The 57,003-nt window shown below is 66.5% G+C and carries 50 protein-coding genes (1 of these 50 only partly in view); 28 read left to right on the top strand and 22 right to left on the bottom strand.

Features of this window, described 5'->3' with window-relative positions; all coding sequences use genetic code 11:
* The 3 genes in view from ABIC17_RS17365 to ABIC17_RS17355 are tightly spaced (at most 3 nt apart) and all read right to left on the bottom strand, a layout consistent with a single transcriptional unit that may run on beyond the window.
* Positions 1 to 233 carry the 5' portion of a hypothetical protein gene (locus tag ABIC17_RS17365; protein WP_354283965.1) on the bottom strand. Its footprint begins 202 nt before the window's first position, so only the first 233 of its 435 coding nucleotides appear in the window; the start codon lies at positions 231 to 233; the stop codon falls past the left edge of the window.
* Positions 217 to 1,554 (bottom strand): flagellar protein export ATPase FliI, encoded by a 1,338-nt coding sequence (gene fliI / locus ABIC17_RS17360; RefSeq protein WP_354283963.1) that lies wholly within the window; start codon positions 1,552 to 1,554, stop codon positions 217 to 219. Before fliI ends, ABIC17_RS17365 begins: the two co-directional genes overlap by 17 nt.
* A gap of 3 nt (positions 1,555 to 1,557) precedes the next feature.
* Positions 1,558 to 1,959 carry a flagellar biosynthesis repressor FlbT gene (locus tag ABIC17_RS17355; RefSeq protein WP_354283961.1) on the bottom strand — a complete coding sequence of 134 codons (402 nt, stop codon included), beginning with the start codon at positions 1,957 to 1,959 and terminating at the stop codon, positions 1,558 to 1,560.
* Between the two features lie 188 nt (positions 1,960 to 2,147).
* Between ABIC17_RS17355 and ABIC17_RS17350 the strand changes: the two genes are divergently transcribed.
* The 4 genes from ABIC17_RS17350 (at position 2,148) to ABIC17_RS17335 (ending at position 8,832) form a co-directional block, all read left to right on the top strand.
* Complete coding sequence (locus ABIC17_RS17350; protein ID WP_354283959.1) at positions 2,148 to 3,452, top strand: flagellar hook protein FlgE; 1,305 nt, start codon at positions 2,148 to 2,150, stop codon at positions 3,450 to 3,452.
* A gap of 310 nt (positions 3,453 to 3,762) precedes the next feature.
* The gene (locus tag ABIC17_RS17345; RefSeq protein ID WP_354283957.1) at positions 3,763 to 5,865 is read left to right on the top strand and encodes a FlgK family flagellar hook-associated protein; all 2,103 of its coding nucleotides are present in this window, start codon (positions 3,763 to 3,765) and stop codon (positions 5,863 to 5,865) included.
* Positions 5,866 to 5,876: 11 nt separating this feature from the next.
* A complete protein-coding gene (locus ABIC17_RS17340) occupies positions 5,877 to 6,779 on the top strand; it encodes a flagellin (RefSeq protein WP_354283955.1) in 903 nt (300 codons plus the stop codon).
* Between the two features lie 112 nt (positions 6,780 to 6,891).
* Entirely contained in the window at positions 6,892 to 8,832 is a 1,941-nt protein-coding gene (locus tag ABIC17_RS17335) for a methyl-accepting chemotaxis protein (RefSeq protein ID WP_354283953.1), read from the top strand.
* Positions 8,833 to 8,886: 54 nt separating this feature from the next.
* On the opposite strand, the gene ABIC17_RS17330 is transcribed toward ABIC17_RS17335, so the two are convergent.
* Positions 8,887 to 10,104, bottom strand: a complete 1,218-nt coding sequence (locus tag ABIC17_RS17330) for an argininosuccinate synthase (RefSeq protein ID WP_354283951.1) — start codon at positions 10,102 to 10,104, stop codon at positions 8,887 to 8,889.
* Between the two features lie 129 nt (positions 10,105 to 10,233).
* Here ABIC17_RS17330 and ABIC17_RS17325 point away from each other — a divergent pair, with 129 nt between their 5' ends.
* The gene (locus ABIC17_RS17325; RefSeq protein WP_354283949.1) at positions 10,234 to 12,303 is read left to right on the top strand and encodes a S46 family peptidase; all 2,070 of its coding nucleotides are present in this window, start codon (positions 10,234 to 10,236) and stop codon (positions 12,301 to 12,303) included.
* 18 nt (positions 12,304 to 12,321) lie between these two features.
* On the opposite strand, the gene ABIC17_RS17320 is transcribed toward ABIC17_RS17325, so the two are convergent.
* The 3 genes from ABIC17_RS17320 to ABIC17_RS17310 are packed head-to-tail and all read right to left on the bottom strand — an operon-like array spanning position 12,322 to position 15,092.
* Positions 12,322 to 13,548, bottom strand: coding sequence for an SAM-dependent methyltransferase (locus tag ABIC17_RS17320; RefSeq protein WP_354283947.1), 1,227 nt, complete (start codon positions 13,546 to 13,548; stop codon positions 12,322 to 12,324).
* A gap of 18 nt (positions 13,549 to 13,566) precedes the next feature.
* A complete protein-coding gene (locus tag ABIC17_RS17315) occupies positions 13,567 to 14,328 on the bottom strand; it encodes a molybdopterin-dependent oxidoreductase (RefSeq protein ID WP_354283945.1) in 762 nt (253 codons plus the stop codon).
* Positions 14,325 to 15,092 (bottom strand): cytochrome b/b6 domain-containing protein, encoded by a 768-nt coding sequence (locus tag ABIC17_RS17310; RefSeq protein ID WP_354283943.1) that lies wholly within the window; start codon positions 15,090 to 15,092, stop codon positions 14,325 to 14,327. Before ABIC17_RS17310 ends, ABIC17_RS17315 begins: the two co-directional genes overlap by 4 nt.
* A 95-nt stretch (positions 15,093 to 15,187) precedes the next feature.
* Here ABIC17_RS17310 and ABIC17_RS17305 point away from each other — a divergent pair, with 95 nt between their 5' ends.
* The 5 genes from ABIC17_RS17305 to ABIC17_RS17285 all read left to right on the top strand — a co-directional run bounded on the left by ABIC17_RS17305 (position 15,188) and on the right by ABIC17_RS17285 (position 21,075).
* Positions 15,188 to 15,817 carry a flavin reductase family protein gene (locus tag ABIC17_RS17305; protein ID WP_354283941.1) on the top strand — a complete coding sequence of 210 codons (630 nt, stop codon included), beginning with the start codon at positions 15,188 to 15,190 and terminating at the stop codon, positions 15,815 to 15,817.
* A 151-nt stretch (positions 15,818 to 15,968) separates the two neighbouring features.
* Positions 15,969 to 16,526, top strand: coding sequence for a PEPxxWA-CTERM sorting domain-containing protein (locus tag ABIC17_RS17300; protein ID WP_354283939.1), 558 nt, complete (start codon positions 15,969 to 15,971; stop codon positions 16,524 to 16,526).
* A 120-nt stretch (positions 16,527 to 16,646) separates the two neighbouring features.
* Positions 16,647 to 18,809, top strand: coding sequence for a histidine kinase dimerization/phosphoacceptor domain -containing protein (locus tag ABIC17_RS17295; protein WP_354283937.1), 2,163 nt, complete (start codon positions 16,647 to 16,649; stop codon positions 18,807 to 18,809).
* Positions 18,806 to 20,512 (top strand): ATP-binding protein, encoded by a 1,707-nt coding sequence (locus tag ABIC17_RS17290; protein WP_354283935.1) that lies wholly within the window; start codon positions 18,806 to 18,808, stop codon positions 20,510 to 20,512. The genes ABIC17_RS17295 and ABIC17_RS17290 overlap by 4 nt, the downstream gene beginning before the upstream one ends.
* Entirely contained in the window at positions 20,509 to 21,075 is a 567-nt protein-coding gene (locus ABIC17_RS17285; RefSeq protein WP_354283933.1) for a biliverdin-producing heme oxygenase, read from the top strand. Before ABIC17_RS17290 ends, ABIC17_RS17285 begins: the two co-directional genes overlap by 4 nt.
* 81 nt (positions 21,076 to 21,156) lie before the next feature.
* Here the strand turns inward: ABIC17_RS17285 and ABIC17_RS17280 are convergent, their stop codons facing one another.
* Positions 21,157 to 22,602, bottom strand: a complete 1,446-nt coding sequence (locus ABIC17_RS17280) for a porin (protein ID WP_354283931.1) — start codon at positions 22,600 to 22,602, stop codon at positions 21,157 to 21,159.
* 426 nt (positions 22,603 to 23,028) lie between these two features.
* Between ABIC17_RS17280 and ABIC17_RS17275 the strand changes: the two genes are divergently transcribed.
* The 5 genes from ABIC17_RS17275 (at position 23,029) to ABIC17_RS17255 (ending at position 30,428) form a co-directional block, all read left to right on the top strand.
* Positions 23,029 to 24,321, top strand: coding sequence for a c-type cytochrome (locus ABIC17_RS17275; RefSeq protein ID WP_354283929.1), 1,293 nt, complete (start codon positions 23,029 to 23,031; stop codon positions 24,319 to 24,321).
* Positions 24,318 to 24,809: a (2Fe-2S)-binding protein gene (locus tag ABIC17_RS17270; protein WP_354283927.1), complete on the top strand. Its 492-nt coding sequence runs from the start codon at positions 24,318 to 24,320 to the stop codon at positions 24,807 to 24,809. Before ABIC17_RS17275 ends, ABIC17_RS17270 begins: the two co-directional genes overlap by 4 nt.
* Positions 24,806 to 27,049 (top strand): molybdopterin cofactor-binding domain-containing protein, encoded by a 2,244-nt coding sequence (locus ABIC17_RS17265; RefSeq protein ID WP_354283925.1) that lies wholly within the window; start codon positions 24,806 to 24,808, stop codon positions 27,047 to 27,049. Before ABIC17_RS17270 ends, ABIC17_RS17265 begins: the two co-directional genes overlap by 4 nt.
* A 486-nt stretch (positions 27,050 to 27,535) precedes the next feature.
* Positions 27,536 to 29,407 (top strand): gamma-glutamyltransferase family protein, encoded by a 1,872-nt coding sequence (locus ABIC17_RS17260; RefSeq protein ID WP_354283923.1) that lies wholly within the window; start codon positions 27,536 to 27,538, stop codon positions 29,405 to 29,407.
* Between the two features lie 10 nt (positions 29,408 to 29,417).
* Positions 29,418 to 30,428, top strand: a complete 1,011-nt coding sequence (locus ABIC17_RS17255; RefSeq protein ID WP_354283921.1) for an acetamidase/formamidase family protein — start codon at positions 29,418 to 29,420, stop codon at positions 30,426 to 30,428.
* 541 nt (positions 30,429 to 30,969) lie between these two features.
* Here the strand turns inward: ABIC17_RS17255 and ABIC17_RS17250 are convergent.
* The 8 genes from ABIC17_RS17250 to ABIC17_RS17215 all read right to left on the bottom strand — a co-directional run bounded on the left by ABIC17_RS17250 (position 30,970) and on the right by ABIC17_RS17215 (position 38,525).
* Entirely contained in the window at positions 30,970 to 32,496 is a 1,527-nt protein-coding gene (locus ABIC17_RS17250; protein ID WP_354283919.1) for a GH39 family glycosyl hydrolase, read from the bottom strand.
* Positions 32,497 to 32,714: 218 nt separating this feature from the next.
* Positions 32,715 to 33,767 (bottom strand): glycosyltransferase family 4 protein, encoded by a 1,053-nt coding sequence (locus ABIC17_RS17245; RefSeq protein WP_354283917.1) that lies wholly within the window; start codon positions 33,765 to 33,767, stop codon positions 32,715 to 32,717.
* Between the two features lie 4 nt (positions 33,768 to 33,771).
* Complete coding sequence (locus ABIC17_RS17240) at positions 33,772 to 34,347, bottom strand: class I SAM-dependent methyltransferase (protein WP_354283915.1); 576 nt, start codon at positions 34,345 to 34,347, stop codon at positions 33,772 to 33,774.
* Positions 34,344 to 35,003, bottom strand: coding sequence for a PIG-L deacetylase family protein (locus ABIC17_RS17235; protein ID WP_354283913.1), 660 nt, complete (start codon positions 35,001 to 35,003; stop codon positions 34,344 to 34,346). Before ABIC17_RS17235 ends, ABIC17_RS17240 begins: the two co-directional genes overlap by 4 nt.
* Entirely contained in the window at positions 35,000 to 36,013 is a 1,014-nt protein-coding gene (locus ABIC17_RS17230; RefSeq protein ID WP_354283911.1) for an acyl-CoA dehydrogenase, read from the bottom strand. Before ABIC17_RS17230 ends, ABIC17_RS17235 begins: the two co-directional genes overlap by 4 nt.
* Positions 36,010 to 37,002: a glycosyltransferase family 2 protein gene (locus ABIC17_RS17225; RefSeq protein ID WP_354283909.1), complete on the bottom strand. Its 993-nt coding sequence runs from the start codon at positions 37,000 to 37,002 to the stop codon at positions 36,010 to 36,012. Before ABIC17_RS17225 ends, ABIC17_RS17230 begins: the two co-directional genes overlap by 4 nt.
* Positions 37,003 to 37,312: 310 nt before the next feature.
* A complete protein-coding gene (locus ABIC17_RS17220) occupies positions 37,313 to 37,780 on the bottom strand; it encodes a hypothetical protein (protein ID WP_354283907.1) in 468 nt (155 codons plus the stop codon).
* Complete coding sequence (locus tag ABIC17_RS17215; RefSeq protein WP_354283905.1) at positions 37,773 to 38,525, bottom strand: HAD family hydrolase; 753 nt, start codon at positions 38,523 to 38,525, stop codon at positions 37,773 to 37,775. The genes ABIC17_RS17220 and ABIC17_RS17215 overlap by 8 nt, the downstream gene beginning before the upstream one ends.
* Before the next feature lie 186 nt (positions 38,526 to 38,711).
* Here ABIC17_RS17215 and ABIC17_RS17210 point away from each other — a divergent pair, with 186 nt between their 5' ends.
* Genes ABIC17_RS17210 through ABIC17_RS17195 form a run of 4 tightly spaced genes read left to right on the top strand, consistent with a single transcriptional unit; the run spans position 38,712 to position 43,424 of the window.
* Entirely contained in the window at positions 38,712 to 39,194 is a 483-nt protein-coding gene (locus tag ABIC17_RS17210; RefSeq protein ID WP_354283903.1) for a MarR family winged helix-turn-helix transcriptional regulator, read from the top strand.
* Positions 39,191 to 40,624 (top strand): efflux transporter outer membrane subunit, encoded by a 1,434-nt coding sequence (locus ABIC17_RS17205; protein ID WP_354283901.1) that lies wholly within the window; start codon positions 39,191 to 39,193, stop codon positions 40,622 to 40,624. The genes ABIC17_RS17210 and ABIC17_RS17205 overlap by 4 nt, the downstream gene beginning before the upstream one ends.
* Positions 40,621 to 41,886 carry an HlyD family secretion protein gene (locus ABIC17_RS17200; protein ID WP_354283900.1) on the top strand — a complete coding sequence of 422 codons (1,266 nt, stop codon included), beginning with the start codon at positions 40,621 to 40,623 and terminating at the stop codon, positions 41,884 to 41,886. The genes ABIC17_RS17205 and ABIC17_RS17200 overlap by 4 nt, the downstream gene beginning before the upstream one ends.
* On the top strand, positions 41,883 to 43,424 hold the full coding sequence (locus tag ABIC17_RS17195; RefSeq protein ID WP_354283898.1) for a DHA2 family efflux MFS transporter permease subunit: 1,542 nt from the start codon (positions 41,883 to 41,885) through the stop codon (positions 43,422 to 43,424). Before ABIC17_RS17200 ends, ABIC17_RS17195 begins: the two co-directional genes overlap by 4 nt.
* A 16-nt stretch (positions 43,425 to 43,440) precedes the next feature.
* Here ABIC17_RS17195 and ABIC17_RS17190 read toward each other — a convergent pair whose 3' ends face one another.
* A complete protein-coding gene (locus ABIC17_RS17190; RefSeq protein ID WP_354283896.1) occupies positions 43,441 to 44,343 on the bottom strand; it encodes a LysR family transcriptional regulator in 903 nt (300 codons plus the stop codon).
* 108 nt (positions 44,344 to 44,451) lie between these two features.
* On the opposite strand from ABIC17_RS17190, the gene ABIC17_RS17185 reads away from it, so the two are divergent.
* Positions 44,452 to 46,590 carry a malate synthase G gene (locus ABIC17_RS17185; protein WP_354283894.1) on the top strand — a complete coding sequence of 713 codons (2,139 nt, stop codon included), beginning with the start codon at positions 44,452 to 44,454 and terminating at the stop codon, positions 46,588 to 46,590.
* Positions 46,591 to 46,615: 25 nt separating this feature from the next.
* Here ABIC17_RS17185 and ABIC17_RS17180 read toward each other — a convergent pair whose 3' ends face one another.
* Genes ABIC17_RS17180 through ABIC17_RS17170 form a run of 3 tightly spaced genes read right to left on the bottom strand, consistent with a single transcriptional unit; the run spans position 46,616 to position 47,921 of the window.
* Entirely contained in the window at positions 46,616 to 47,215 is a 600-nt protein-coding gene (locus ABIC17_RS17180; protein WP_354283892.1) for a septal ring lytic transglycosylase RlpA family protein, read from the bottom strand.
* 48 nt (positions 47,216 to 47,263) lie between these two features.
* Entirely contained in the window at positions 47,264 to 47,575 is a 312-nt protein-coding gene (locus tag ABIC17_RS17175) for a DUF3253 domain-containing protein (protein ID WP_354283890.1), read from the bottom strand.
* Positions 47,553 to 47,921, bottom strand: a complete 369-nt coding sequence (locus ABIC17_RS17170; RefSeq protein ID WP_277967895.1) for a cupin domain-containing protein — start codon at positions 47,919 to 47,921, stop codon at positions 47,553 to 47,555. The genes ABIC17_RS17175 and ABIC17_RS17170 overlap by 23 nt, the downstream gene beginning before the upstream one ends.
* A gap of 112 nt (positions 47,922 to 48,033) precedes the next feature.
* Here ABIC17_RS17170 and ABIC17_RS17165 point away from each other — a divergent pair, with 112 nt between their 5' ends.
* The 4 genes from ABIC17_RS17165 (at position 48,034) to ABIC17_RS17150 (ending at position 50,952) form a co-directional block, all read left to right on the top strand.
* Complete coding sequence (locus ABIC17_RS17165; protein ID WP_354283888.1) at positions 48,034 to 49,533, top strand: PAS domain S-box protein; 1,500 nt, start codon at positions 48,034 to 48,036, stop codon at positions 49,531 to 49,533.
* A 153-nt stretch (positions 49,534 to 49,686) separates the two neighbouring features.
* The gene (locus ABIC17_RS17160) at positions 49,687 to 49,944 is read left to right on the top strand and encodes a GlsB/YeaQ/YmgE family stress response membrane protein (RefSeq protein ID WP_354283886.1); all 258 of its coding nucleotides are present in this window, start codon (positions 49,687 to 49,689) and stop codon (positions 49,942 to 49,944) included.
* A 58-nt stretch (positions 49,945 to 50,002) separates the two neighbouring features.
* Positions 50,003 to 50,614, top strand: coding sequence for a general stress protein (locus ABIC17_RS17155; RefSeq protein WP_354283884.1), 612 nt, complete (start codon positions 50,003 to 50,005; stop codon positions 50,612 to 50,614).
* A 29-nt stretch (positions 50,615 to 50,643) separates the two neighbouring features.
* On the top strand, positions 50,644 to 50,952 hold the full coding sequence (locus ABIC17_RS17150; protein WP_354283882.1) for a hypothetical protein: 309 nt from the start codon (positions 50,644 to 50,646) through the stop codon (positions 50,950 to 50,952).
* Between the two features lie 27 nt (positions 50,953 to 50,979).
* Here the strand turns inward: ABIC17_RS17150 and glsA are convergent, their stop codons facing one another.
* Positions 50,980 to 51,891 carry a glutaminase A gene (gene glsA, locus ABIC17_RS17145; RefSeq protein WP_354283880.1) on the bottom strand — a complete coding sequence of 304 codons (912 nt, stop codon included), beginning with the start codon at positions 51,889 to 51,891 and terminating at the stop codon, positions 50,980 to 50,982.
* A gap of 171 nt (positions 51,892 to 52,062) precedes the next feature.
* Between glsA and ABIC17_RS17140 the strand changes: the two genes are divergently transcribed.
* The 3 genes from ABIC17_RS17140 (at position 52,063) to ABIC17_RS17130 (ending at position 54,889) form a co-directional block, all read left to right on the top strand.
* Entirely contained in the window at positions 52,063 to 52,743 is a 681-nt protein-coding gene (locus ABIC17_RS17140) for a nicotinamidase (protein WP_354283878.1), read from the top strand.
* A gap of 190 nt (positions 52,744 to 52,933) precedes the next feature.
* Entirely contained in the window at positions 52,934 to 54,583 is a 1,650-nt protein-coding gene (locus ABIC17_RS17135; protein ID WP_354283876.1) for a Na+/H+ antiporter, read from the top strand.
* A gap of 105 nt (positions 54,584 to 54,688) precedes the next feature.
* Positions 54,689 to 54,889 (top strand): hypothetical protein, encoded by a 201-nt coding sequence (locus ABIC17_RS17130; RefSeq protein WP_354283874.1) that lies wholly within the window; start codon positions 54,689 to 54,691, stop codon positions 54,887 to 54,889.
* Positions 54,890 to 54,965: 76 nt separating this feature from the next.
* Here the strand turns inward: ABIC17_RS17130 and ABIC17_RS17125 are convergent, their stop codons facing one another.
* Positions 54,966 to 55,286 carry a hypothetical protein gene (locus ABIC17_RS17125; RefSeq protein ID WP_354283872.1) on the bottom strand — a complete coding sequence of 107 codons (321 nt, stop codon included), beginning with the start codon at positions 55,284 to 55,286 and terminating at the stop codon, positions 54,966 to 54,968.
* Positions 55,287 to 55,874: 588 nt separating this feature from the next.
* On the opposite strand from ABIC17_RS17125, the gene ABIC17_RS17120 reads away from it, so the two are divergent.
* The gene (locus tag ABIC17_RS17120) at positions 55,875 to 56,558 is read left to right on the top strand and encodes an HPP family protein (protein ID WP_354283871.1); all 684 of its coding nucleotides are present in this window, start codon (positions 55,875 to 55,877) and stop codon (positions 56,556 to 56,558) included.
* The last annotated feature ends 445 nt before the right edge of the window (positions 56,559 to 57,003 follow it).

Genomic DNA, 57,003 nt, shown 5'->3' with positions numbered 1-57,003 from the left:
TCCGCTTCGGCACCGCGCCGTTCCCGTTCGCCGCGCGCGTGGGCCAGATACGGATCGCCGATCAGGCGGCTGTCCGCCGCCGCCAGCCGTGCCTCGTCGACGATCTTGTCGATCAGTGCGTGGTGGAGCATCCGCGCTTCGCCTAGCCGCGCGGACGATGCCGCAATCACCTGCGTCAGTGCATCCATCTCGCGGTCGAGCGCCCGAAGCGCTGCGTCATAGGGCGTCTGCATCGGTCCCCTCCATCAATTGCGCCATCGCCGCGAAGGCGTCAGCCGCATCGCCGCGGTCCTGCCGGGTCTGCGTCAACAGCGCCTCGATCTGCGGCGCGATCCGGATCGCGCGATCAACCTCGGGGTTCGACCCCGTGGTGTAGGCACCGAGCCGGACGATCTCCTCCATGTCGCCATGCGTCGCGAGCAAGGCGCGCGCAGCAAGGCGAATCCGGTTCTGCTCGTCCGACAGGCAATGCGGCAGCGTGCGCGACACCGACTTGAGCAGATCGATCGCCGGATACCGCCCCCGCTCGGCGATCCGCCGCGTGATGACGACATGCCCGTCGAGGATCCCGCGCACCGCGTCCGCGACGGGTTCGTTGTGATCGTCGCCGTCGACCAGCACGGTGAACACGCCGGTGATCGTCCCCTGCCCCGGCAACCCCGGCCCCGCGCGTTCCAGCAGCCGCGGGAGCTCGGCAAACACCGTCGGCGTGTATCCGCGCGTCGCGGGCGGTTCGCCATTGGCGAGACCGATCTCGCGCTGGGCCATTGCGAAGCGCGTGACCGAATCCATCAGGCACAAAACGTTGAGCCCCTGGTCGCGGAAATGCTCGGCGATCGCGAGTGTCGTCCACGCCGCCTGACGCCGGATCAGCGCAGGCTCGTCCGAGGTCGCGACGACGACGACGCTGCGCGCAAGCCCTTCGGCACCGAGATCGTCCTCGACGAATTCCTGCACCTCGCGCCCGCGTTCGCCGATCAGCCCGATCACCGCGACATCGCACGCGGTCCAGCGCGCGAGCATCGACAGCAGCACCGACTTGCCGACACCGGAGCCTGCGAACAGCCCGAGCCGCTGCCCGCTGCACAAGGGCACGAACAGGTCGAGCGCGCGCACCCCGGTCTCGATCCGACCGCCAACGCGCGCCCGGCCCGCAGCGGGCGGCGGTGCTGCCTTGATCGGTTGCGGGTCGGACCCGTTGGGAAGCGGACCCAGGCCATCGATCGGGCGACCCAGCCCGTCGACCATCCGCCCGAGCCAGCGTGCCGAAGGGCGCACCGCGAAGCTCCCGTCCTCGAGCCACGCGCACGTACCCGAACGAAGCCCGTGCGGATCGCGGAACGGCAGGCATTGCGCGCGCCCGGCGTTGATTCCGGTGACTTCAGCGGCGACGACACCGCCGCCGGTTTCGATCCCGATCCGCGACCCGATTTCCGCCGCACCCGCCAGCCCGTCGATCTCGATCAACGCGCCCTGCACCGACACGACCCGACCGAACCGCCGATCGGGCGATGCGGCAGCGAGCGCACGGGTGGCGGCGGCCAGCGACTGCATCGCTCAGGCCGCCAGCATCGCGGCAATATCGCGCGCAGGCACGCCCTCCTGCTCCATCAGCGTCAGGCATTCGCGCAAGCCGCGGACATAGTCGCACGATGCGACCGCATTGGCGAAACGGACGCTGGCGGCGCGCGCGGCATCGTCGCCCTGGCGTTCGAGCAGTTCGCCAAGATCGGCGACGATCTGCCGCTGCTGGGCCACGACGTCCTGGCCGACATAGGCTTGGAGGCAAGCGTAATACAGCCGCCGTGCGGGGCTCGTGGCTTGCCCGGCGTCCATGATCGCGTCACCGCGCAGCACGGTGGCGCGATTGTCGACGATCACTTCGGTCGCGACGGGCACGCGCAATACGGCGCCGTTGACGATCATCGTTTCACCGTCATGCAATACGAAGCTGCGCACTAGAGCGTCCCCAAGGAAAGGCATTGCGCTGTTATAGCTGGCGAGCCCCCCCGTCGGGCGCGCCGACGCGCGAATCACCCCTTGTCTCAGCCTTTTGGAGCAGCCGCGTCCGGGGATGCACCACCCCTCTATGATGGATGCGATATGGCCGGACCCGATCCGGCACCCTGCGACGTGGGAGACCCCGGTTGAGCCTTTATTCCGCCCTTTATGCCGGTGTTTCCGGTCTCAGCGCCGAGTCCGCCGCGATGGCCGCGGTCGCGGATAACATCACCAACATCAATACGATCGGCTACAAGGGCACCGACACGCAGTTCAGCACGCTGGTGACCGACGGCCGGTCGCGCACGACCTATTCGGCGGGCGGCGTTTCGGCACGGCCGCAGGCGCTGATCTCGAAGCAGGGGCTGCTCCAGGCATCGGGCAACACCACCGACCTCGGCATCGAGGGCGGCGGGTTTTTCGTGACGCGGACGGGTCTCGGTGGCCAGGACACGGTCGCCTTCACGCGCGCTGGCTCGTTCAAGCCCGACACCGCCGGTTTCCTGCGCAATACCGCGGGCTTCTATCTGCAGGGCTGGCGGCTCGACAACAGCGGCGCGTTCGAAAACACCGGCAATGTCGCCGCGCTCGAACCGATCCGGCTGAACGACCTCACCGGCACCGCGATGGCGACCAACAGTGTCGAGCTGCGCGCCAACCTCCAGTCGAGCGCCACCCCCGTCGCCGGACCGGTCACGCGCGGCGATATCGCGAGCGGCACGCTCGCCCCGCAATTCACCCGCGCGATCGACGTGTACGACGCGCAAGGCGGCACGCACCGCGTGACGATGGGGTTCGTCAAGACCGGCCCCAATGCTTGGCACGGCGAAATCTACGCCGACCCGGCAGAGGTGACCGCGCCCGGCGGGGTGCTGGCGAGCGGCGAAATCCGCTTCAATCCCGATGGCAGCATCATCAACGATCCCGCGGTCTATACCTCCGAGATGTTCGGCCCGCTCAACCCCGGCTGGACCAACGGCGCGGCATCCGACCCAATCACGCTCGCGATCGGCAGCAACGGGGGGTTGAGCGGCCTGACCCAGTTCGGCTCGGAATCCGCGCTCATCACGTCGAGTGTCAACGGCGGGATGCTCGGCAACATCGCCTCGGTCCAGGTGTCGGACGCGGGTGTGGTCAGCGCGGTGTTCGAGAACGGGATCGCGCGCAAGGTCTTCCAACTGCCGGTCGCGACCTTCCCCAATGCCGACGGGCTGACGCGGATGTCGGGCAATGCATTCCTGATGTCGGATGCATCGGGCAATTATGCGATCAACCGCCCCGGTGCGCTCGGTGCCGGCACGATCCGCGCGAGCACGCTGGAAGCATCGACGGTCGATCTCGCGCAGGAGTTCAGCAACATGATCCGCTTCCAGCGCGCTTACAGTGCATCGTCCAAGATCATCACCACGGTCGACGACATGTTGCAGGAAGTCAGCAACCTGAAGCGGTGAGGTGCTGAGCACGCTCGACGGACCCGGTGAGAGCAAGGCTTCGACTTCGCTCAGCCCGAACGGATTTGGGCTCAGCCTGAACGGGTTGGGCTCAGCCTGAACGGGTTGGGCTCAGCCTGAACGGGTTGGGCTCAGCCTGAACGGGTTGGGCTCAGCCCGAACGGGTTTGGAATGGATCCAAGCAACACTCCCCGTTCGCCCTGAGCGCAGTCGAAGGGCCCCTCGCAACAGGGACCGCGGCAAGCGGCAGGAACGGACGGGAACACGACAGACTCAAAGGTCGGCAGCGCACGACGAAAGGGCATAAGACATGGCGCTCAGCGATATTCTCGGATCCGCGATGTCGGGGCTCAACGCCGCGCAGGCCGGCTTGCGCGTCGTGTCGACCAACATCGCCAACGTCGGCACGGCCGGTTACGCGCGCGAGAGGCTCAACATCTCTACCAACGTCATCGGCGGGCGCGTCAACGGCGTGGTCGTCGGTGAAACCACACGCGTCGCCGATCGCTTCCTCGAAGCCGCAAGCTATCGCCGCGCAGGCGATGTCGGATCGGCCGAAACCACCGCAGGCTATCTAGACCGGCTCCAGGCCTTGCTCGGCGCGCCGGGTGCGGAATCGAGCCTGACCGCGCAGCTCGACGCGATCTCCAGCGCGGGCGTCGCGCTGACCGGCTCGCTCGCGGTCGTGCAGAACGCCGATGCGTTCGTCGCCAAGACGAGCGACGCGATTGGATCGCTCCAGCAAGTCGACCGCGACGCCGCCAGCCTGTCAGCGGATGCCGATGCCGAAATCGGCGACACGGTGACGCGCGCGAATGCGCTGCTGACGCAGATCAGCAATCTCAACGACGCAGTGTCGCGGCTCGACGGGCTGGGGCGGAGTTCGTCGGGCCTATCGGACCAGCGCATGCTTGCGATCCAAGATCTGAGCGGCCTGATCGGCGTCACGGTGCGCGACCAGCCCGATGGCCGCGTCACGATCGAAACCGCTGGCGGCGCGCCGCTGCTCGATCAACGGCTGCGGCTGCTGTCCTATCCCAATGGCGGCAACGCTGCCGGGGCGGCGCAACCCGCCTACCCGGGCGTCGACATTCGCTTCGCCGATTCCGCAGGGTTGCCCGGCGTCGCGACCGGCGACCGGATCGACAATGCCGCGGTCGGCGGCAAACTGGGTGCTTTGCTCGATTTACGGGATCGCACGATCCCCGAGTTTCGCGACCAACTGGGCAGCCTGTTCACCGGGCTGAGCCAGGCGCTCAACGCCGCGTCGAACGCCGCCACCGCAACCCCTGCACCCGCGCAGCTGATCGGCGCGGTCACCCCGCTGACGGCAGGCGACCGGCTCGGCTTCACGGGCAAGGCGACCATCGCGGTGACGGACCCCGCGGGCAAGCTCGTCGCCGCGACCAGCCTCGATTTCGATGCGATGGGGCCGCAGGCGACCGTCGGCGACATGGTCACGGCGATCAACGCCGGCCTTGGCGGCAGCGCGAGCGCAACCTTCGCGAACGGACGCCTCACGCTGTCCGCCACCGCCCCCGGCACCGGCGTCGCGATCGGACAGGATCTCGCCGCCCCGTCGCAGCGGGCCGGGATCGGGCTGTCACAGGTGTTCGGGATGAACGATCTGATCCGATCGGACGGATCGACCATCCCGAGCGGCTTCGCGGCGAGCGATCCGCATGGATTCGTCGCGGGCGGCACTGCGCAACTGATGCTGCGCGACGGTGCGGGCCGCGTGCTTGCGCAACACACGCTGACCCCCGCGCCCGGTGGCAGCTTCGGCGACCTGGTCGCGGATCTCGCCGCCAGTCCGCTTGGTCGATACGGCAGTTTCGCCCTGGATGGCGCGGGACGGATGCGCTTCGAGCCCAACCCGACCGTATCGGGCGCGGTGCTGACCATCCCGAGCGATTCGACCGATCGCGCCGGGACCGGCCGCAGTTTCACGACGATCGCGGGCCTGACCGGCAGCGCGAGCGCGCTGACGACGGGCGAAGTGCGCCCCGACATTCTCGGCAACAGCGGGCGCCTGCCGCTCGCGCTGCTCGACACGCGCGCGACCGTCGGCGGGATCGCACTCGGCAGCACCGACCGGAGCGGCGCGGCGGGCTATGCCGATGCGCACGCGCGGACGATCGACCTCGGCATGGCAGGCGCGACTTCGGTCGATCGCCGCGCCGCGCAGGTACTGGGCGGTGCGGGCAGCACCGCCGCGCTCGCCAAGGCACGGCTGACCGAGGCGGCGGCGCGACGCGACGACGCGGTCAACCGGCGCGACAGCTTCTCGGGCGTCAACATCGACGAGGAACTGTCGCAGATGGTCGTGTTGCAGAACAGCTATTCCGCCGCCGCGCGCGTGATCAGCACGGTCACCGCGATGTACGACACCTTGTTGACGATGGTTCGCTGAAAGGACCCTGCATGACCCGGATCGCCACCATCCCGCAGCAACGTCTCACCGCCGGCGCGATCCAGCGCAACCAGGAGCGGCTGGCGGTCACTCAGGCGCAGCTTGCCTCGGGCCGCAAGGCGAACGACCTCGCAGCACTCGGCACCGATGCGGTGCGCACGCTGACGACGCATTCGATGCTCGCGCGGTCCGAGGCGCAATCGGGCGTCGCACGCCAGCTCGGCACGACGCTCGCGCTGTACGACACCGCGATCAGCGGCGTCGACACGCTCGGTACCAACCTCCAGCAAAGCCTGCTGACGGCGCAGGGCACCGGCGAAACCGCAAGCCTGCAGGACACGATCGAAAGCGCCTTCTCGCAATTCTCGGCATTGCTCAACGCGGACGAAGGCGGCGTGCCGTTGTTCGGCGGGGGGCAGAGCACTGCCCCGTTCGCACCCGCCACGCTGGCCGAGCTGTCGGCGACCCCGGCGAGCGACTTCAGCGACGGCACCGTCCACGCGAGCGCGCGCGTCGCCGACAATCTCGACATGACCTATGGCATCACCGCGCGTGAAGTCGGCGGCGGACTGGCGCAGGTGTTCCGCACGCTTGCCGATGCCGGGCCGTTCACCGGCGCACTGACCCCGGCACAACACGCTGCGCTCAAGGCCGTGGGCACCGCGCTCGACGACGCGATGACCGGGGTGCGCGCGCTCAACGCCGAGAACGGACACCGCCAGGCCAAGGCCGAAACGCTCGCGACGCGGGCGGACGAACGCGCAAACCTGTTCAAGGGCATCATCAGCGCCAACGAGGATGCCGACCTTGGCCAGATCGCGATGGATCTGTCGCAGCAGAAGACGATGTTGCAGGCCAGCTACTCGGTCTTCAGCCAGTTGAGCAGCCTCAGCCTGGTTGATTACCTGCGCTGATCGCAATTCCCGCGCTCCCGCGAACAGTCGTGGCGCGGAGCATCTATAACAGTCGGTATGCTTGCCTCGTCGCGATCACGCGGGGGCGGTCCATTTACGCAAAGGGGCGTCGATGCACATCTATTCGAATCTCAAGATCGCCGTAAAGATCGCCACGTTGCTGGTGTCGCTCGGCGTCGTCATGCTGGTCGTCCTCTACAATGGCGCAAGCCAGTTGGGCGTGCTCGACAAGAGCTATGCCGCGCTCACCACCGCGACCTTGCCCAACAATGCGCGGCTTGCGCAGGTCGCCGACGCATCGGGAACGATCGTCTATTCGGGGTATAAGGTCATGGCGTATGACGGTGCCAGCGCAGAGTCCCGCGCGGCCGCCGCCGAAGTGCGCCAGCAAGGCGATGCCGGGCGCGCGCTGTTGCAGAGGATCGGCCAGGCCGACCCGGCGGTGGCATCCAAGATCCCGGCGCTCCAGTCGCGGCTATCGCAAGTCGAGCAGACCGTCGCGCAGTCCACCCGCTATGGCCTGCGCAACGACAACGACGCCGCACGCAAGCTGCTGATGGAGGCGGACCGTCTGGATGCGCAATTCAGCGACGAGCTGTCCGCCGTCATCACGGAACGCGCAAACGCCTCGACTGCCCTAACCAAGACGCTTTCCCAGGATGCTGCAGCCACGCAGCGCAGCATGGTGCTGATCGGGCTCGTCAGCGTGGTCGTCGCGCTCGGCGCAAGCATCCTGGTCACCCGCCGCACCATCGCCGGCCCGCTCAGCACGATGGAATCCGGCATGCGACAGCTCGCCGCCGGGGACAATACGATCGCGGTCACCGCCGTCGATCGTCAGGACGAAGTCGGCGCGATGGCGCGGGCTTTGGTGGTGCTGCGCGACAATGCGCAGGAACAGGCCCGCGCCGAAGCGGTCAAGAAGCAGGCCGATGCCGATCAGGCGATGGTGATCGACTCAGTGTCCTCCCACCTCGAAATGATGGCGAAGGGCGATCTCACCCGCCCGATCGAACGCGATTTCCCGGCGGGCTACGCCGCGCTCAAGACGCACTATAACGCTGCGCTCGACAGCCTGCGCGACCTAATCAGCGCGGTGTCGGAAAGCGCACGGTCGATCCGCAACGGATCGAACGAGATCGAACAGGCGTCGGATGATCTTGCCCGCCGCACCGAATCGAGCGCCGCCTCGCTCGAGGAAACCTCGGCCGCGGTCACGCAGATCAACGAACGGCTGCGCACCGGTGCGGACAAGGCGCACAGCACGGTTCAGCGCGCAGACCAGGCGATCGCCACGGTCGGCACCGGGCGCGACACTGCGGGCCAGGCGGTCCAGGCGATGCACCGCGTGTCGGACAGCGCCAAGGGGATCGACAGCGTCATCGAAGGGCTCGACAAGATCGCGTTCCAGACGCGCGTGCTGGCGATGAACGCCGCGGTCGAGGCCGGGCGTGCGGGCGAATCCGGGCGCGGCTTCGCGGTCGTCGCGGATCTCGTCGGGCAGCTTGCGATGCGCTCCGAAGAGGAAGCCAAGCGCGCACGCGAACAGCTCACCGCGACGCAGAACGACGTCGTCCTGGCGGTCGATGCGGTCCACAAGGTCGATCACGCGCTGGTCGCGATCTCGGACGATGTCGGCGTGGTGCACGAACTGCTCGCGGCGATGTCGATCGACAACAGTGCGCAGGCCTCCGCGATCCAGCAGATCGCCACCGCGATCCAGAGCATGGACGAAGGCACGCAGCAGAATGCCGCGATGGTCGAGGAAGCCTCCGCCGCCGCGCGCAACCTGAACGGCGAAGTCGGCATGCTGACGCAAAAGGCGGCGGTCTTCACGATCGGACATCAGCCTGCGCCAGCCGCAACCCCGGCACGCGCCACCCCCGCCCCCGCCGCGCCTGCACCCAAGCCGTCCGCCGCCAAGGGACCCCTCCCCGCCGCCGGTTCGTCTCCGGCCAAGCCGACGCCGGCCTATCTCGCCCCGCCCAAGCCGCTGCCTGCCGCCGCCATCCCGGCGCTGGTGCGCGACAAGGACGACTGGGACGAATTCTGATATCGCCCCAAAAATCCACCGCTTCCCCGGCGAACGCCGGGGAAGTGCATTGGTTTAGCGGTCCCGCCGCCCCAGCAGCCGCAACCGCAACGCGTTCAGCTTGATGAACCCGGCGGCGTCGCGCTGGTCATACGCACCCTGGTCGTCCTCGAACGTGACGACCTTTTCCGAATAGAGCGACTGCGGCGACTTGCGTCCGGTGACGTTGACCGAACCCTTGTACAGCTTGAGCCGGACGGTCCCCTCGACCTTCGCCTGGCTGTGGTCGATCGCGGCCTGCAGCATTTCGCGCTCGGGCGAGAACCAGAAGCCATTGTAGAGCAGCTCCGCGTACCGCGGCATCAGCTCGTCCTTCAGATGCGCCGCACCACGATCCAGCGTGATCTGCTCGATCCCGCGATGCGCGAGGTGATAGATCGTGCCGCCCGGCGTCTCGTACATGCCGCGCGACTTCATGCCCACGAAGCGGTTCTCGACCAGATCGAGCCGCCCGATGCCATGCTTGCGCCCCAGCTCGTTGAGTGCCTCCAGCAGCGACGCAGGCGACATACCTACGCCGTTGAGCGCAACACCGTCGCCACGCTCGAAATCGATCGTGATCGTCTCCGGCTGGTCGGGCGCGTCCTCGGGATTGACCGTGCGCGAGTAGACATAGTCCGGCACCTCGTCCCACGGATTCTCGAGCACGAGCCCTTCCGACGAGGTGTGGAGCATGTTCGCGTCGGTCGAGAACGGTGCCTCGCCACGCTTGTTGTGCGGAATTTCGATCTGGTGCTGCTCGGCCCATTCGATCAGCCGGGTGCGGCTGGTCAGGTCCCACTCGCGCCACGGCGCGATCACCTTGATGTCGGGTGCGAGCGCGTAATAGCCGAGCTCGAAGCGGACCTGGTCGTTGCCCTTGCCGGTCGCGCCGTGGCTGACCGCATCCGCACCGACCATCCGCGCGATCTCGATCTGGCGCTTGGCGATCAGCGGCCGCGCGATCGACGTACCGAGCAGGTACAGCCCCTCGTACAGCGCGTTGGCGCGCATCATCGGGAAGACGTAATCTCGCACGAACTCCTCGCGCAGATCGTCGATGAAGATGTGCTCGGGCTTGACCCCGGCTTGCTGCGCCTTGCGCCGCGCAGGTTCCAGTTCCTCGCCCTGCCCGAGATCGGCAGTGAAGGTGACGACCTCGCACTGATAGGTCTGCTGCAACCACTTGAGGATGACGCTGGTATCGAGGCCGCCCGAATAGGCGAGGACTACACGGTTGATTTTATCGGTCACGGGCAGGATCCTTCGTGTTCGGCTGCCCCCTATGCGACCGTGCGCGCGCGTGCAACCGCTGGCCTGCTCTTGCGGATCGCCAATTTGAGGCGCACGCTGTCGTTTCTTCGGTCGGGGGGCCTTTCAGACATGCATTTTCGTGCAACCGGCGGCGTTGCCGCGTTCGTTGTCATGGTCGCAGCCTCCGGTGCGGCGCGCGCCGACGAAGGCATGTGGACGTTCGATGCGTTTCCCACGGCCAAGGTCAAAGCCGCCTACGGCTGGGCACCCGATCAACCCTGGCTCGACCGGGTCCAGGCATCCGCGGTCCGGTTGACCGGAGGATGTTCCGCCTCCTTCGTGTCGCGCGACGGGTTGATGCTGACCAACCACCATTGCGTCCAGGCGTGCGTGCAGGAGCAATCGAGCGCGGAGACGGACTACATCACCAATGGCTTCGTCGCACGCGACCGCGCAAAGGAACTCCAATGCGCCGGCCAGCAGGCCGAGGTGGTCACCGCGATCAGTGACGTGACCGCGCGCGTCCGCGCAGCGATCGGGCGAACGACCGGGGCGGCATTGATAGCAGCCCGCAACGGAACGATCGCAACGATCGAAGCCAGCATCTGCACCGACCGCGAAACCACCAGCTGCGAGGTCGTCACCCTGTTTGGCGGCGGACGCTATACCCTCTACCGCTATCGCACATACAGCGACGTCCGGCTGGTCTGGGCACCCGAACTCGCCGCTGCGGCATTCGGGGGCGATCCCGACAATTTCAGCTTCCCGCGCTACAATATCGATGCGGCCTTCCTGCGCGCTTATGAAAACGGCAAGCCTATCGCCACGTCGCAGCATCTGCCGTGGAATGCCCGCGCGCCACAGCCGGACGAGCCGACCTTCGTGATCGGCAACCCCGGCCGCACCCTGCGGTTGATCACCGCCGATCAACGCAACGTGCAGCGCAGCCTGGTCTTGCCATTCGTGGTGTCATTCCTCTCGGAATATCGCGGCCGTTTGATCACGGCGCGCGCGCAGAATGCGGAGCGCTTTCGCGAAGGGTTCGAGGAGCTCGCATCCATAGAGAACAGTTACAAGGCGCTGCGGGGAGAGTTGCAGAGTCTCAACGACGAAACCTTCGCCACCATGCTCGACGCGCAAGAGGCGCAGCTTCGATCGAGCAAGACGGCGCGACTTGGCCGCGGCGCCGGCGACGATCCCTGGCAGGTCATTGCCAAGGCCGATCGGGTCTATCGCGACATCTTCTACGATCGCTTCGTCCTGGAGCAGAACAGCGGTTTTCAATCCACGCTATACGGATATGCCAAGACGCTTGTTCGCGCCGCGGCCGAGCGTGACAAGCCGGATGCGGAGCGACTGCCGGGCTATACGCAGGCATCGCTGCCGTTGACCGAAAAACAGCTGCTCGACGCAGTGCCGGTCTACCCCTGGCTAGAGCAGCTGCAACTCGAATTCTGGCTGTCCAAGACCCGCGAATATCTGGGCGCGGACAGTCCTGCGGTGAAGCGCCTGCTCGGGCGGGACTCCCCCGAGCGTCTTGCTGCCACCCTTGTCGCGGGAACGAAGCTCGCCGATCCCGCAGTGCGCCAGGCGCTGTTTACCGGTGGCATGGCGGCGATCCGCGCGTCGGACGATCCGTTGATCCGGCTCGTCCTCGCCAATGACGCGACCGCCCGCGCAGTGCGGGAGCGCTACATCGCCGAAGTCGACGCGCCGATCAGTGCCGCGCAGGCGCGTCTGACGGCGGTACGATTCGCAGCATACGGCACCGATCTCTACCCGGACGCGACCTTCACGCTGCGTATTTCCTACGGAAAGGTCGCCGGATGGGTCGAGCGCGGACAACCGGTCCCCCCCACGACCCGTTTCGCCGGATTGTTCGATCGCGCCACCGGCCAGGATCCGTTCCAGCTCGCCGCCGCAATCGACCGCGCGCGATCGAGCCTCTCGCCTGCGACGACCCTCGACTTCGCCACGACCAACGACATCACCGGCGGCAATTCTGGATCGCCCGTGGTCGCGCACGACGGATCGGTTATCGGCGCGATCTTCGACGGCAATCTGCAGAGCCTCGGCGGAACGTTCGGCTATGATGCCAGCGTCAATCGCTCGGTCGCCGTCTCGACCGCAGCGATCGAGGCGGCGTTGCAAACCGTCTATCCTGCCCCGGCGCTGCTCGCCGAACTGCATCGGGGCTGATACCGGGGCTGAACACCGCTAGCCGCGAAAAGCGCGCTCGGTCTCGATCATGTAATCGCGCGTGATCGGCAGGACGTGGCGGTTGCGCGCGAACTGGACCTGGTAATTGACCAGCCCGCCGAAGTGGAACGCCGCGCTCGCGCCCGCCAGATAGAATTGCCACATCCGGAAGAAACGCTCGTCATACAAGGCGATGATCTGCTCGCGCGCGGCAACGGTGCGGTCGTACCAGTCATCGAGCGTGTACCCGTAATGCAGCCGCAGCACCTCCACGTCGGTGACCATGAAGCGCAGCCCCTCGTTCGCCGAGATGATCTCCGACAGCGCGGGGTTATAACCGCCCGGGAAGATGTACTTGGTCGTCCACTTGTCGGTAACGCCGGGACCGCCAGCGCGTCCGATCGTGTGGAGCAGCATCACACCGTCCTCGGTCAGCAGGTCGCGGCACTTGCGGAAGAAGGTCTTGTAATGCGCCGGGCCGACATGTTCGAACATGCCAACCGAGACGATCCGGTCGAACGAGCCGGTCAGGTGGCGATAGTCGATCAGCTCGAACTTGACTCGGTCCGCGACCCCCGCCTCCTGCGCGCGCCGCCGTGCGACCTTCAACTGCTCCTCGGACAGCGTGATCCCCAGCACGTCCGCGCCGGTATGCTGATGCAGATACAGCGCCATCCCGCCCCAGCCGCAGCCGATGTCGAGCACCGTCATCCCGGGTTCGAGCGCGAGCTTGGCCGCGATATGCGCCTTCTTGTCGCTTTGCGCCTGTTCCAGCGTGTTGCCGGGGCTGGCGTAGTAAGCGCAGCTATATTGCCGGTCGGAATCGAGGAAAAGGTCGTACAGCCGGTCCGACAGGTCGTAATGGTGCGCGACGTTGCGCTTGGAGCGGCGCGCCATGTTGACCCGCCCGATGCGATGCGTGACCGCCTGGATCGCGCGCCGCAGCGGCGACGCCGCCAGGCCGTTCGCGCCCGCTTCCCACGGGTCGTTCGCGGTGAGCAGCCGGACGAGATCGCGGATGTCGCCCTGTTCGATGACCATGCGGCCATCCATATACGCCTCGGCCGCGCCGAGCCCGGGATCGCGCAGGATCCCGTTCGCGGCGCTGGTGTCGGTGAAACGGATCGTCACGTCGGGAAAGCGCGGATCGGCGGTGCCGAAGCGAACGGTCTTTCCGTCTGCGTGATGTACGGTAAGGGTGCCGCGCTTTACGCGCTTGGCGAGAAACAAGTCGATAAGAGCCATGTACGGCCCACTAACGCCTCAGATGCCGGCATACCAATCGTAATCGACATTATCTTCCCAATAACCGCCCTTGCCGAGCCCGATCCCGGCCAGCGAGGCGACCGCATCGATCCCCATGACATATTTGGCGTGCTTGTAGCCGAGCTGGCGTTCCAGCCGGAGCCGCACCGGCGCGCCGTGTCCGACGTCGAGCAGCCGGTCGTTCATCGCCCACGCCAGAATCGTCTGCGGGTGGAAGGCGTCGATCAGGTCGATCGACTCGTAGTAATTATGCCCGGAATACAGGTCGGCGCAGGTGAACACGATATAGCGTGCCGCATCGCGCACACCCGCCGCCTTGAGCACGCTGCCCAGCATCGGCCCGTGCCACTTGCCAATCGCGCTCCATCCCTCGACGCAGTCGTGCCGCGTGATCTGGGTGCGCGCAGGCATCGCCATCAATTGCTGATGCGAGATCGCGAGCGGCCGCGCGACCAGCCCGCCGACCTTGAGCCGCCAGCTCGCGAACTTGTCCGCGACCATCGCGTTGTAATCGGGCGTATTGGGGTTGCGCGTGCCATTGGTGCGGAAGAACGGCGACATTTGGTCCGCGCGGTATTCGGGCGCGAGGCTATGCCGGTTCGACAGCGCACGCTGCAGCCCCATGTTGAGCTTCTCGCCCGAGAACAGGATCTTCCGTGCCGCCGGGATCTCCGCGACGCGGTCGCATCCGGCGAGCAACGCGCCCGCGCCGAGCGCCGCGCTGGTGACCAATGACCGACGTGTGATCAGGGTGCTCATGCCGCGTCCTCGCATTTGTCGCCGCGTCGGTCATGGCCGGGGATGCGCCACCAGCCGGTGATCATCGACCGCGTCTCGGGCCACGCACCCGCCAGAATGACGAGCGCGAGGTGGACGATGATGAACAGGACGATGCCCAGCATCGCGATGAAGTGCACCGAGCGCGCCGACGCCCGCCCGCCCATCAGATCGAGCAACCACGGCCACGCGGCGTTCATTCCCGGCGACAGCGCGAGCCCCGACACGATGATCGCGGGCAGCAGCGCGAAGATCGTCAGCACATAGGCGAGCTTCTGGAAGATATTGCGCGCGTTCGGCTGATCCGGATCATGGAATCGGAGCGCGGCGTGTTCCTGCGCATCATACCAGAGGTGCGTCGCCGACAGTTCGCGCCCGCGGATCCGAAAGTCGCGCTGGAAGTGCCGGTTGATCAGGCTCGATACCATGTAGAACAGCAGCCCGAACCCGAGCACCAGCGCGAACAGAAGATGCCAGCGCCGCGCGACCGCTAGGTTATACCCGGCCGGGATCGTCAGCCACGACGGTGCCCGCCACGTGTGGAGCCAGGCATGATCGTTATTCGCGCCGAACTGCCCCCAGTAGAGATGCGGATGCGCGTTGAGGATGGTCAGCCCGCTGCCGATCATGATGAAGATCGTGATCGCGGACACCCAGTGCCAGATCCGCGTTGTCAGCCGGTGCCGGTAGATCGGCGTGTCCGCCGCCGGTCGCAGTGTATCGGAAGAGCGGGTTGCGTCGGTCATGCGGGTGCCTGTTCGTGCCGTCGCCGGGGGTGATCCATCGTTAGCGTCCCTTACGCCGTTCGCCCACTGCAATCCAAGCCTTGAGGAACAACTCCATGTCGGACCAGCATTTTTACGAACCACGCGATGGTCACGCGAGCGTTCCCGGACTCGACCATGATCCGCTCAACGCGATCATTGCGCCGCGTCCGATCGGCTGGATCAGCACGCTCGCCGAGGACGGCACCCGCAACCTCGCGCCGTACAGCTTCTTCAACCTGTTCAACTATCGCCCGCCGATCATCGGCTTCTCGTCGATGGGATGGAAGGACAGCGCCGCCAACATCGCCGCGACCGGCGAATTCGTGTGGAACCTCGTCACGCGCGACCTGGGCGACGTGATGAACCGCAGCGCAGCGACGGTTGGCAAAGAGGTGGACGAATTTGACCTTGCCGGCATCGACACCCTTCCGTCGCGACTGGTCAAGCCACCGCGCGTCGCCGCCAGCCCGGTCGCGTTCGAATGCCGCCACACCCAGACACTGCGGCTCGAGACCAAGGACGGCAGCGCGCTCGACCAGTGGATGATCCTGGGCGAAGTCGTCGGCATCCACATCGCGCCGGACCTGATCGCGGACGGTGCCTATCAGACCGCGGCGGCGCACCCCATTCTCCGCGGCGGCGGTCCCGCGGACTATTTCGAGATCGCCGCGGACGCGCTGTTCAAGATGCGGCGGCCGGGGTGATTGCGGACACGCTCTGTCGGCTCGGTTTACACAATCGGGCAGACGGTAGACCTAAGTCCTTCATAGTCACGGTTGGTACGGTCCGTGCTTGCGATATTGCGTCGACCCTGGTGTTGCGTCTCTCGTCGACTTCGCAACAACGGAGATCTTCATGTCGACTGTACGCAAAGCATGGGCCGCAGCCATCGCCGCGACCACCTTCCTGACCACGCCCGCTGTCGCGACCACCGTGGACTTCGCCTATCTGAACGGAAGCGACAGCGTTGCGGCCGGCAGCTTCAGCTATGCCACCGGTGCCGCCGGCGTCCTGAATTATGGCGACCTTACCGCGTTTGACCTGTCGATCAGTGGGGTCACCTATCGGCTCGCGGACATTCAGGCGCTGACCGAATATGTCTATTTCGGGTACGATACCGCAGCCAATACGTTCGTGACGTCGCCCCTGTTGAGCGGCCCGGCGGGGAGCTTCACCGGCAGCCTCTCGGCACTGAACGCGACCTTCAACCACGGCTTTTTCTTTGCCCACGTCCCGACCGGAGAATTCACCGAATTCTCGATCCCCGTCACCAAATTCTTCACCTCGGTCACGTTCGTCGTGGCAGACCCCCTGCCGGAACCAGCCACCTGGACGATGATGGTGTTCGGACTGGGGGCAATCGGCGGCGCGATGCGTTACCGGCGCAGCGTCCCGGCCATCGTATCCGGCTGAAACACCCCGGCGATAAAACCGCCCGCCAGAAACCCATCGATTGTGATCGGGAGCGCCGCCCGAAAGTCTTAAAAGACCGCGCTTGGCCGTTCTACTGTTTGGCTTTATGGCTTTGCCGCGATGAGTATATCGCTTCCTGCCGTTCAGTTCGGAACGGACATCACCGAATGTGATCGCGAGCCGATCCATATTCCCGGTAGTATCCAGCCACATGGCCTGCTGCTGATCGTCGCGGCGGACGATCAGCGGGTGATTGGCGGGGCCGGCCGCCGGCTCGAACCGACGTTCGGGGCGGACTGGCTCGGACAGACGGTCACCACGTTGCTCGGCGCGGAAGCGGCCGCGTTGCTTGCCGGTGCGGTACGGCCGATGTGCGTGCTCAGCCGGATCGATACGCCCGGGTGGGACGGCACCGCGCACCGCGACGGGGATCGCTGGCTGATCGAACTCGAGCCGTCCGAGACGCAGCGTGCGACCGACGTCCTGAGCTGGATCGACGATGTCGGGGTCAGCTTCGAGCGGTCGGGCGGCTTGATCGACCTGTGCGAACGCGCCGCCAAGAGCTTCCGCACGCTGATCGGCTACGACCGCGTGATGATCTACCGGTTTCTCGACGACGATTCGGGCGTCGTCATTGCCGAGGATGCCGCCGACAACCTCGACAGCTACCTCAACCATCATTTCCCGGCGTCCGACATCCCGCAGCAAGCGCGCGCGCTGTATCTGCGCAACCGCGTCCGCGTGATCCCCGACGTCTATTATCAGCCCGATCCGATCCGCCCGGCGAGCGAAGCGGGGATCGACATGAGCAACAGCGAGTTGCGCAGCGTCTCGCCGATCCACATCCAGTATCTCAAGAACATGGGGGTCGCCGCCTCCGCCTCGGTGTCGATCGTCAAGGACGGGGTGTTGTGGGGCCTGGTCGCCTGTCACAACATGACGCCGCGCCATATCAGCGCGGCAACGCGGCGTTCCGCGGCGCTGGTCGCGGGCGGTCTCGCACGCCAGATCACCGCCAAGGAACAGGCCGACGATTACCGCGAGCGCCTGCGGATCCGCGCCGACGAGGACGTGATCGCCGCGCGCCTGGCCAGCGACGTCGACCCGGCGCAACTGTTCAAGGCGGCGGGCGCGGACCTGCGGCGGATGTTCGAAGCCGACGCCTTCGCGGTCATCGACGGCACCACCGCCTATTGTAACGGGGCGTGCCCCGACGATGCGCAGATCCGCGAGATCGCAGGCTGGGTCCGGAAAAAGGGCACCGAGCCGTTCCACACCGACAGCCTGTCGAGCGAGTTTCCGGCGGCAGCCGCCTATCGCGCGCATGGCAGCGGCGTACTGGCGATCACCCTGTCGTTCCAGACGCCGACAATGTTGCTGTGGTTCCGTGCTGAAGAAACGCAGGTCGTCGAATGGGCCGGCAACCCGCACAAGGCGGTCAACCTGCAACCCGGCGAGAAGCTGACGCCGCGCGCATCGTTCGAAGCCTGGACGCAGGTCGTGCACGGCAAGGCCCGCCGCTGGTCGCAGCCGGAGATCGAGGCCGCGCGCCGGCTGACCGTGCGGCTGTACGATGCACGCCAGAACCGCCGGATCCGCGATCTGGCCGACAGCCTGAGCGTTGCAGTCGCCGACAAGGATCGCCTCATCGCGCAGCAGGAGACTTTGCTGAAGGAGGTCAACCACCGCGTTCAGAACAGCCTGCAGCTGGTGATGGCGTTTCTCGCCCTGCAGGGCCGCGCGAGCGACGATCCGGCACTCACGGGGCACCTCACCGAGGCGCAGCGCCGCCTGTCCGCGGTCGCGCTGGTGCATCGGCGGCTGTACACCGACGACAATGTCCAGTCGATCGACCTGTCGCGCTACCTGACCGATCTGATCGTCGACCTGAAGGGGTCGATGGGGGACGAATGGGCGAACCAGTTCGCGTTGGATCTGGCACCGATCACGATCGCGGCGGATGACGCGGTACAGGTCGGGCTAGTGCTGGTCGAGCTCGTCATCAACGCGCAGAAATACGCTTACGGCGGTGCGCCGGGGCCGATCTTCGTCAATCTTGAACAGCATCGCGCACGCTTCCGGATGATCGTCGCCGACGCTGGCCGCGGCAAGACCGGCACGCGCAAGGGGTTCGGGACCCGCATGCTCGATTCGATGGTTAGGCGCCTCAACGGTACGCTCGAAGTCTCGGACAACATGCCGGGGGTTCGGACCGTGCTGACCGCCCCAATCACGCAGCCGCGCGCTCCCGCGGATGCCATCGTGGAAGACGCATTCCAATGAGCACCGAGGAAGCCAAGGGTATCCCGTCGAATGGTGCGTTCGATCAGCCCGACGATACGCTGATCGGCCGCCCCGGCGAACGCCACTGGAAACAGAGCACGATCACCGACTCGTCGCTCAAGCAGCGCGGCGGGGTGTTCTACGCGGCGATCGAGATGACGCGGATGCCGATGGTCCTGACCGATCCGCGCCAGGACGACAATCCGATCGTGTTCGCGAACAACGCATTCCTGGATCTGACAGGTTACGATCAGGATCAGGTGCTCGGTCGCAACTGCCGGTTCCTGCAAGGGTCGCAGACCGACCGCGCGGTCGTCGCGCAGCTGCGCACAGCAATCGCGGAACGCCGCGCGATCAGTGTCGAGCTCCTCAACTACCGCCGCGACGGCTCGCCCTTCTGGAACGGCGTGTTCCTGGGGCCGGTGTACGACGACGCGGGCGAGTTGCTGTTCTTCTTCGCGAGCCAGCTCGACGTCAGCCGTCGCAAGGACGCCGAATCCAATGCGTTCCAGAGCCAGAAGATGGAATCGATCGGCCAGCTGACCGCAGGCCTCGCGCATGATTTCAACAACCTGCTGCAGGTGGTCAACGGCAGCCTCGAACTGATGGCGATGAAGCGCGAGGACCAGCGCGCGTTCAAACGGTATCACGAAGCCGCGCTCACGGCGGCACAACGCGGCACCAAGCTGACCGCGCAATTGCTGTCGTTCGCGCGCCGCAGCCGGCTTGAACCGCGTCCCGTCGAGATATCGAGCCTGGTGTCCGAAATCGCCGAACTCCTCGAATCGACCGTCGGGTCGCGGGTGGATCTCCAGCTCAATCTGCGCCGCCGTCTTCCCAACATCGAAGTCGACCCGGTGCATTTCGAGACCGCGCTGATCAACGTCGTCACCAACGCGCGCGATGCGATCGAGTCAGGCGGGACCATCACGATCACGACGTCGCTGAAACCGGTCGCAACGGACGAGATCATCGGCCTCGACGCTGGCAACTATGTCCTGCTCGAGATCGAGGACAATGGCGCGGGCATGGCACAAAACGTGCTCGACCGGGCGGTCGAACCGTTCTTCACGACCAAGCCCAAGGGGGCCGGAACCGGCCTTGGTCTTGCAATGGCGCAGGGGTTCGCACAGCAATCGGACGGCGTGCTGACGCTCACCAGCAACGCGGGTGAAGGCACCACCGTCCGCTTCTTCTTCCCGATCGCGCAAGACGAGGCCACGGTGCAGGCGCTTGCCCCCGATACCACGGGGTTCCGCCCGGAGGAGGTCGACAAGGAGCAACCCCCGGTCATCCTGGTGGTCGAGGACGAAGCGGCGATCGCCTTCCTCGCGGAAGAGATTCTGAGCGATGCTGGCTATAAGGTCGCGGTCGCGAACGATGCGGACGAAGGGCTGCGGCGGTTCGACGAGCTGGAAAAGCAGGGCGGCGTGGCGCTGGTATTCTCCGACGTGGTGATGCCGGGACCGCGGAACGGACTCGCGCTTGCGCAAGAGATCCGCGGGCGCAATCCCAAGGTACCGATCCTGATGACCACCGGGTACAACGACGAGATGTCGATCAACGGTCCCCAGCCCGAGGCGCTCGACGTGCTCGGCAAGCCGTATCGTCGCGAGGAACTGGTCAGTCGCGTCCAGGCGGCGCTGCGGCGGCGCGCCGGGACTGCGCATCAACGGTCCGATTTCGGACACGCGGAGGCATGACCGCCGGAACACGGCAGGATCCCGAAACACCGTTGCCCGTCGCCAGCCGCTTGCGCACCATGACTCGTGCGGCGCACGACACGGTCGATGCGTCGTTCAGCCGGTTCGATCTTGCCGATCGCGACGATTACGCGCGGTTCCTGCTGGCCCATGCCAGCGCGACCGCGGCGGTCGAGGGCGTGCTGGTGCGCGACGCCACGCTGCCGCAATGGCGGCCGCGGTTGCGGTTGCTGCTCGATGACCTTGCCGGTCTGGGCCTCGCCCCGCCGCTGCCGCTTGCGTTCGACCCCGGCGACACAGTCGCGGCCCGGTTGGGCGCGCTCTACGTGATGGAAGGATCACGCCTGGGCGGTGCCGTGCTTGCCAAGCGTGTGTTTGACGGCGCACCCGCGGCGTTCCTGTCCGCGCGACACGATCCGGGCGAATGGCGCGCGTTCCTGCGCACGCTCGACGCGCGCGGCGTCGGGCAGTCGCCCGAATGGCACGACGCCGTCGCGGCGGGCGCATCGGCGTGCTTTGCGCTCTATGCCACCGCCTCATCCACTACGCCGGTGCTGCACTAGAACGCGCCGACGTCCGCCTACCCGTTCGTTTCAAACGAACGGGTAGGAACGCCATCGTGCGAAGTGCGGAACAGGCCTCGCTCAGTAATTCCACTGCAACTGGGTGCGGATCACGTCGCCTTCGGCGCGTCCCATCCGCCGCTCGTCCCCTTCGCGCCGCTCCATATGCGCATAGGCAAGCGTTAGCTCGAGCGCGGAAACGGGCTGGAACTCGACCCCGAATTCGACTTCGTTGGTCTCGAGCCGGGGCGCGTTGGTCAGTGCCTTCCACCCGCCGCGATAATATTGCCAGCGCGCATAGGGCATGAACGGCCCGACCGGCGACCGCCGCACCCGCGCCATCGTCTGGACGTAGCCGCCGTTCAGCGGGAGCGACCGGATCGCCTGGCGCGACACGTCATATTCGGGGCCACGCCCCCAGTTCCATTCCGCCTGGAAGCCCAGCGGTTGCGGGTAGAGGATCGCGTGGATCCCGCCGCGCTCCTCGCGATAGACGATGTCGCTCGTCCCGCCGCTGCGGATCTCGGCCTGGATCCCGTTGCGCAACACCGCACCGCCCAGTTCGAGCACTTGCCCGTCGAACGCCCCGCCCAGCCCGTCGAGCGCGAACGGCCAGGTCGCCATCGCGACCGTCATCACGCCGTCGTTGGTCTCGGTCCGGTTGATCCCCTGCCCGTTGAAGACGCCGACGCCGAACGCGCCGTAATTGCCGAACAGCTTCTGCCCGTCATCCTCCAGCCGCTTCCACACCCGCTCGACCTGCGGCGGGGTGTAATAAGCGATCACGCCGATATCGCGCTCCCCCGGCACCGCGCTGTTGATGCCGTCGCTGCGATCGAGCGTCAGGCGGTTGGATGAGGATTGCATGTTCTCCCACCCGTACGGCACCTTCGACTGGCCGAAACGCAGCCGGAACCGCTTGTCGCGGTCGAGGAAGGTATCGACATAGGCGTCGCGGAGCTGGACGAACCCTTCGCGGCGCTCCCCCCCGGACTGGTTGGCGACGCTGTTGGCAAAATCGGGCTGGAAATAGAAGGATACGCGGTCGCTCAGGTCACCCTGCAGGATCAGGCGAATCCGGCGGAAAGTGAAATTGGTGTCGTCGCCGATTCCGCCATCCCCGACCGAGCGCAACCGCGACACCCCGTCGGGCGCGCGCCGGTCGCCGCTGATGATCTCGCTGAAGCGCAACTGCGTATAGCCGCGGACCCCGATCCGGTCGTACCAATGCGGCTTGGCGGGCTTCGCAGCGACCGCGACCGCGACCGGCGGCTGCTCCACACGCGGTGCGGCCGGTACCGCAGTCGGTGCCGCAGTCGGCGCCGATGCAACCGCGACGCTTGCGGGCGGTGTCGGCGTTGGTCCGGGTGACGGCTTGCCCTTCTGCGCAGCCTTCATCTCGGCGATCGTCGCCTTGAGTTCGTCGATCTGCGCTTGCAATTCCTGCACCGTCTGCGCCTGCGCGCCTTCCACGGGAAGGATCGCGAAGACAGCGCCGAACGAGGCGGATAAAAGTCGTCGTTGCACGGATCATACTCTCGGATCGTCGACGCTGAAGGCAGCACTGCACCGCCCCTGATCGTCGCTGCGTCCCCGAACACGGGCCGCCGATCGCCCCGCCATTGCCTCAGGAACGGGACCGCGGCAAGGTCCCGTTGCATCGGCCAAATTACGTTGGTTATACGACCGCATTTCCCCGGAAAACCGTCGATCCTGCGGCATTTCAGACAGCGCGGCAGGTCGGTGCGACGTCATGCCATTGCACCCTCTGCCAAGCGGTGGCGAACGACCCTCCGCGGCAAATAGCCAAGGCGGAACGGCCAAACGCTTGTTTTACAACGGTATGGCTCTTTCCGGGCCGACGTGGCGTTATAGCGCGATGCGGCATCGTCCAGTTTTCCCCTTCCCCTGCTCGCGCCTATCGGGCCGCGTACCGGTCCGGGCAGGCGGGGAATGACACGGCACTTCGCTTCGGGTCGACGGGTTGCGCTGCTCGTCGTGGCGGTCGTCGTTCTGCTGTTCGTCGCATTCCTCATATTCGCGCATCGCCCCGCGATTGCCGAAATCGCGCCACCGACGCGCGGAGCATTTTCGGAAACCGATATCGCGCGCGGGGCCGAACTGGCGCGGATCGGCAATTGCACGAGTTGCCACACCGCCAAGGGCGGGCGTCCGTTTGCGGGCGGCGTGCCGATCGCGACGCCGTTCGGCACGCTGCACGGCACCAACATCACCCCCGATCCCGTAACCGGGATCGGCCGCTGGTCCGAGCCTGCGTTCGCGCGGTCGATGCGGCAGGGCGTCGCGCGCGACGGCAGCCATCTCTACCCGGCCTTCCCCTATGACCATTTTAGCAGCCTGACCGATGCCGATCTGCACGGGCTGTACGCGTTCCTGATGACGCGCCGTCCGGTCCATCTGGAGCCCCCCGCCAACCGCATGATCCCGCCGCTCGGGTTCCGCCCGTTGCTTGCGGGATGGAAACTGCTGTTCTTCCGCCCTGCGCGCTTCACCACCGATCCGGGCCACGACGCCTTGTGGAACCGCGGCAAGTATCTCGGCGACGGCATCGCGCATTGCGGTGGCTGCCATTCCCCCCGCGGCGTGCTCGGCAACGAGAAAACCGACCAGCCCTATGCTGGCGGTTGGGTCGACGGATGGTATGCGCCGCCGCTCGACGCGACATCGCCCGCGATCCGCGCATGGACCGCGGACCGGCTGGAGACCTACCTGCGCACCGGATTGAGCACGACGCATGCAGCGGCGGCGGGGCCGATGGGTGCGGTGGCGCACAACCTCGCGCAAGTCCGCGGTCCCGACGTCCGCGCGATCGCGACCTATTATGCCGACCTGATGGCCAGGGCCCCCGCCGCGCGCCGTGAACCACCACTGCCCGACCGCGCGGACGCGGCGATCAGGGCGCATCCCGAAGGCGCGGCGCTCTATGCGGGTGCCTGCGCGATGTGCCACGAACCCGGCGCGCCGATGGTGGTCGCGGGTCGTCCGGTGTTGCCGCTCGGCACGCAATTCCACGAACACACGCCGCGCGACATGATCCAGACGATCCTGCAAGGCGTGGCACCGCCGGTCGGCGCGCAGGGGCCGTATATGCCCGCTTACGCCGGCACGCTGAGCGACACGCAGGTGGCCCAACTCGTCGCTTATCTGCAGACCCGCCACGGGACGGTCCGCTGGGACGATCTCGAAAAGGAAGTCGCGCGCGCGCGCAAGGAAGGAAAGCCATGATCGAACTGTCGGTCAACGGGCGAACGCAGCGCATCGATGCGGACGCGTCGACGCCGCTGCTATACGTCTTGCGCGACGACCTCGGGCTGGTCGCGGCAAAGTTCGGCTGCGGGCTTGGCCAGTGCGGCGCGTGTACCGTGCTGGTGGACGATCAGCCGGTGTTCTCCTGCATCACCCCGATCGCGGCGCTGCCGGGGCGGGCGATCACCACGGTCGAGGGGCTCGGCACGCCCGACAAGCCCGGCATCGTCCAGCGCGCGTTCGAAATGGAGCAGGCGGCGCAGTGCGGCTATTGCATCCCCGGAATGATCGCGCGCGCTGAGGCGCTGCTCCGGCACACGGTCACTCCGAGCGAGGACGAGATGCGCACCGCGATGAGCCCGTCGCTGTGCCGCTGCGGCACGCACATGCGGATCCTGCGCGCGGTCCGCCGTGCTGCGGCGATGCGCGGCGGCGGTGTCGTCGATCCGGCGGAGCGGGTGGCGTGACCGTGCCGACCCGGCGCGACATGCTCGCGGGCGGCGGGCTGGTCGTATTCTTCGCGCTGTCGGGCGTCGCGCAGGCGCAAGGCCTGTCCGGCGGCGGCGAGGGGGGCGCGGGGCCCAAGAAGATCCGTCCAGATCTTCCCGGCAGCCTCGCCACCGAACCACGCCTCAACGCATGGATCAGGATTGCGCCCGATGGCGAAGTGGTCGTCTTCACCGGCAAGGCAGAACTCGGCCAGGGGATCCGGACCGCGCTGATGCAGCTCGCGATGGACGAGCTCGACCTGGCCGACAACAGCCTGACGCTGATCTCCGCCGACACCGCACGCACCCCCGACGAGGGCATCACCGCAGGCAGCCATTCGATGCAGGACAGCGGCACCGCGATCCTCAACGCCGCCGCCAACGTCCGCCACCGCCTGCTCGCCGAAGCCGCGCGGCGGTGGACCGTCGCGCCAGCGACGCTGTCGACCAACGCCGGGACCGTGCGCGCGCCCGACGGGCGGAGCGTCGGCTACGGCGATCTCGCCGCCAGCCTCGACCTCCAGGTCGATGCTGAGCCCGACATGCCGCGCCGCCCGGTCGCCGCCCGCCGCTTCATCGGCCGCACCGTGCCGCGCGTCGACATCCACGCGAAGCTCACCGGCGGCACCGCCTATGTCCACGACATCAAGCTCCCGCACATGCTCCACGCGCGCGTCGTGCGCGGACCGAGCGACGGCACCCGGCTCGCCACGGTCGATCACGCCGCGATCGCACGGCTGCCGGGGATCGCAAAGGTCGTCCGCGACGGCAATTTCACCGCGATCCTCGCCGAGCGCGAATGGCCGGTGGTGCAGGCGCTCCACGTCATCAACCGCGCCGGCTGGCAGCCGACCCGCCCGCGCTTGCCGCAGGGCGACCTCGCGACCGCGATCCAGCGTCTTCCCGCGCAGGACCGCCCGATCCTCGACCGCCACGATGCACCGGGGGCGGTCCCGGTCCGCGAGATCGCGGCGCGCTATACCCGGCCGTACCTGATGCACGGCGCGATCGGCCCGTCCTGCGCGGTCGCGCTGTTCGAGAACGGCGCGATGACGGTGTGGACGCACAGCCAGGGCGTCTATCCGCTGCGCAATGCGCTCGCGCAGTTGCTCGCGCTGCCCGTGGAGCAGGTGCGTTGCATCCATAGCGAGGGATCGGGCTGCTACGGTCACAATGGCGCAGACGACGTCGCCGCCGACGCGGCGCTGGCGGCGCGCGCGGTCCCGGGGCGGCCGGTGCGGATGCAGTGGATGCGCGAGCAGGAACATGGCTGGGAACCGCTAGGCCCCGCGATGGTCACCGAACTGTCGGGCGCGCTCGACGCCCGTGGCCGGATCGTGCGCTGGAACCACGCGGTGTGGAGCAACCCGCACAACATGCGCCCCTCCGCCGCGGGGGATTTCCTCGCAGGGCAAGAGGTCGTGCCGCCCTTCCCCGCAACCCCGCCCAAGCCGATCCCGCAACCAGAAGGCGGCGGCGACCGCAACGCGGTGCCGCTCTACGCCTTCCCCAATGCGGTGGTCCGGCATCACTTCATTCCGGGCATGCCGCTACGCACGTCGGCGCTGCGGGGCCTCGGCGCACACATGAACGTCTTCTCGATCGAATGTTTCATCGACGAACTCGCCGCCACCGCGCGCTGCGATCCGGTGGCGTTCCGGCTCGCGCACATGGACGACCCGCGCGCGCAGGCGGTGATCCGCACCGCCGCCGACAAGTTCGGCTGGACCCGCTACCGCCGCCAGCCGTGGCGGAGCGCAGGCGTCGCGTTCGCGCGCTACAAGAACCTCGGGGCCTATTGCGCGATCGTGCTCGACGTCGAGATCGAACCCGAAACGGGCCAGGCGGTGGTCTACCGCGCAGTCGCGGCGGTCGACAGCGGCGAGGTCGTCAATCCGGGCGGAATCCGCAACCAGATCGAGGGCGGGATCGTCCAGTCGCTGAGCTGGACCCGGCACGAAGCCGTCGGCTTCGACGCGCATCGCCGCACCGCGTTCGACTGGAGCGAGTATCCGATCGCACGCTTCGTCGACGTCCCCCGCGCGGTCGAGGTGCATCTGCTCGACCGGCGCGGCGCGCCCTTCCTCGGCACCGGCGAGGCCGCGCAGGGCCCGACCGCCGCCGCCTTCGCCAATGCGGTCGCGCTGGCGACGGGCAAGCGGATCCGCGCGATGCCGCTGTCGGCGGGCACGATCAAGGCGGCGATCGGGGACGGATAGCGGGACAATCCCTCCCGTTCGTCTTGCGTCACGAGGCTAGCGTTGGCCGCGGGCTTCGACTTCGCTCAGCCCGAACGGAGGGTGCTGGGGCGACACCGGTGGCATCGCGCTAGGTCGTAAAGTCTCAGGCTCAAAAACCCATGCCCCTGCCGTTCACCCTGAGCGAAGTCGAAGGGCTTGCGCTAGAAACAGGGCTTCGACTGCGCTCAGCCCGAACGGAGGGTGGGGGGCGGACACCGGCAGCATCGCGCGCGACGTCGTGCGGTCTCAGGCTCAAAAACCAATGCCCCCCTCCCCCGTTCGCCCTGAGCGAAGTCGAAGGGCCTCTGCTGCCCAAAGGCTAGCGCCGGGGCGAAGGCGTCCACTGCGCTCAGCCCGAACGGAAAGCGGCAAGCCAACACCGGCCGCAGAGCTCAATGCGTCGTGCACCCCCTTGCCCTGCGCCGACGTGCGGGCAACAACGGCGTTCGTCTGGGGAGTATCATCATGCGTCGTCGTACCTTTATCGCGTCCTTGCCCGCGGCCGCCGTCCTGCTGCCGGGCGTCGCACGGGGACAGAGCGGCAAGACCAGCGCCGATCCAGCCCCCGGCCCCGGCCAGGGCGCCGCACCGCCAACCGACCCCAACCCCACCGTCTGGATGCCCGGCGAGGAACGCTTCCTCCGCCCCGACGTCCACGCCGGCGACCGCCCGATCGGCGCGAGCTTCGCGGCGCGCACTGCCGTCTATGGCCTCAACGGCGCGGCCGGGACCGCGCATCCGCTCGCGACGCAGGCGGGGATCGACATCCTGAAAGCGGGCGGCTCCGCGGTCGATGCGGCAATCGCGATCAACGCGTGTCTCGGCTTCCTCGAACCGACGTCGAGCGGGATCGGCGGGGATGCCTATGCGATGATCTGGGACCCCAAGCGCAAGGCGGTGGTCGGTCTCGCGGGCTCTGGCGCATCGCCCCGCAGCCTCAGCCTCGAGACGGTGCGGTCGCGCGCGAAGAACGGCGCGTTGCCGCCGCTCGGCGCGCTCAGCGTGTCGGTGCCGGGGACGGTCGATGCGTGGTGGACGATGCACCAGCGCTACGGCAAGCTGCCGTGGGCGGCGCTGTTCCAGCCCGCGATCGCGCTCGCGGAGGCGGGCGCGCCGGTGCCCGACATCATTGCGTATTACATCCGCCGCAGCATGGCCGCATTCCGTCGCCCGGGGAACGGGCTGGAGGAATCGCAGAACGCGCTGCGCACTTATGGCCTCGCCGACGGCAAGGGCCCCGCGGCGGGCGGCGTGTTCCGCAACCCCGATCTTGCGCGCACGTACCGCGCGATCGCGAGCGGCGGGCGCGATGCCTTCTACCAGGGCGACATCGCGCAGAAGATCGAGCGGTACTTCAAGCGGATCGGCGGTTGGCTGTCGGCGGCGGACCTTGCCGCGCATCATTCGGAATGGATCGCGCCCAACACCACCGACTATCGCGGCACCACCGTGCACGCGCTTGGCGCAAACACGCAGGGGCTGGCGACGCTCCAGATGCTCAACATTCTCGAGCGGTTCGACCTGAAGGGCGCAGGCTTTCAGTCCGCGCTGTCGATCCACTTGCAGGCCGAGGCCAAGCGCCTCGCCTATGAGGACCGTGCGCGCTATTATGCCGATCCGCACTTCGCCAAGGTGCCGGTCGAGTGGCTGATCTCGAAGGACTATGCCGCGCAGCGCGCGAAGCTGATCCGGCCCGACCGGCTGCTGACCCCGGTCTATCCGGGCCAGGCCCCGAGCCACGGCGACACCACCTATTTCAGCTGCGCGGACAAGGACGGCATGATGGTGTCGATGATCCAGTCCAACTTCCGTGGGATGGGATCGGGGCTCGTCGCGGATGGCCTCGGCTTCATGTTCCAGGATCGCGGGCAGTTGTTCAGCCTCAAGGACGGGCACCCCAACATCTATGCGCCGGGCAAGCGCCCGTTCCAGACGATCATCCCGGGCTTCGCAACACGCGGCAACACGCCGTGGATGAGCTTCGGCGTGATGGGCGGCGACATGCAGCCGCAGGGGCAGACGCAGATCATCGTCAACCGCGTGGATTACGGGCTCGAGATCCAGTCGGCGGGCGATTCCCCGCGCTGGCATCACGAGGGATCGTCGCAATCGATGGGCGAGGATACGCCCGGGCTCGGACCCACGGGGCTGCTCCGGCTCGAAACCGGCGTGCCAGTCGCGACCCGCCAGCGGCTCGCCGACATGGGCTGGAAGATCGGTGCGCCCGACGGTGGCTTCGGGCGCTACGAATGCGTCGAGCACCGGATGGACGGCGACACCCGCGTCTATGCCGCGGCGAGTGAAATGCGCGCCGACGGCTGCGCGCTGTCTTATTGAGGATCTGACGATGCGCCTGTTCCTGCTCGCCGCGCTCGCGCTGGCGTCCCCCGTTGCTGCCGAAACCTATGAGTTGAAGGCGACCCCGCAGACGGTCGCCTGGGGGCATTACGATGCCGCCGACGCGCCGGTGCTGACGATCGAGTCGGGCGATACGGTGGTGATGCACACGCTGCTGACCAACAGCCCGACGGGACTCGAAAAGGCCGGGGTTGCGCCCGCCGACATCGAGCCGGCCTTGCGCGCGGTGTTCGACGGCGTGCCGCCCGCGAAGCGCGGTCCGGGTGGCCATATCCTCACCGGGCCGATCGCGATCGAAGGGGCCGAGCCCGGCGACACGCTCGAAGTCCGCATCCGCAAGATCGATCTGGCGATCCCTTATGCGTACAATGCGTTCCGTTATGGTGCCGGGTTCCTGACCGACGATTTCCCGTATGCGCGGATGAAGATCGTCCCGCTCGACCTCAAGCGGATGGTCGGCAAGTTCGCCCCCGGCATCGAAGTACCGCTCGCGCCCTTCTTCGGCAGCATGGGGGTCGCCCCGCCCCCCTCCTTCGGCCGCTACGATTCCGCACCGCCGACGATCAACGGCGGAAACATGGACGATAAGGCTTTGGTCGCGGGGACGACGCTGTTCCTGCCGGTCCATGTCCGCGGCGCGCTGTTCCAGGCGGGCGACGGGCACGCCGCGCAGGGCAATGGCGAAGTCGACATCACCGCGCTCGAGACGTCGCTGACCGGCACGTTCGAGTTCATCCTCCACAAGCGCGTCCCCACGCCCTACCCGCGCGCCGAAACCCCGACCGCCTATATCGCGATGGGGTTCGACGACGATCTGAGCAACGCGACGCGCAAGGCGCTGCGCAACATGATCGACTTCCTCGTCGCGGCAAAAGGCATGACGCGCGACGACGCCTATATGCTGATCAGCGTTGCCGGCGACGTCGAGATCACCGAACTGGTCGACCGCAACAAAGGGGTCCACGTCGTCCTGCCCAAGGCACTGTTCGTCAAACGTTGAAGCAGCGTACCTTTACGCCCCGTGCTCAGGGGAAAGCGGGACCTCTGAAAAAAGGGCCGACCCTTCATTTCCTGTTTTCCCGCGAAGGCGTGACCTTTGCAGAAAGGCCAGCGGAGGTTTGATCGTCATCCCGCGCCCCAAAGGCTGCCGTCATGCTGAACTCGTTTCAGCATCCACCGCGCACCAGGCATAGTCCGGACTCGCGGAGGGCTGGATCCTGAAACAAGTTCAGGATGACGGCCGGTTTTGCAGAACTCTCACGAAGGCGGGAATCCAGAACCAAGCAGAACAACCGCCGGCAGTTCTCGTGACTCTTGGACTCCCGCCTTCGCGGGCGAACACCTATGGTTTTGCGCAGGTCATATGAATTCCGGAACTCCGGGTCGCGCAAAACAACGATGGTTCGTGACGCCACCAACCCACCCGTTCGTTTCGAGCATAGTCGAGAAACCTGCGCTGTGCCCGGCTTCTCGACTATGCTCGAAGCGAACGGATAGGGGATTCTGGCGAAACAGCGTTACGCACCGCTTAACAGCGCAGATCAGCCCCCGACCGGCTCGACCGTCACCAGCACCACGTCGTTGGTCCGCATCGGCAGGCGCACATCATACCGCCCGTCCTTCGCCACGCGGACCGTGCGATCGATCTCGGGTGCGTCCACCGTCAGGCGTTGCAGTTCCGCAAGCTGCGCAGGCGACAGCGCCTTGGGCGACCCCATCTCGAGATAGCGCGAATGCGCGTCATTGGCGTGGAAGCCCGTACGCCGCACGGTCAGCCGATACGATCCCGCCACAAGATGCGTCAGCCGTACCGCAGCTGCAGTCGAGGGCTTTGCCGGCTGAACCTTGGTGAAGAACGGACGATTGCTCACGGTCTGCACCGGCTGGGTCCAGTCCCACAGCAGGACGCGCGTCCGCTTCCCCTCGGTCGCGGCGAGCGCCTGACCGTCGCCAGTGGCGACGTCGCGCCCGTGCAGCGCATTCAGATATTTGTACGCGAACCACGCGGGCTTGCGGATGCCTTCGCGGTTCATCAGCCCGAACCCGCCGTGGAACGGCGTCGGCGGCGGCCCCGCTTCCTCGAACAGGTCGCTATAGGTCCAGTAGCTCATCCCCTGCGCGATCCCGCGCGTCGCGCGCAGCTTGGTCAGGATGAACGGGCCACTGACGTAGGAATCATGCACCGGATCGCGCGGATTGTAGCTTGCGCTCCATTCCGAGAAATACAGCGGCAGCCCCGGAAATTTGGACGCCTGAATCTGCGCGCGGACTCGCCGCACGTCGCCCGTGACTGAATCCGGATTGGGCGACAGCTTGTTGTCGTCCTCTCCGCGCTCGTCGAGGAACCCGCCGTCGACGCCGTAAGTGTGCGTCGTCACGAAATCGATCGGCACGCGGTGCTCTGCGGCATAGTCGAGCAGGTCGGGGATCCATGCCGCGCCTGCGGTCGCGGGGCCGCCGACGCGCAGCGCGGGATCGATCGCCTTGATCGTCCGCGCGGTCGATTCGTACAGCCGCAGGTACGCGGCCTTGTCCGCCTTCTCCCAGAAACCGTCTAAATTGGGTTCATTCCAGACCTCGAAGAACCATTTCCGCACTTCGGCTGCGCCATAACGCGCGCGAACATGGCGGATATAGGCGTCGATCAGCGCCGCCCAGCCGTCGGGACGCGGATGCGAGGTGTTGCCCTTCCAGTAGAAGATCGTCTGTTCCGACGTCTTGAGCGCGCCCGGCGTAAAGCCCAGCTCGACGAACGGCCTGATCTTGCGCGCGAGCAACGCGTCGTAAAGCTGGTCCATCTTCGTCCAGTCGTACGTCGTCTTGCCGTCGCGAACCTTGACCGTCCCCAGCGCGTCGCTGAAAATGTCGTGGAAGCGCACGTACCTGAACCCCAGTTCGCGCGCCGCGACGTCGAGTTGCGCAAGGCTGTCGGGCCGGATCAGCGTCCCCGAATAGTCCGCGCCGACCGAAAGGTCGAACGACCGGTCGATCGGTGCCCCCGCGCGCGCCACGTCCACGGCGATCACGCGCTCCGTCTGGCCCGGCCCGCCCGCCGTCTGTGCGGTCACGGGGGCCGCCACTATGCCGAGCGCCCCCGCTATGACCGCCAAACCGCAACGGGCACCGACCAAAGGTCGCAAAGCGTGTGTGGTCATCGGTATCCTCTGCGCGCGGTCGATCGTGTTGTGCCGACCTTACGTCATTTCGGCCAGCACCACGAAGTATTTTACATATGCAAATTGAGTTTACTGGCAAGCATGCCGACGATCGATCTAGGCAACCTTCGTTATCTTTGCCGCACGCGTTCCGCCTTTTTCGCCAGCAGATCGACATACAGCCGGTGATAGTCCGCCGCCATCCGGTCCGCCGAGAAGCGCACCGTCACGTCCGCGCGGCAGGCGGCGCGATCGATCCGGTCAATCCGCCCGATCGCGACGACCGCCTGTTCCGACGTATCGACGACGAACCCGGTCTCGCCGTCGCGGACGATGTCCGCCATCGACCCGCGCCGGAACGCGATCACCGGCGTCCCGCACGCAAGTGCCTCGACCACCGACAGCCCGAACGGCTCCTCGAAATCGATCAAATGGAGCAGCGCCATCGCCGACCCGAGCGCCTCCAGCCGATCCTTACCCCCGAGCGGCCCATCATAGCGCACCGTCACCCCGTCGATATGCGGGCGAACCTCTTCCTCGAAATAGCGCTGATCCTGGACAATCCCTGCGATCCGCAACGGGATCCCCGCCGCCTTCGCCACGCGGATCGCGACCGCCGTGCCCTTGTCCGGATGAATCCGCCCGAAGAACAGCAGCTCGCGTTTCGGTTGCGCCCCGAACGGGAAGGCACCCACGTCGATCCCGTGCGGGATCGTCGCGGCATAGCGCAGCTCCGGGCTGCGATCGGTCTCGCTGATCGCGACATAATCGACGTCGTGCTGATATTCCGACAGCATCGGCAGGATCCGCTCGGACGGCATTCCGTGGACCGTCATGACGATCGGCGTGCGGATCATCCGGCTGAACGCGAGCGGCACGAAATCGGCCTGATTGTGGATGATGTCGAACTGGTCCGCGCGCTCCATCACATGCGCGACGTGGCGCATTTCCCACACTTTCGCGTCGATCGCGGGATCATCGTTATACGGCCGCGGCACCACCCCAGCGAGCGTTCCCGACGTCGCGCTGTCCAGCGTTGCGAACAGCGTCACGTCCACCCCGCGCGCGACCAGCGCTTCGGTCAGCAGGCTCGTCGCGAGTTCCCACGGGCCGTAATGGTTCGGCGGCGTGCGCCAGGCGATCGGCGCGAGCATCGCGACACGGATCGGGGCGGGGTTCGTCATAGGATCAGCCCCGGACATAGGATTGCACCCGCCACCGCCCGGTGCGTTCGTCGCCCGCCGCGCGCCACGCGACCCCACTCGCCGCCAGGAACCGCGCGTGGAGATGCGCCGCGTGCTGCACGAAGTCGGGATAATCGACGCGGTGATGCGCCAGGATCAGCCGCCCGCCCCGGCGCACGGCATCCGCAATGTCGCGCGCGACCTGCCGCATGTCGCGCGGCGACAGATAATAGAACACTTCCGCCACGACCGCGGCATCATAGACCTGCGCCGGGAACCGCCCGGGCAGCACCAACCGCCGCACCCGCACCCCGCGCGCATCGCCGACCGCGCGCCGCACCAGATCGACCCCGCTCTGCGCACCCTCGGTCGCGTCGAGCCGCAAGGCCCGCCGCGCCAGCGCCACACTGTTCGATCCGTTCCCCGCCGCGATCTCGAGCACGCGACCGACCGGCCCGCCCCCCAGGCCGTGCAGGATCGCGGCCCGCTTGTGCGCTTCGTCACGGTTGGTGAAGGTACTCCACGGGTCGGCATTTCCGGCAAATTTCTGCTCGAACCCGGCAAGGTCGATCGGCTTCATCGGGCAGTCTCACGATACCGTTCAACGGGATGGGCAAAGGCGGCAAGTTCGCGGCGCGAGATGGTGAACCCGCCCGGATCGTCGTCGATCATCCCGAACTGGCTGCGATAGCGCAGGATCACACCCCGCTTCGCCGCCGCACCGGCCGTCCCGAGCGCGAAGCCGTGCGTCGCTGGGCGCGCCCGCACCTGGCGGTTGGGCCACACGAGATATTCGAGCCGCCGGATCGCCGGACAAGCGGCGGCGACGCTCGATACGACGCGGTGATCGGGATGATCGTCGTCGCGCGCGGGCATCACCAGCAGGTCATGCCCGCGCGCCTGCGCCAGCGCGCGCGCAAGCACCCGCCGAACCGCACCGCCGCCCGCGCCCAGCCCGCCATCGGGTAAAGCCAGAAAGCGGACGTCGCCCGCACCGATCCCGATCCCCCGCAACGCGCCCCGCGTCTCACGCGCACGCATCGCGACCAGCCGCGCGCGCGGCCATGTGCGACTGTTGGGGTGCGACCCCGCCCCGTCAGTGACGATGATCACGCGCACCCGCGCACCACGGCGTCGCAACAGCCGCATCAGGCCGAACGCCCCGATCACCTCGTCGTCGGGATGCGGCGCAACGACCAGCACGCTCCGCACCCCATGGAGCCGAAGCGTCTTCACAATCCAGGCACCAGCACGGCATCCACCACGGCCTTGCCCACGCGCATCCGCTGCACGTCGGGCGCGGGCTGGCGGAGATAGACCATCAGATCGGTCATCGCCGCCGACAATGGATGCGCGACGAACATCCCCGACACGCCGACCGCCTGTTGAGCCAGCGTGATCGCGCGTTCGGCAGCCGACGCCACCGCCAGCCGCGCCGCTGCGACACGTTCGATAAAGCCGGGTTCTGCCCAAGTCGCCGCGACCGAGCGTACGGCATCCGCCGCTGCTTCCGCCGCACCATACAGCTCCGCAAGCCGTCCCAGCTGGTGCGGATCCTCGCCGCGTCCGGTCGCGATCAGATGATCGCGGACACGATCGAACACGCCCGCGATACCGCCCGCATGGCAGGCGACAAACCGCAAGGCACCCCCGCTAAAATAGGGTTCGCGCGCATAGTCGCCGGGTTGCCCGATCGTACGGAAGCTAGCGGGGTCCGCACCGTTCCACCGCACGACATGCGTCTGCGAGCGTTCCATGCCAACGACGTCCCACCACGTGCGGTCGACCTCGGGCGTGGATGCCGCCAAATCGATCAACAGCAACCGGTGTCCCTCCGGCGTATCGGCCCCCGCCAGCGCGTGCGTGAGGAGGCCGCATCCTGAGGCGAAGCTCTTCCCGCCGTGTAATCGCCCGTCGAATACGCGCAGCGGTTCGTCGACCAGTGCCGCGTTCCATACGCCGAACAGGCTGCCCTGCCCCGCCATCGCGGCGACCGCGGCGGGATCGTCATACCGCCCGATGATCTGCATCGCATCGACATGCCCCTCGAACACGCGAGCAAGCGGCAAATCGCGTCGTCCGATGCGGTAGAGGAAACGCAGCAACGCCAGCATCTCCACCGGATCGCGCGGGTCGCCCGCCACCGGCAGCAGTGCGTGGAGCGCGCGAAGCGTCTCTGCCATCGGTCGATCGTCGGCCCGCGTGTGCGACAGCAATGGATCGAGCGGATCGGACAATGTGGTCACGCGTCCGCGCCCGCATGGCGCAACAACAGCGCGGACAACGCCGCCTCCGCGGTAGTGAGATTGACCAGCCGTTCGCCGCCGGGAATGTCGGGGACCACTTGCATCGCAAAACTTTCGGCATTGGGTGCGGCGGACGCCACCGCGAGAATATCCGCGACCGGACGGTGCAGCGCCGCCGCAAGGGACTCGGCGGTCGTATCCAGCATGGGCCAGCCGGCCCGAGCCAGCGCATGACGCGCATAACGCCACGCGACGTCGTCGGGATGCGCCATCCGCGCGGACGCACCCGCCGTGCGATCCATGTCGCGCAGATGCCCCGCGAGCCCGCCGAGCGCACGACCTTCGCGTCGGGTCGACGTTTCGACCCGGATCGTGCCGTCGCGGCGGACCCGCATGCCGAGCCGGTGCGCGGTGTCGACCAAGCGTCCGTCTTCGCCCGCAGGTACCGCATCGAACCCGCCGAGCGCGGCATAGGTCTGCGCCGAACAGGCAAGGCTCGCCGCGCTGGTATAGTGATGCGGTCGCGCGCCCTCCCACGGGATCGGATCGAGCAGTCGCCGCAACCGCGCCAGTCCGTCGTAATAGGCCTCGATGCGATCCTGGACCGGGCTCGGCATGCCCCCGCTCCGGACGATCAGGCCGACGGCAACATCGGCAATGTCGAGCGCAGCGAGATTGGTCGCCACCCAATCGGGCGCAGGCACAGTGTCCGCATCGGTCGACAGCAATATCCCGTCCGCGCCGACCGTCTCCAACCCCAGAGCCATCGCCGCCGCCCGCGCACGCCCCGCGTTGGGCGTCGCGTCCGCCGCGATATGACGAGTGACGATGGCATAGGGAACGATCGCCCGATACGCCGTCACGACCCTTTCGCTTTCGTCGGTGCAGCCATCGAGCAAAAGGCACAGCACGAAGGCTCCGCTGCGTTCCTGCGCCGCCAAACCCGTCAACAATCGCGGCAACAAGGCCGCCTCGTTACGCGCGGGCACACAGATCGCAATTCTTGTGGGTGCCTGGGAGACTTGCGCTTCGACCGGACCACGCCATGCCGCACCGCGATCGGAATGGGTACGGAGTTCCAAGGGTGACATCGTGCGTATGATCTCGCTTTCGCAAGTCAAACGCCGCGACGTCGCAAAAAGATCAACGATGCCCAAAAAGTTGAGCGTCCGAAGATCGTGGCTCCAATCCGAATGCCAACGGCGCACCGCTACTCACACTTCGTCGGATGTCTTCACGGACTGTTCTACTGCGACATTTCGTAGAACAGCCCGGAAGGCACGATCGTTTTTCGATCCATCAACCCGAGCCGGGATGTTCCGTTTCCGCCGCGTCTGCACCGTCCTTGCCCGTCGTCCCGGATGCTTCAGCCGCCGCGACCCCCGAAGTATCGATCACTTCGATCGGTCGCCCTGCGGCAACGGCGGAACGGGGATATTCGGATACATCCTGCTGATCGGGCCCGGTCGGCCCCGACTTTGCATCGGTGTCGCCCGTCGTGTCGTCCCGGTCACCACGCGTGGTCGCATTGTCGGTTTCCGATCCCTCGGTCCCCGCTTGCCCGCCACCGTGATAGCCGATGTCGGTCTGGCCGCCGTGTCCGAAGAAGCCGCCGACGCTGCTGTCGCCATCCTTGCCGGTATGGGGGTTCTGATAGCTGCCGCCGCCGCTGTCGCCACCCTCGCCCCGGCCCGGTGCGTTCACGCCATCGGGTTTGCCCTTGTCCTGCTCGTTCCCGCTGACGGGGGTTGGCACTGTGTCAGTCATATCGATCTCCTGGAACGTCTTCTCTGAGGGGTGCGGGCTCGGCATCGGTCTCGACCGCTGCGATGATCGGTGACGCTTCCAAGTCGGCAAGCAACGCGGCGACATCGTCGTACAAGGCCACCGCCCCCGCCGCGCGCAGCACATCGTCCGGGAACTTGCCCGACCGCACCGCGATCGTCGCGATCCCGTTCTTGCGGGCGGCTTCGACGTCGTACGGCGTATCGCCCACCACGATGACCTCGCTCGCCGTGACTGTTTCCCCCTTCTCACCCAGCGTCTTGCCCAATTTCTCGAGCGCGACCGCGAAGATGTCGGGGGCAGGCTTGCTATTCTCGACATCGTCCGACGTGGTCGACGTCGCAACCATATCGCGTACATCGAGCAGATCGAGATAGTGTTCGAGGTCTTCGCCCGATGCCGACGACGCGAGCACGACCTTGATCCCCCCGTCGTGGACCCGGGCCAGCAAATCGCGCGCGCCGGCGAAGGACTTCACCTGATCGATGTAACGATCCTTGAACGCGGTCCCGTGCGCCTTCCCGAGCGCTTCCTGCTCGGCTTCATCCTTGTCCGGAAGCAAGGTGGGGATCAGCATGTCCGTCCCCTTCCCGATCTGATCGTGAACGGTCTGGTCGTCGAATGCGGCACCGATGTCGCGAAACACATCCTGCCATGCCGCCACATGCAGGTCGTTGCTGTCGACGAGTGTCCCGTCGATGTCGAATAAGACCGCTTTTACTGCCATCAGATACCCTTGCTGCCGCCCGCCAAGCGAACCGTGAACCTTCTCAACGCGTCGATCCCGTGACCGATCCCCCGCGCGCGCGTGGGCACCATGGTCTGCGCCAAGGGAACGTACGATTGCACGGCGCGCACTTGCACAAATGTTGCTGCAATGTATCTGCCCCTGCAGCTAATGAGGTGGAAGATAATGGCGGTGTTCAACGTCGAGGATTGCGCCGCCAGCCGCGCACCCGGACGGATGTTGCGGCGGCTCGACAAGATCATGTCGGCCTATGTGGAGTCCCGGATCAACGGCGGCGAGCTGTCCTACCAGCAATGGGTCGCGCTCAAGGTCGTGCGCGACGGGTTGGTCGCGACCGCGGGCGACCTCGCACGTGAGCTGGGGATTACCACGGGTGCGACGACGCGGCTGATCGATGTGCTCGAAACCCGCAAGCTGCTTGCGCGCGATCGCAGCGGTGAGGATCGCCGGGTGGTTGGGCTGCGCACGACCGACCTCGGCAGCGCAACCGTCGAGAAACTCAAGGGCGACGTCGTCAGCGCATGGAACGAAGTGATGGCACCCTTTTCGCAAACCGAGGCCAACGCGTTCGTCGAAATGCTCGCGCGGATCCTCGCCGAGGCCGAGCGCGTCGCCGGAATCCCGCCGATCGTGGAGAACGACCAGTGACCCGTTCGATCGGACTGGCCGCGCTCGCCGCGGTGCTGCTGTCATCCTGCGCCGCCGTGCCGCACGATGCCCCGCAAGTCGCACAGGTCCAGCCCGCCACGCTCGGGCTGTCACCCGTGTCCGCGCCGATCGCGCAGGATTGGTGGACCACGTTCAACGATCCGCAGCTCGATCGGCTGGTGGCCATGGGCCTGGCCGACAATCCGTCGCTCGATCGCGCGCTGGCGCGGGTGCGGATGGCGCAGGCGACGCTCGGCATCCGGCGTGGCGACCAGTTGCCGCAGGTGACGCTTGACGGCCAGTCGATCTACCAGCGCTTTCCCGACCGCTCGCTCTACCCGCCGCCCTATGCAGGCAACGCCTATCCGGTTTCGACCGTACAGGCGAACCTTAGCTGGAACCTCGATCTGTTCGGTCGCCAACGTGCACTCGTCGCGGGCGCGCGGGCCGACGTCGCTGCGGCGGCGCTGGATGCGGCGGCGGCACGGCTGACGGTGTCGACCTCGATCGCGCAGGCCTATGTCGGCTTGGCGCGCGCAGACCAGTTGATCTGCGTCGCCGACAGCTTTGTCGCGACCCGGCGGCAGGCGCTGGGCTTCATCAATTCGCGGATCCGCAACAAGCTCGCCAGCCAGTTCGAACTGCGCCAGGGCGAAACCCTGCTGGCGGAGGCAGAGCAGGCACAAACCCGCGCACTGGCGCAGCGCGAGTTGCTCGTCCACGCGCTTGCCGCACTGGTCGGGCGCGGCGCGGACTTCTACCCACAGATCACCAACCCCAGGCTCGCCTTCGATGCGCCGCCAGTCGTGCCCGACATGCTGCCCGCCGATCTGCTCGGGCGTCGTCCCGATCTGCTCGCTGGCCAGGCGCGGATCGATTCGGCGGCAGCGGGACGCCGCGTGGCGCGCGCGGACTTCCTGCCCAACGTCAATATCCAGGCGCTTGCGGGGTTTGCAGCACTCGGTCTCGGCAGCTTCTTCGATCTCGGCGCGCGGACTTACGGCGCTGGCCCGGCGATCCACGTCCCGATTTTCGAGGGCGGCAAGCTCAAGGCGCAATATCAGGGCGCAACCGCCGCGCTCGACGAGGCGGTCGCTGCCTATGACGATGCGGTGCTCGGCGCGGTGCGCGATTCGGCCGACGCGCTGACGCAAGTCCGCGCGTCCGATCAGGATGCCGCCGCGCAACGCCGCGTCGTCGCTGGCCTGCGTGAGACGGTGCGGCTCGATCAGGTGCGCGTCTCGACCGGCCTCGGGTCGCAGCTCGACAGTATCGACGCGGGCTTCCGTCTGCTTGAGGCCGAACAGGCGCTCGTCGGGCTCCAGACCGACGCGCTGACGCGCCGTATCCAGCTCATTGCCGCGCTCGGCGGCGGTTTCGATCCATCTTCGCCGCCTCGCGCGGCGGCTTTTGCGGACAAGGATTCATGAACGACCAGACCCCCACCGACTGGAAGCGCACGGCGGAACGCGCGGAGCGTATCGATCCGGTCGTCGGCCCCGAGCCCGTCGCCGCCGAACCGTCGCCGCCCGAAGCGCCTCCGATCGATCATGCTGGCCGCCGCCGTACGCGGACCCGGCGGATCGCCTTCGGGCTGCTGGGTCTGGTCGTGCTGATCGGGCTAATCCTCTACGGCATCAGCGTCTTCACCGCGCCGCCGACCGAGGAAACCGACGATGCCTATGTCGCGGGCAACGTCGTCTCGGTCACCGCGCGCGACGGCGGGACCGTGCTCGCGCTCCACGCCGACAACACCCAGTCGGTCAAGCGCGGCCAGCCGCTGATCGACCTCGACCCGGCAACGGTCGGCGTGCAGATGGATGCCGCGCAAGCCGCGCTCGGTCGCGCGGTCCGCGCGGTGCGCTCGACCCATGCACAGGTCGACGAAGCCGGCGCGGAGATCGCCCAGGCACAGGCCGAGCTGTCGCGCACGCAGAACGATTACGGCCGCCGTCAGGGCGCCGCGCGCGATGGCGCGATTTCGGGCGAGGAACTGTCGCACGCCGCCGACGCGGTCACGTCCGCCCGCGCCGCACTCGCGCTCGCGCGCGCCAAGCAAGCCCAGGCCGCAAGCACGGTCGCGGGCACCGACATCGCCAACAACCCGCAGGTCCTCGCGGCGATCGCCGACGTCCGCCGCGCCGCGATCGACAGCAGCCACATGAAGATCGTCGCGCCGGTCGCCGGCATCGTCGCGCAGCGCACCGTCCAGCTCGGGCAGCGCGTCGCGGCGGGCACGCCTTTGATGGCGGTCGTCCCGCTCGACAGCCTGTGGATCGACGCCAATTTCCGTGAAACGCAACTCCAGCATCTCCGCGTCGGCCAGCCCGTGACGATCACGGCGGACGTGTACGGCAAGGCCGTCACCTTCCACGGCAAGGTGCTCGGGCTCGGCGCGGGGAGCGGCAACGCCTTCTCGCTGCTGCCGCCGCAGAACGCCTCGGGCAACTGGATCAAGATCGTCCAGCGCGTCCCCGTGCGGATCGCGCTCGATCCCGCCGAACTGCGCGCGCATCCCTTGCGGATCGGGCTGTCGGTCAACGCGGTGGTCGCGACGAGCAACCTGTCCGGCCCGATGGTCGCGGGCAGCACCGCCCCCGCCGGCGGCACGCAACAGAGCCTCGACGGTGGCCCCGAAGTCGATGCGATGGTCCGCCGCATCATCGCCCAAAACCTCGGGCGCGATCGGTGAGCGCCCCCGCCGGTGCGGGCGCAGCCCCGCTGCGCGGCGCGACGCTGGCGATCACCTCGCTCGCGCTCGCGCTGGGGACCTTCATGCAGGTGCTCGACGGGACGATCGCCAACGTCTCGCTCCCGACGATCGCGGGCAACCTCGGCGTCTCGACCGATAACGGCACGTGGGTGATCACCTCCTTCGCGGTCGCCAATGGCGTGACCGTCCCGCTGACCGGCTGGCTGATGCAGCGCTTCGGCGTGGTGCGGACCTTTACCGTGTCGGTCATCCTGTTCACGATCGCGTCGCTGCTCTGCGGCCTCGCCTGGGACCTGTCGTCGCTGATTGGCTTCCGCATCCTGCAGGGCGCGGTGTCGGGGCCGATGATCCCGGGCAGCCAGGCGCTGCTCATTTCGATCTTCCCCGCTCATAAACGCGGCACCGCGCTCAGCATCTGGTCGATGACCACCCTCACCGCGCCGGTGCTGGGGCCGGTGCTCGGCGGATACATCTCGGACAATTACCACTGGGGCTGGATCTTCCTGATCAACGTCCCCGTCGGGATCGCCTGCGCGTTCGTCTCGTGGCGTTCGCTCGCAAGCCGAGAGACGCCGACGCGCAAACTGCCGATCGATACGGTCGGGCTGATCCTGCTCGCCTTCTGGGTGTTCAGCCTCCAGACGATGCTCGATCTCGGCAAGGATCGCGACTGGTTCAACAACCCGTTGATCGTGATCCTGCTGGTCTGCGCGATTGTCGGGTTCATCGCATGGCTGATCTGGGAACTCACCGACGGCAATCCTGCGGTCGACCTCAGCCTGTTCCGCAGCCGCAACTTCGCGTTCGGAACGCTGGCGCTGTGCCTCGGCTATGCGCTGTTCTTCGCCAACAACCTGCTGCTGCCGTTGTGGCTGCAGGCGCAGATGGGGTACACCGCGACCTGGGCCGGGTTCGTCGCCGCACCGAGCGGGATCGTCGCGGTGATCGCGACGCCGTTCATCGGTCGGCTCAAGATCGATCCACGCTGGCTGACGACGATGGCGTTCCTCGCCTTCGCCGGGTCCTATTTCCTGCGATCGCAATACACGCCCGATGCGAGCTTCTGGACGCTGATGTTCCCGTTGCTGTTGCAGGGGTTGGCGATGAGCATGTTCTTCGTGCCCCTCGTCACCATCTCGTTCGACGGTATCCCGGGCGAGCGCGTGCCATCGGCGAGCGGTATCTCGAACTTCGCGCGGATCACCGCGGGCAGCTTCGCGGCGTCGATCATCACGACCTCATGGGATCGCCGCGAGGCGCTCCACCAGACCCGGCTGACCGAAGTCAGCACGCCCTATTCGCCAATCTACCGCCAGGCAGTCGAGCAACTCCAGGCGGCGGGCATGTCGCCAACACAGGCGGCGGGGTCGATCATGCGACAGATCGTCAACCAGTCGTATCTGCTGGCATCGGTCGAGCTGTTCTGGATCTGCGGATGGATGGCGGTGGTGATGGTCGGCGTGATCTGGCTGACGCGGCGTCCGGCCCCGAGCGACATCGTCGTGGCGGCGGACTGAACGGCCCCCGTCCGGTTTACGGACGGGGCCGCACCGCATCCCACGAGGCATCCGCCAGCGTCTCCTGAAGGAACGCCACCAGCGCGGTGATCGCCGGAGGAGTCGATGGCCCACGCGGATACACCGCATGCACCGCGAGATCGTCCGGCCCCTCCCATCCCGCCAGCACGGGCACCAGCGCACCGCTGGCAAGCGCCTGCTCGACATCCCACAGCGAGCGCAGCGCGATCCCGACCCCGGTGATCGCCAGCTCGCGGATCACTTCGCTCGAATTGGTCCGCACATGGCTCTCGCCCTCGACGGTGAAGCGCCGCTTTCCCTTGACGAGCCGCCACGGCATTTGCCCGGCGGCGGCGAGCAGATGATGCTGCGCGAGCGCCTCGATCGTAGCGGGCGGGCCGTGTCGTTCGAGGTACAGCGGACTTGCGCACAACAGCCGGCGACTGCCGCCGAGCCGATGCGCGACGAGATTCGGCGGGATCGCCGTCGCGATCCGGATCGCGAGATCGTAGCGCCCCCCGTACAGGTCGACCATATCGTCGGACAGGTCGAGCTCGAGCCGGACCCGCGGATACTGCGCCAGAAAGGCGTGCAACTTGGGCGCCACGTGCAACCGCCCGAACGACGTGGGCGCAGACATCCGCACGGTCCCCGCAGGTTCCGACCGGGTCCCGATCAGGCGGCTTTCCGCATCGCGGACGGCCTGCAGGATCGCCGCGACGTCGCCGTGGAAACGCTCGCCGGCGTCAGTCAGCGCGAGCTTGCGGGTCGTGCGATGAAACAGCCGCACGCCCAGCCGCTCCTCCAGCCGTGCCAGCCGCTTCGAGACCATCGCAGGCGAAAAATGCATCGCGCGCGCCGCGGCGGACAGGCTTCCGCCCGCAACGATTGCATCGAAGACGTCGTAATCGGGGTCCATTCGTTCTTCTCATGAACAAGTGTTTCGACGTTTGATCGGCTGGCGCCGGAATTGGCAAGCGCCTATTCCTGTATCCACAACCCCGATCATGTCCGGAGGATCGTCCCGATGACACAGCCAGCAGATCCATCGCCCGCGAGCAGCCCCCACGGCGTCGACTATCAGCACCGCGCCGGCCTCCAGGTTGCGGCCCCCCTCGCCGCGTTCCTTGAAACCCGCGCCCTCCCCGGCAGCGGCCTCGCGCCCGAGGCTTTCTGGCAAGGGGTCGCCGACATCTTCGCACGCTTCGCCCCCGAGAATGCGCGCCTGCTCTCGGTACGTGATGCGTTGCAGGCAAAGCTCGACGCATGGCACACCGAGCATCAGGGCGCGGCGTTCGACGCGGGTGCGTATCGCACGTTCCTCCACGACATCGGCTATCTCGTCGACGCGCCGGAGCCGTTCACGATCGCGCCCGAGAATGTCGACCCCGAGGTCGCGCAACTCGCCGGCCCGCAGTTGGTCGTCCCGATCCTCAACGCGCGGTTCCTGCTCAACGCGGCCAATGCGCGCTGGGGCAGCCTGTACGATGCACTCTATGGCACCGACGCCCTGCCGGGCAGCGCCACCGGCAGCGGCTATGATCCCGTCCGCGGCGCGGCGGTGATCGAGTGGGCAAAGGCCTTCCTCGACCGTACTGTGCCGCTCGCCGACGGATCGTGGAGCGCGTGGACCGGGGACACGCCGGTGCTTGCCGATCCCGACCAACGCGTCGGACAGGTGGGCGACACGATCCTGCTGCGCCATAACGGGCTGCACATCGAACTGGTGATCGACCGCACGCATCCGATCGGTCGCGACGACCCCGCCGGGCTGGCAGACGTGGTGCTCGAATCCGCGCTCACCACGATCGCGGACCTCGAGGATTCGATCGCCGCGGTCGACGCCGAGGACAAGGTCGCGGCCTATGCCAACTGGCTCGACCTGATGCAGGGCACGCTGGAGGCGCGCTTCGACAAGAACGGGCGGACGATGACCCGGACGCTCGCGCCCGACCGGGAGTACGTGCGGACCGACGGGACGCCGCTCGTCCTGCCCGGGCGCAGCCTGATGTTCGTCCGCAACGTCGGGCATCTGATGACGACCCCAGCGGTGCTGTTGCCAGACGGCACGCAAGCCCCCGAAGGCATTCTCGATGCGATCGTCACGTCGCTGATCGGGGCGCACGACGTCAACGGCGCGCGGACCAACAGCCGCGCGGGATCGATCTATATCGTCAAGCCCAAGATGCACGGCCCGGAAGAGGCGGCGTTCACCAACCGCCTGTTCGACGCGGTCGAGGATCTGCTCGGCCTGCCGCGCCACACGGTCAAGGTCGGCGTGATGGACGAGGAACGCCGGACCAGCGCCAATCTCGCGGCGTGCATCGCGGCGGTGAAGGATCGCATCGTGTTCATCAACACCGGCTTCCTCGACCGGACCGGCGACGAGATGCACAGCGCGATGCGCGCAGGGCCAATGGTGCGCAAGGGCGAAATGAAGCGCGCCGCGTGGATCCAGGCGTATGAAGATCGCAACGTCCAGATCGGTCTGGCGAGCGGCTTTGCCGGGCGCGCGCAGATCGGCAAGGGCATGTGGGCCGCGCCCGACCGGATGCACGACATGCTGCGCGACAAGATCGTGCACCCACAAAGCGGCGCGACCACCGCCTGGGTCCCGAGCCCGACCGCGGCGACGCTCCACGCGACGCACTATCACGACGTCGACGTTGCGGCGCGGCAGTCGGCGCGGCGCGACGAAGGCATCGCGCCGCTCGAAACGCTGTTGTCGCTGCCGCTGGCGACCGGGCACAACTGGCATGCCGACGAGGTGCGCGAGGAGCTGGAGAATAATGCGCAGGGGATTCTCGGCTATGTCGTGCGCTGGGTCGATCAGGGGATCGGCTGTTCCAAAGTGCCCGACATCCACGACGTCGGGCTGATGGAGGACCGCGCGACGCTGCGGATCTCGTCGCAGCATATAGCGAACTGGCTGCTCCACGGCGTCGCCACGCCGGAGGATGCGGACGCCGCGCTGCGGCGGATGGCGGCGAAGGTGGATGCGCAGAATGCGGGTGATCCGCTGTATCGCCCGATGGCGGCGGACCCGGAGAACAATCTCGCCTTCCGGGCGGCGCGAGCGCTGGTGTTCGAGGGGCTGACCCAGCCCAACGGCTATACCGAACCGCTGCTCCACCGCTTCCGCGCCGAGGCAAAGGCGAGAGGATAGCCGACGCGCTCCCGATCCGTGCGGCTCAGAACCGCCGCGCGGATCGTCCGGTCAGCGACATCCCCGCCGCGGACAATTGGCTTTGCAACCTTCCCACGGCCTGATCCGATTCGCGCGGCAAATCGCGCGCAGGCTTCCCCTTGAGCAACCGGCGGCGGTCGGCCTCGCTCGGCTCGATCCGCCGTACGCGCACCGCGGCGTGCCCCCCCTGCCGGATGCCGAGTTCGTCCGCCGCACCCTGGGACAAATCGATGATGCGTGCCCCCGGCACGAACGGCCCGCGATCGTTGATCCGGACCACGATCCTGCGCCCGGTCGCGAGCGCGGTCACTTCGACATAGGTCGGCAACGGCAACGTCTTGTGTGCGGCGGTGATCCATTTCGGCCGGAACCGCTCGCCATTGGCGGTGCGGTTCCCGGACTCGCTCCCGTACCAGCTTGCGTAGCCTAGCATGTCGTAGGTCGGGTCCGCCGCCGGAACCAGCGTCACGCCGCGCACGACATAAGGTCTGCCGATCTTGACCAGCGCGTCGCTCGGCGGTCGGTAATTTCCGCCCGCGCAGGCGGACAGCGCGAGCAGCGTGGGGTCGATTGCGCCGCTCCGCAGGGTCGTACGACTGGACATGGCGGTCTTTTAGGCACGCTTGCCGATGGGCGGAAGGTCTTTCCGGGCTCAGTCCGGTCGACCGATCCGATATGGCCCGGCCCGTGTGGGCAGCGCCTGCCCCTTCCAGCTTAGCCGGATGACGCCTTCGTCCACCAATTGATCGACCGCGTCGTGCACCGTCGGCATTTCGCTTCGCCAGTCGCCGTCCGTTGCCACCGCGCGGGCCACCTCGCTCGGGCAAACCGTCGCTCCCGGAGCGCGCTTGGCCAGAAGCGCCAGTGTGGCGTCGCGTGCGGTCATGGCGGCGATCGTCTTTTGTAAAGTGCCCGGACGCACCGCGTCCGGGCAGGTTGGATCAATCCTCGGCAGCTTCGGCATCGGCCTTGGTCTTGTGCGCGACGCCGGGCTCCTCGGCGGGCGGCGAATAGACGGTGAACAGCTTGAGCGGCGCGTCGCCCTTGTTGATGATGTTGTGCAGCGCGCCCTTGGGGATGACGATCAGATGGTTGTCGCTGACCTTCTGGCGGCTGCCGTCGACCACCGTCTGCCCCTCGCCCGAGACGAAGAACGTCGTCTGGTCGGCGTCATGCGTTTCCTCGCCGATGTCATCGCCCGGTTCGATGTGCATCATCACGACCTGACAATTGTCGTCGATATACACTTCTTTCTGGAAGTAGGTGTTCGCCTCGACCAGCTTGATGATGTCCTTGTTGAATACAGCCACGACGTTTCTCCCAAATGAAGACCGTTAAGCGCTGGATCACCACTGCAAGTTCCACCGAAACACGCGATGATCGCGCGACGGCTCTTCTCGCCATGTACGGCGTTGTCCGCCGATGACCGTCAAGATCGACCCGCCCCATCCCGATACGCGCCCCGACCGCGCGCAACTCCACCGCATCGTAGAGGGGCTGAGCGACGGCGTCGTGCTGATCGAGCCAGACGGGGAAATCGTCTGGGCGAACGAAGCCGCGCTCGTCATGCACGGGTGCACCGCGCTGTCCGACTGGGGTGGGACGGTGAAGGGCTATCAGCAGGCGTTCGACCTGCGGCTGCGCGACGGCCAGCCGATGCCTAAGGCGGCCTATCCGATGGCCCGGCTGTGCCGTGGTGAATCGTTCGAGGACGTCGTCGTCGACGTGCGCAAGGCCGGACAGGAGGAGCCCGACTGGGTCCACCGCGCGCGCGGCTTCGTGCTGGACCGCGACGGCAAGCCCGACTGCCTCGTGCTCATCATCGGTGATGCGACCGAAGCCTATGAGGCGGGTGAACGGTTCGAGAGCATGTTCAACGCTAACCCCGCCCCGGCGTTGATCGTCCGCCTCGCCGACCTGCGCTACGTTCGGGTCAACGAAGGTTTTCTCGACCTGTCGGGATGGGAGCGCGACGCGATCGTCGGGCGGTCGGTGTACGAACTCGACATCCTCGCGCAGGCGGCGGACAGTGACAGTGCCAAGGCCCGGCTGACCGAGGGCCGGATCGTCCCGCAGATGGAGGCCGAACTCCCGCTCCCCAACGGCGACAGCAAGCTCGTCCTGCTCGCGGGGCACCCCGCCGAGATGCCCAACAACGAAGCGTGCATGATCTTCACCTTCGCCGATCTCGAGCCCCGCCGCCGCGCCGAGACCGCGCTGCGCCAGAGCGAAGAGCGGTTCGCCACCGCCTTCCGTTTCGCGCCGGTGCCGATGCTGCTGACCAGTCTCGACGGCCACCGCATCCTCAACGTCAATCACGCCTTCCTTGCGCTGACCGACTGGGGCCTCGAAAGCGTCGTTGGGCGCAAACCCGCCGAGATCGAGCTGTTTGAAACGTCTGCAACCCGGCGCGAAATCGAGAAAAAGGTGGCCGAAAGCGGGTCTTTTCGGGGTTATGAAGTGCAAATCAAGACACGAACCGGCTCGCTTGTGACGTGTCTGGCGTCGGCCGAGACGGTCACGATCAACGGGCAATACTGCATTCTCGCGGCGTTCCAGGACATAAGTGACCGTAAACGCACCGAACTCGACCTGATCGGCGCGATCGAGGGGGTGATGCAGGATTCGAGCTGGCTCAGCCAGAAAATCATGGACCGCCTCGCCGCCCTGCGCGGGCCAACCCCCCGGCCTGGCACGACAATCCGCTCGGTCGAGCTGACGCCCCGCGAACGCGAAGTGCTCGCGCTGATCACACGCGGCAAAAGCGACGACGCAATCGCCGACGCCCTCTCGCTCAAGCGCAATACCGTGCGCAACCACGTCGCGCGGCTCTACGCCAAGATCGGCGCGCACAGCCGTGCGGAGGCGATCATCTGGGCGCGCGACCGCGGCCATCAGCTGAGCTTCGAACCCGTCGATTGATCGCCCGCAAGCAAAACACCTAGGTGAAACTTTCTGCACCAGGAGGCGCGCGAGCACCAATGCAACGGGTGCCTGCGCATCTGTGGTGCATTGATCCTTAACCCTATTTTCCAATCATCCGGGCAGGTGCCCGATTTGAGAGGAGAACGTCACATGTCCATTCTTGCATGGATCCTGCTGGGCCTGGTCGCCGGTTTCATCGGCAGCAAGATCGTCAATCGCAACGGCGAGGGCCTGATCCTCGACATCATTCTGGGTGTCATCGGCGCGGTCGTCGGCGGCTTTCTGTTCAACCAGTTCGGTGCAGCAGGCGTCACCGGCCTCAACCTCTACAGCCTCCTGGTAGCCGTCGTCGGCGCGATCGTCGTGCTGGTGCTCTACCACATGGTGGTCCGCACCACTGTTCGCTGAACCGCCCTACCGCTTTCAAACCTACCGGTTGGGGCTCGGCCGGATACAGGAGCATATCATGACACAGACCATCACAGGCTTGTTCGACCGTTACGACGACGCCCGCCGCGCGGTGCAGGATCTCGAAGCCGCCGGAGTCGCACACCGCGACGTCAGCATCGTCGGCCATGACAAGCGCGGCACGACCGGCGACACGAACGACGTCGGCGAAGCAGCCGCAGAAGACGCCGGAATTGGTGCGGGCCTTGGTGCCACGGTCGGTGGTGTCGGTGGCTTGCTCGCAGGCATCGGTTTGCTGGCAATCCCCGGGATCGGCCCGGTCGTGGCAGCTGGCTGGCTCGCCGCAACCGCAGTCGGTGCCGCAGGTGGTGCAGCGATCGGCGCAGCGGCAGGCGGCCTGGTCGGCGCGCTAACCCATGCGGGCGTGCCCGAGCAGGATGCGCACGTCTATGCCGAGGGTGTCCGCCGTGGCGGAACGCTCGTCACCGCCAAGGTCGATGAACCGCTCGTCCAGACCGCCCGCAACATCCTCGGCGACGACACTTCGGTCGACGTCTCGGAGCGTCGCGATGCCTATCGGTCGCAGGGGTGGAATACGTTCGACGACACCGCCCCGGCCTATTCTGATGCCGACATGGCGACCGAGCGCGGCCGTTACACGCGCATCTGATTTCCCACTCTACTGAAAGGATGACGCATATGCGTATCTCGACCCCATTGCTGCTCGGCGTCGCGCTGTTGGCAACCCCGGCGATCGCGCAGAACGCGCCCGCCAAGGACAATCACGTCGTCAAGGACACGCACACAGTCAATGACGGTGGCGAACGACGCGGCGCGAATTCGTTCACGCAGAACCAGGCGCGCGAGCACATCGCCAAGTCCGGTTTCGCCAATGTCTCGGCGCTGTCGAAGGACGCGCACGGCGTCTGGCGCGGCACCGCGACCAAGGCGGGCCGAACGGTTCACGTCGGCCTCGACTTCAAGGGCAACGTGACGACGGCCAAGTAAGCCCGCGTATGTCGGGCCAGCGGTCGTCTAGGCGATCGCTGGCCCGAATACCGACCACCCCGTCCGGGTCGCGAGCATTTCCAGCGCGCGTACGCCGAGAATCGAATTCCCATGCTGGTCGAGGTTGGGCGACCATACCGCGATCGCGGCGCGCTCCGGCGCAATCGCCAGGATGCCGCCGCCGACACCGCTCTTGGACGGCAGTCCGACCCGCACCGCAAAGTCGCCCGACCCATCATAATGGCCACAGGTCATCATCAGCGCGAGCACCGTCCGCATCCGCCGCGCACGGTCCATCTCCGCATCGTCGCCCGGCTGTAGCCGCGTGTGCGTCAGGAACCGGCCGGCAAGCGCAAGACCCGAACAATCGACCGAGATGGCGCACTGCTTGCCGTAAGCGTCCATGATCTGGTCGAGATTGCTCTCGATATTCTCGTGATGCTTCATGAAGCTCAGCATCGCACGATTGAGGTCGCCGCCCTCGCGCAGGACCTCCTCGTCGAGCGTGACCTCCCGGCCTTCGACTTGCTCGCGGACGAAGTCGACCACCGCATCGCCGCGCTGCTCGGCGGCGACGATCATGTCGACGATGACCAGCGCGCCCGCGTTGATGAATGGGTTGCGCGGAATGCCGTGTGTCCGTTCCAGGTCGACCAGCGAATTGAACGGATCGCCCGACGGCTCGCGCCCGACCCGGTCGAACACCTTGTCCCCCAAGTGCCGCAGCGCGAGATCGAAGGCGAGCACCTTGGAGATGCTCTGGATCGGAAAGGCAACGTCGGCCGCGCCCGCCGTCAGGACGGTATCGGCGGTGGCGATCGCGATGCCGAAGCGCCCGGGCTTCGCATCCGGGTCCTTCGCCTCCGCCGACGCCTCGATTTCGGAAGCCTTGGTGTCGATCTCGTCGGCGATCTCGCGGATGATGGTCTGCAAATTCATGCCCCACCGAACGTATGGCTGCACGGATCGGGTCCACCGCTGCGATCCGCAAACATGGCCCGGGAATGCGTCGAATCCCTTGTGGCCTAGCCCGACCATATTCCCGTGATAAGAGCGGTATCGCAACAGGCTGCCTTCAGAAACCAGCTACAAACTCCGCGGGGCATCGCAATGGATATCGAGCAGCGTGTCATGGACGAGCCATTCTCCGGATCCGACGTGCTCATCATTGTCGATCCGCAAATCGACTTTTGTCCAGGCGGCAGGCTGCAGGTTCCGGAAGGCGACACCATCATGGCAGGGATCGCCGCGCTTGCACCGCGTTTCCAGCATATCGTCGTGACGCAGGACTGGCATCCTGCCGGACATCTGTCCTTCGCCAGCAGTCATCTCGACCGACAGCCGTTCGACGTGGTTGCCATGCCTTATGGTGACCAGGTCCTGTGGCCGGATCACTGCATTCAAGGAGCGCCCGGCGCGGAATTCCACCCGGATGTGCTGGGCGCAGTCGAACGCGCGCACCTCATCATCCGCAAAGGCTACAACCCCGAAGTGGACTCCTACTCCGCCTTTTTCGAGAATGACCAGACGACGAGGACGGGTCTCGCCGGTTACCTGCGGGACAAGCAGGTTCGACGGTGCGTGTTCGTCGGGTTGGCCTATGACTTTTGCGTGGCCTGGTCTGCCCTCGATGCGCGACGCGAAGGCTTCGAGGCGTGTATTCTCACGGAGTATACGCGAGCGATCGGAATGCCGGTGCACGGTGGCACTTCCGTTGATGTTGCAGAAGCGCAGTTCCGGGAGAGGAACGTCCGGCTCGTTTCATCGACGAACGCTCAGCATCGCTCGTGATTTCAACGGCTCCCCGCACAATGCTAATGCGCGGACGGCATCGAAGTGTATGGCTATATCCGTGTCGCCCGCGTGATTGAGCCGCCTCTCCTGCCTTCCCCGACGGCGTGGCGTGTTGGTTCTACCTTTCCGACGGAACCGTCGGCGCGCCGGAACCTTACGCATAGGGACTATCAGGAGCTGCTACGTTTTGGAAATTGTTACCCTTTGCCTCTTTCTGCTGCTGGCAGTCGTTGTCAGCGGCGTTGCTTCGCGCTTGTTGCCGTCTGCCTTGCCGCGGCCTCTGGTGCAGATTGCGCTCGGTGCGGTGATCGGTGCCGCCGCCACGCCGTCGGTTGAACTCGATCCTGAATTGTTTTTCCTGCTGCTCGTGCCGCCGCTGCTATTTCTGGATGGCTGGCGGATCCCCAAGGACGAGCTGTTCCGCGATGGACGCGCGGTTCTCGGCCTTGCGCTGGGTCTTGTCTTCCTGACGGTCCTCGGCCTCGGCCTCTTCATCAACTGGTTGATTCCGGCAATTCCCCTGGCGGTGTCGTTCGCGCTGGCTGCGGTCGTCTCCCCCACCGATCCGATTGCGGTCGCCGCAGTGGCGCAGAAGGTGTCGGTGCCGAAACGCATGATGCACATTCTGGAAGGCGAATCGCTTCTGAACGACGCATCCGGCCTTGTTTGCCTCCGTTTTGCGATCGCGGCTGCGCTGAGCGGCACGTTTTCGATCACGACGGCTGCCGCCACCTTTGCCTGGATGGCGCTGGCAGGGGTCGGCATCGGGGCCGCGGTGACGTGGCTTGCGGTTACGGGCAAGGCGCTGTTCGCCCGGCGCTTCGGCGACGATCAGGGATCGAGCATCCTCGTCAGCCTCCTGCTGCCGTTCGGAGCGTACCTTGCCGCGGAGCATTTTCACGCGTCCGGCGTCCTTGCCGCCGCCGCCGCCGGGATCACCATGACCTTTGCGGGCAGCGGTGCCGCGGTGGGTGCCTCGACCCGCATCCGCCAGCGCGCGGTCTGGGACATGCTGCAGTTTACGTTGAACGGGGTCATCTTCGTGCTGCTCGGTGAGCAATTGCCGATGCTCCTGACCGGCGCGCACGGCGCGATCGCCGCGACGGGGCATGACAGCCTCTGGTGGCTGGTGTTCTATGTCATCGGCATCGTCGCCGTCCTGGCCGCATTACGATTCAGCTGGGTATGGATCTCGCTCCGGTTCACACTGTTCCGCGCCCGCAAGCGCGGGGCAACCATGACGGGCAGCCCTCCGCGGCGCATCATCGCGGCGATGTCGGTTGCCGGCGCCCGTGGCGCGATTACCCTGGCGGCCGCGCTTACACTGCCACTGACGATGGCAAGCGGCGCACCCTTCCCGGCGCGCGACCTGGTCATCCTGCTTGCGTCGGGCGTGATCCTGACGTCGCTCCTGATCGCCGCGATCGGCTTGCCGCTGTTGCTGCGCGGGCTTCAACTCCCGGCGGACGAAGGTCTGGCGAGCGAACGCGATCGCGCGCGGATCGTCACGGCCAAGGCGGCGATTGCGGAGATCGAACGGGTCCAGCACGACCTTGCCGTCAACAGCGACGAGGCGGATCGATATACAGAAGTCGCTGCCCGCCTGATGACGCAATATCGCGAACGGATCGACAGCATCGACATGGATCACGAAAGCCGGGTCGAAGCGGATCGGGACCAGCAAATCGAGCGCGAACTTCGACTGGCCGCGATCCGCGCGGAGCGGCAATCGCTGTTCCGTCTGGCCGAACGTCGCGAAATCGGCATGACCCTCGCCGAGCAACTTGGCAGGGAACTGGACCTGACCGACGCGCGCCTGACGCGGTTCGCCGGATGACGCCGAGCATTCACCTATGCGTGAGCCCGACCAGACGTTTGCCGGCTAGTCGCGTCTACCGGCATCCTTGCACATCGATGTTCGTTGGTATCCGGTAAGGAGAGTATGATCATGGCGACCAGACCAGAAGACGAAGAACCAGGCTTCGAGACCGATGTCGACGAACTGCCCGCCGGTCCGGAAAAGGGACGTGAAGATACCCTCGAGGACAGTCATGCACCGAACAAGGACGAGAGCCAGGCTACCGAGATGGAACACGTGCAGGAGGAAGCCGCGGAAGAGCGTAAGGAAGGGGGCTACCAATAGCCCTTAGTTGGCCCCGTCCCCGGGTTCTCGTAGTGCGAACCCGGCGACGTGGCTGACGCTTGGGCCGATCAGCGTTTCAGTTGCCCTCAGCATCTACCGTAAAAACCATCGGCTTGCCCCGGGACATGGGTTCCCACCCGGCCTGTAAAGCCGCTCGTACACCACGCGTAACAGTAGGGTCATCGATCTGGAGCCGCCCCCGCTGGAGCCCCTTGAGGAGCCGTTTGGGCGCAGGAAACTCGAGCAATGCCGCACGTTGGCAATCGCGCTCGACGAGCGAAACCGTCATTCCTTTCCAACCCTCCGCGTCCGACCATTGCGGCTCCCGTTCGAGTTGCCAGTCATATACGGTGCCGTCGACCTCGATCGTTCCGCTGTTGCTTTTGATATTGGACATGACGGCGACCTAGCATGCCCACCGTCGCTTGCCACCCGTTCGAGGTCCGCCAAGGGTATGGGTACGGCTTATCCCCGGACCGGTCGTTGCCCGCCAGATCGCGCGGCGCGATACCGCGGCGGCTGAATAGATGGACATTCTTTTGAACTCACCCGTTCACGCTCGGATAGTGCTGCTTGGGAGCAGCGTCGGGCAGTGGACAGACCGAATGCAAAACCGTGTTGGATATCTGGTGGCTGGCGCGTTGGGCGTCGTGACACTCTGCTTTGCGGTTGCCGCCGGCTATTGGGAGAACCGCGCCCCGTCGCACGTGGCCTCCAAAGCCGTTGCAGGGGCACCGGTGTCGGATCACCAAAAGACCGAGAGACGCCGTGCCCGGATGGCAGAGGTGGCTGCCGCGGGAGCGACGACACAGTAAGGTGTCGATCTCGCAACAGGTCTGAAAGATACGCTTGCGCGGTAGCCGACGACAAGGAGTGCCTCGAAGCCGCGTATCGTGAGCCGGAAACATATCGGTGCTCATTTCAGCGTCGACGAGCACTGACCTGGTACGACGCCCTCCAAACGACTGCATTTGGACGAGAATGGATGCGACTGCGAATTTTCACCCCCCTTTTGGTGGGCGAGCGCCTACACGAACGGTTCGTCGGCTGTATTGGAGCGATCACGTGCATCGCGCTGACGATGGCAATTTGCGCGTACCTTTTTCCCGCGTCGGATATTCCCGCCATCGTCGCCCCACTGGGTGCGTCGGCGGTTCTTCTGTTTGCCGTCCCGGCTAGCCCGCTAGCCCAACCCTGGCCGGTCGTCGGCGGCAACGTGATCTCAGCGCTGGTCGGCGTAGCAGTGTTCCGCTTGATCCCGGACATGGTCGTCGCAGCCGGCACCGCAGTCGGAGCCGCAATTCTGGTCATGTCGCTACTTCGGTGCCTCCACCCGCCCGGCGGAGCCGCTGCGCTCACGGCAGTGATCGGCGGGTCGGGCATTCATGCGGCCGGATACGGTTTCGCGCTAGTGCCGGTCGGTCTGAATTCGGTTGCCCTGGTTCTGCTAGCTTGTCTTTTCCACCGCGCGACAGGGCGTTCTTACCCGCACCGTCCAGCCTTGACGCCAACCGCCATCGCGGCATCGGCGACGGCTGCCGGTTTCCATCCTGGCGACATCGATGCCGCTCTGGCGGACATGCACGAAAGCTTCGATATCAGCCGGGAAGATCTCGACGTTCTTCTCTCTAGGGCAGAATTGCATGCTCGCAAGCGCCATAACGGCTGAGGGTGGATTGTACGGTCCCTTACGGAATGACCGTAAATGAATGCCGGTGGACTATGCTTACGCACACTCCCCCATGATCAGAACCGCACTGGGGCACGCTCGGCAGGAGGGATAGTTGAGCCTCCTCCAGCCGTGATCTCATTGGCAAAGTCTTGTCGCGCTCAGCGCAGTTGCAACTGTCACGAGGAAAAGCTGGGTCGTTTTTCGCGGGGCATCGGATGCCGAAGAGTTGCGCAGCAAAGCTTCGGTGTTCCTGCCGCGCTTGATGAAAGAGTGATGATGTATCACCGGCACAAGCGTCGTGCGCAAGAACCTGTCCCAATGAACGTTGCCGATCTCACCGCCTTTGCCACAAACGACAACGCCGCCCGTGAGGGCGGCGTTTGTCGTTTAGCGTTTGGTTGCGGGGACAGGATTTGAACCTGTGACCTTCAGGTTATGAGCC

This window comes from Sphingomonas sp. PvP056 (genome assembly GCF_040549155.1).
GTDB lineage: Bacteria > Pseudomonadota > Alphaproteobacteria > Sphingomonadales > Sphingomonadaceae > Sphingomonas.
This window is presented reverse-complemented; position numbering and strand designations above follow the sequence as displayed.

What these genes read in the sequence shown, in the direction of transcription:
- fliI (WP_354283963.1), bottom strand. Translation starts at nt 1,554, where the DNA reads ATGCAGTCGCTGGCCGCCGCCACCCGTGCGCTCGCTGCCGCATCGCCC.
- ABIC17_RS17345 (WP_354283957.1), top strand. Translation starts at nt 3,763, where the DNA reads ATGGCGCTCAGCGATATTCTCGGATCCGCGATGTCGGGGCTCAACGCC.
- ABIC17_RS17340 (WP_354283955.1), top strand. Translation starts at nt 5,877, where the DNA reads ATGACCCGGATCGCCACCATCCCGCAGCAACGTCTCACCGCCGGCGCG.
- ABIC17_RS17335 (WP_354283953.1), top strand. Translation starts at nt 6,892, where the DNA reads ATGCACATCTATTCGAATCTCAAGATCGCCGTAAAGATCGCCACGTTG.
- ABIC17_RS17325 (WP_354283949.1), top strand. Translation starts at nt 10,234, where the DNA reads ATGCATTTTCGTGCAACCGGCGGCGTTGCCGCGTTCGTTGTCATGGTC.
- ABIC17_RS17320 (WP_354283947.1), bottom strand. Translation starts at nt 13,548, where the DNA reads ATGGCTCTTATCGACTTGTTTCTCGCCAAGCGCGTAAAGCGCGGCACC.
- ABIC17_RS17315 (WP_354283945.1), bottom strand. Translation starts at nt 14,328, where the DNA reads ATGAGCACCCTGATCACACGTCGGTCATTGGTCACCAGCGCGGCGCTC.
- ABIC17_RS17310 (WP_354283943.1), bottom strand. Translation starts at nt 15,092, where the DNA reads ATGACCGACGCAACCCGCTCTTCCGATACACTGCGACCGGCGGCGGAC.
- ABIC17_RS17305 (WP_354283941.1), top strand. Translation starts at nt 15,188, where the DNA reads ATGTCGGACCAGCATTTTTACGAACCACGCGATGGTCACGCGAGCGTT.
- ABIC17_RS17300 (WP_354283939.1), top strand. Translation starts at nt 15,969, where the DNA reads ATGTCGACTGTACGCAAAGCATGGGCCGCAGCCATCGCCGCGACCACC.
- ABIC17_RS17295 (WP_354283937.1), top strand. Translation starts at nt 16,647, where the DNA reads ATGAGTATATCGCTTCCTGCCGTTCAGTTCGGAACGGACATCACCGAA.
- ABIC17_RS17290 (WP_354283935.1), top strand. Translation starts at nt 18,806, where the DNA reads ATGAGCACCGAGGAAGCCAAGGGTATCCCGTCGAATGGTGCGTTCGAT.
- ABIC17_RS17285 (WP_354283933.1), top strand. Translation starts at nt 20,509, where the DNA reads ATGACCGCCGGAACACGGCAGGATCCCGAAACACCGTTGCCCGTCGCC.
- ABIC17_RS17275 (WP_354283929.1), top strand. Translation starts at nt 23,029, where the DNA reads ATGACACGGCACTTCGCTTCGGGTCGACGGGTTGCGCTGCTCGTCGTG.
- ABIC17_RS17270 (WP_354283927.1), top strand. Translation starts at nt 24,318, where the DNA reads ATGATCGAACTGTCGGTCAACGGGCGAACGCAGCGCATCGATGCGGAC.
- ABIC17_RS17260 (WP_354283923.1), top strand. Translation starts at nt 27,536, where the DNA reads ATGCGTCGTCGTACCTTTATCGCGTCCTTGCCCGCGGCCGCCGTCCTG.
- ABIC17_RS17255 (WP_354283921.1), top strand. Translation starts at nt 29,418, where the DNA reads ATGCGCCTGTTCCTGCTCGCCGCGCTCGCGCTGGCGTCCCCCGTTGCT.
- ABIC17_RS17245 (WP_354283917.1), bottom strand. Translation starts at nt 33,767, where the DNA reads ATGACGAACCCCGCCCCGATCCGTGTCGCGATGCTCGCGCCGATCGCC.
- ABIC17_RS17240 (WP_354283915.1), bottom strand. Translation starts at nt 34,347, where the DNA reads ATGAAGCCGATCGACCTTGCCGGGTTCGAGCAGAAATTTGCCGGAAAT.
- ABIC17_RS17220 (WP_354283907.1), bottom strand. Translation starts at nt 37,780, where the DNA reads ATGACTGACACAGTGCCAACCCCCGTCAGCGGGAACGAGCAGGACAAG.
- ABIC17_RS17215 (WP_354283905.1), bottom strand. Translation starts at nt 38,525, where the DNA reads ATGGCAGTAAAAGCGGTCTTATTCGACATCGACGGGACACTCGTCGAC.
- ABIC17_RS17210 (WP_354283903.1), top strand. Translation starts at nt 38,712, where the DNA reads ATGGCGGTGTTCAACGTCGAGGATTGCGCCGCCAGCCGCGCACCCGGA.
- ABIC17_RS17200 (WP_354283900.1), top strand. Translation starts at nt 40,621, where the DNA reads ATGAACGACCAGACCCCCACCGACTGGAAGCGCACGGCGGAACGCGCG.
- ABIC17_RS17190 (WP_354283896.1), bottom strand. Translation starts at nt 44,343, where the DNA reads ATGGACCCCGATTACGACGTCTTCGATGCAATCGTTGCGGGCGGAAGC.
- ABIC17_RS17185 (WP_354283894.1), top strand. Translation starts at nt 44,452, where the DNA reads ATGACACAGCCAGCAGATCCATCGCCCGCGAGCAGCCCCCACGGCGTC.
- ABIC17_RS17180 (WP_354283892.1), bottom strand. Translation starts at nt 47,215, where the DNA reads ATGTCCAGTCGTACGACCCTGCGGAGCGGCGCAATCGACCCCACGCTG.
- ABIC17_RS17175 (WP_354283890.1), bottom strand. Translation starts at nt 47,575, where the DNA reads ATGCCGAAGCTGCCGAGGATTGATCCAACCTGCCCGGACGCGGTGCGT.
- ABIC17_RS17165 (WP_354283888.1), top strand. Translation starts at nt 48,034, where the DNA reads ATGACCGTCAAGATCGACCCGCCCCATCCCGATACGCGCCCCGACCGC.
- ABIC17_RS17160 (WP_354283886.1), top strand. Translation starts at nt 49,687, where the DNA reads ATGTCCATTCTTGCATGGATCCTGCTGGGCCTGGTCGCCGGTTTCATC.
- ABIC17_RS17155 (WP_354283884.1), top strand. Translation starts at nt 50,003, where the DNA reads ATGACACAGACCATCACAGGCTTGTTCGACCGTTACGACGACGCCCGC.
- ABIC17_RS17150 (WP_354283882.1), top strand. Translation starts at nt 50,644, where the DNA reads ATGCGTATCTCGACCCCATTGCTGCTCGGCGTCGCGCTGTTGGCAACC.
- glsA (WP_354283880.1), bottom strand. Translation starts at nt 51,891, where the DNA reads ATGAATTTGCAGACCATCATCCGCGAGATCGCCGACGAGATCGACACC.
- ABIC17_RS17140 (WP_354283878.1), top strand. Translation starts at nt 52,063, where the DNA reads ATGGATATCGAGCAGCGTGTCATGGACGAGCCATTCTCCGGATCCGAC.
- ABIC17_RS17130 (WP_354283874.1), top strand. Translation starts at nt 54,689, where the DNA reads ATGATCATGGCGACCAGACCAGAAGACGAAGAACCAGGCTTCGAGACC.
- ABIC17_RS17125 (WP_354283872.1), bottom strand. Translation starts at nt 55,286, where the DNA reads ATGTCCAATATCAAAAGCAACAGCGGAACGATCGAGGTCGACGGCACC.
- ABIC17_RS17120 (WP_354283871.1), top strand. Translation starts at nt 55,875, where the DNA reads ATGCGACTGCGAATTTTCACCCCCCTTTTGGTGGGCGAGCGCCTACAC.